The 56,179-nt window shown below is 70.4% G+C and carries 52 protein-coding genes, 5 tRNA genes and 1 pseudogene (2 of these 58 only partly in view); 34 read left to right on the top strand and 24 right to left on the bottom strand.

The window, feature by feature from the left end:
* Positions 1-153: the beginning of a cytosine permease gene (locus tag ABZ642_RS18605; protein ID WP_360484669.1), read on the bottom strand. It extends 1,290 nt beyond the left edge of the window; 153 of the gene's 1,443 nt are visible here — the first part of the coding sequence; it begins with the start codon at positions 151-153; the stop codon falls past the left edge of the window.
* A 156-nt stretch (positions 154-309) separates the two neighbouring features.
* Here ABZ642_RS18605 and ureA point away from each other — a divergent pair, with 156 nt between their 5' ends.
* The 6 genes from ureA (at position 310) to cimA (ending at position 7,712) form a co-directional block, all read left to right on the top strand.
* The gene (gene ureA / locus ABZ642_RS18610; protein WP_360484672.1) at positions 310-1,008 is read left to right on the top strand and encodes an urease subunit gamma; all 699 of its coding nucleotides are present in this window, start codon (positions 310-312) and stop codon (positions 1,006-1,008) included.
* A complete protein-coding gene (locus ABZ642_RS18615) occupies positions 1,005-2,717 on the top strand; it encodes an urease subunit alpha (RefSeq protein ID WP_360484675.1) in 1,713 nt (570 codons plus the stop codon). The genes ureA and ABZ642_RS18615 overlap by 4 nt, the downstream gene beginning before the upstream one ends.
* A gap of 39 nt (positions 2,718-2,756) precedes the next feature.
* Positions 2,757-3,806, top strand: coding sequence for an agmatine deiminase family protein (locus tag ABZ642_RS18620; RefSeq protein WP_360484678.1), 1,050 nt, complete (start codon positions 2,757-2,759; stop codon positions 3,804-3,806).
* Between the two features lie 18 nt (positions 3,807-3,824).
* Positions 3,825-4,424: a TetR/AcrR family transcriptional regulator gene (locus ABZ642_RS18625; RefSeq protein ID WP_360484681.1), complete on the top strand. Its 600-nt coding sequence runs from the start codon at positions 3,825-3,827 to the stop codon at positions 4,422-4,424.
* Positions 4,425-4,516: 92 nt separating this feature from the next.
* On the top strand, positions 4,517-5,818 hold the full coding sequence (locus ABZ642_RS18630; RefSeq protein WP_360484684.1) for an MFS transporter: 1,302 nt from the start codon (positions 4,517-4,519) through the stop codon (positions 5,816-5,818).
* A gap of 283 nt (positions 5,819-6,101) precedes the next feature.
* On the top strand, positions 6,102-7,712 hold the full coding sequence (gene cimA / locus ABZ642_RS18635; protein ID WP_360484687.1) for a citramalate synthase: 1,611 nt from the start codon (positions 6,102-6,104) through the stop codon (positions 7,710-7,712).
* 56 nt (positions 7,713-7,768) lie between these two features.
* On the opposite strand, the gene ABZ642_RS18640 is transcribed toward cimA, so the two are convergent.
* On the bottom strand, positions 7,769-9,634 hold the full coding sequence (locus ABZ642_RS18640; protein ID WP_360484690.1) for a ricin-type beta-trefoil lectin domain protein: 1,866 nt from the start codon (positions 9,632-9,634) through the stop codon (positions 7,769-7,771).
* 127 nt (positions 9,635-9,761) lie between these two features.
* Here ABZ642_RS18640 and ABZ642_RS18645 point away from each other — a divergent pair, with 127 nt between their 5' ends.
* Together ABZ642_RS18645 and ABZ642_RS18650 are read left to right on the top strand one after the other, a co-directional pair.
* The gene (locus ABZ642_RS18645; protein ID WP_360484693.1) at positions 9,762-12,776 is read left to right on the top strand and encodes a glycoside hydrolase family 3 N-terminal domain-containing protein; all 3,015 of its coding nucleotides are present in this window, start codon (positions 9,762-9,764) and stop codon (positions 12,774-12,776) included.
* Positions 12,777-12,817: 41 nt separating this feature from the next.
* Complete coding sequence (locus tag ABZ642_RS18650) at positions 12,818-14,176, top strand: hypothetical protein (RefSeq protein WP_360484696.1); 1,359 nt, start codon at positions 12,818-12,820, stop codon at positions 14,174-14,176.
* A gap of 10 nt (positions 14,177-14,186) precedes the next feature.
* On the opposite strand, the gene ABZ642_RS18655 is transcribed toward ABZ642_RS18650, so the two are convergent.
* Complete coding sequence (locus ABZ642_RS18655) at positions 14,187-14,609, bottom strand: MarR family transcriptional regulator (protein WP_360484699.1); 423 nt, start codon at positions 14,607-14,609, stop codon at positions 14,187-14,189.
* A gap of 72 nt (positions 14,610-14,681) precedes the next feature.
* Between ABZ642_RS18655 and ABZ642_RS18660 the strand changes: the two genes are divergently transcribed.
* Entirely contained in the window at positions 14,682-15,716 is a 1,035-nt protein-coding gene (locus ABZ642_RS18660; RefSeq protein ID WP_360484702.1) for an FUSC family protein, read from the top strand.
* A 110-nt stretch (positions 15,717-15,826) separates the two neighbouring features.
* Here the strand turns inward: ABZ642_RS18660 and ABZ642_RS18665 are convergent, their stop codons facing one another.
* Positions 15,827-16,501: a TetR/AcrR family transcriptional regulator gene (locus ABZ642_RS18665; RefSeq protein WP_360484705.1), complete on the bottom strand. Its 675-nt coding sequence runs from the start codon at positions 16,499-16,501 to the stop codon at positions 15,827-15,829.
* A gap of 293 nt (positions 16,502-16,794) precedes the next feature.
* Here ABZ642_RS18665 and ABZ642_RS18670 point away from each other — a divergent pair, with 293 nt between their 5' ends.
* From ABZ642_RS18670 to ABZ642_RS18680, 3 genes are all read left to right on the top strand, one after another.
* A complete protein-coding gene (locus tag ABZ642_RS18670) occupies positions 16,795-17,526 on the top strand; it encodes a glucose 1-dehydrogenase (protein ID WP_360484708.1) in 732 nt (243 codons plus the stop codon).
* Between the two features lie 47 nt (positions 17,527-17,573).
* Positions 17,574-18,593, top strand: coding sequence for an LLM class flavin-dependent oxidoreductase (locus ABZ642_RS18675; protein WP_360484711.1), 1,020 nt, complete (start codon positions 17,574-17,576; stop codon positions 18,591-18,593).
* A gap of 141 nt (positions 18,594-18,734) precedes the next feature.
* Positions 18,735-19,418, top strand: a complete 684-nt coding sequence (locus ABZ642_RS18680; protein ID WP_360484714.1) for a DUF899 family protein — start codon at positions 18,735-18,737, stop codon at positions 19,416-19,418.
* 104 nt (positions 19,419-19,522) lie between these two features.
* On the opposite strand, the gene ABZ642_RS18685 is transcribed toward ABZ642_RS18680, so the two are convergent.
* Positions 19,523-20,116 carry a YceI family protein gene (locus ABZ642_RS18685; RefSeq protein WP_360484717.1) on the bottom strand — a complete coding sequence of 198 codons (594 nt, stop codon included), beginning with the start codon at positions 20,114-20,116 and terminating at the stop codon, positions 19,523-19,525.
* Between the two features lie 482 nt (positions 20,117-20,598).
* Between ABZ642_RS18685 and ABZ642_RS18690 the strand changes: the two genes are divergently transcribed.
* Together ABZ642_RS18690 and ABZ642_RS18695 are read left to right on the top strand one after the other, a co-directional pair.
* Complete coding sequence (locus ABZ642_RS18690; RefSeq protein WP_360484720.1) at positions 20,599-22,194, top strand: acyl-CoA carboxylase subunit beta; 1,596 nt, start codon at positions 20,599-20,601, stop codon at positions 22,192-22,194.
* Positions 22,195-22,228: 34 nt separating this feature from the next.
* Positions 22,229-22,426, top strand: a complete 198-nt coding sequence (locus ABZ642_RS18695) for an acyl-CoA carboxylase subunit epsilon (protein ID WP_089098553.1) — start codon at positions 22,229-22,231, stop codon at positions 22,424-22,426.
* Between the two features lie 149 nt (positions 22,427-22,575).
* On the opposite strand, the pseudogene ABZ642_RS18700 reads toward ABZ642_RS18695, so the two are convergent.
* The 9 genes and pseudogenes from ABZ642_RS18700 to ABZ642_RS18740 form a co-directional block, all read right to left on the bottom strand.
* Positions 22,576-22,956 (bottom strand): annotated as a pseudogene (locus tag ABZ642_RS18700) (NACHT domain-containing protein); the annotation flags it as partial.
* 93 nt (positions 22,957-23,049) lie between these two features.
* On the bottom strand, positions 23,050-23,631 hold the full coding sequence (locus ABZ642_RS18705) for an ATP/GTP-binding protein (RefSeq protein ID WP_360484724.1): 582 nt from the start codon (positions 23,629-23,631) through the stop codon (positions 23,050-23,052).
* Positions 23,612-24,181, bottom strand: a complete 570-nt coding sequence (locus tag ABZ642_RS18710; protein ID WP_360484727.1) for a DUF742 domain-containing protein — start codon at positions 24,179-24,181, stop codon at positions 23,612-23,614. The genes ABZ642_RS18705 and ABZ642_RS18710 overlap by 20 nt, the downstream gene beginning before the upstream one ends.
* A gap of 96 nt (positions 24,182-24,277) precedes the next feature.
* Positions 24,278-24,691, bottom strand: coding sequence for a roadblock/LC7 domain-containing protein (locus tag ABZ642_RS18715; RefSeq protein WP_093825739.1), 414 nt, complete (start codon positions 24,689-24,691; stop codon positions 24,278-24,280).
* Between the two features lie 10 nt (positions 24,692-24,701).
* Positions 24,702-27,983, bottom strand: coding sequence for a nitrate- and nitrite sensing domain-containing protein (locus ABZ642_RS18720; protein WP_360484730.1), 3,282 nt, complete (start codon positions 27,981-27,983; stop codon positions 24,702-24,704).
* 381 nt (positions 27,984-28,364) lie between these two features.
* On the bottom strand, positions 28,365-28,940 hold the full coding sequence (locus ABZ642_RS18725; RefSeq protein WP_046729249.1) for an ATP/GTP-binding protein: 576 nt from the start codon (positions 28,938-28,940) through the stop codon (positions 28,365-28,367).
* On the bottom strand, positions 28,921-29,538 hold the full coding sequence (locus ABZ642_RS18730; protein WP_360484734.1) for a DUF742 domain-containing protein: 618 nt from the start codon (positions 29,536-29,538) through the stop codon (positions 28,921-28,923). The genes ABZ642_RS18725 and ABZ642_RS18730 overlap by 20 nt, the downstream gene beginning before the upstream one ends.
* Entirely contained in the window at positions 29,430-29,843 is a 414-nt protein-coding gene (locus ABZ642_RS18735; protein WP_005479910.1) for a roadblock/LC7 domain-containing protein, read from the bottom strand. The genes ABZ642_RS18730 and ABZ642_RS18735 overlap by 109 nt, the downstream gene beginning before the upstream one ends.
* Before the next feature lie 9 nt (positions 29,844-29,852).
* A complete protein-coding gene (locus ABZ642_RS18740) occupies positions 29,853-33,824 on the bottom strand; it encodes a nitrate- and nitrite sensing domain-containing protein (RefSeq protein WP_360484737.1) in 3,972 nt (1,323 codons plus the stop codon).
* 573 nt (positions 33,825-34,397) lie between these two features.
* Here ABZ642_RS18740 and ABZ642_RS18745 point away from each other — a divergent pair.
* The 3 genes from ABZ642_RS18745 (at position 34,398) to gltX (ending at position 36,981) form a co-directional block, all read left to right on the top strand.
* Positions 34,398-34,586, top strand: coding sequence for a hypothetical protein (locus tag ABZ642_RS18745; RefSeq protein ID WP_351705292.1), 189 nt, complete (start codon positions 34,398-34,400; stop codon positions 34,584-34,586).
* Positions 34,587-34,718: 132 nt separating this feature from the next.
* A complete protein-coding gene (locus ABZ642_RS18750) occupies positions 34,719-35,504 on the top strand; it encodes a fumarylacetoacetate hydrolase family protein (protein ID WP_360484740.1) in 786 nt (261 codons plus the stop codon).
* Positions 35,497-36,981: a glutamate--tRNA ligase gene (gene gltX / locus ABZ642_RS18755; RefSeq protein ID WP_360484742.1), complete on the top strand. Its 1,485-nt coding sequence runs from the start codon at positions 35,497-35,499 to the stop codon at positions 36,979-36,981. The genes ABZ642_RS18750 and gltX overlap by 8 nt, the downstream gene beginning before the upstream one ends.
* 64 nt (positions 36,982-37,045) lie before the next feature.
* Here the strand turns inward: gltX and ABZ642_RS18760 are convergent, their stop codons facing one another.
* Positions 37,046-37,330 carry a hypothetical protein gene (locus tag ABZ642_RS18760; RefSeq protein ID WP_360484745.1) on the bottom strand — a complete coding sequence of 95 codons (285 nt, stop codon included), beginning with the start codon at positions 37,328-37,330 and terminating at the stop codon, positions 37,046-37,048.
* Between the two features lie 18 nt (positions 37,331-37,348).
* Here ABZ642_RS18760 and ABZ642_RS18765 point away from each other — a divergent pair, with 18 nt between their 5' ends.
* The 6 genes from ABZ642_RS18765 (at position 37,349) to ABZ642_RS18790 (ending at position 38,632) form a co-directional block, all read left to right on the top strand.
* Positions 37,349-38,068 carry an HAD family hydrolase gene (locus ABZ642_RS18765; protein WP_360484748.1) on the top strand — a complete coding sequence of 240 codons (720 nt, stop codon included), beginning with the start codon at positions 37,349-37,351 and terminating at the stop codon, positions 38,066-38,068.
* A gap of 91 nt (positions 38,069-38,159) precedes the next feature.
* A tRNA-Gln gene (locus tag ABZ642_RS18770) sits at positions 38,160-38,231 on the top strand.
* A 39-nt stretch (positions 38,232-38,270) separates the two neighbouring features.
* Positions 38,271-38,343, top strand: a tRNA-Glu gene (locus ABZ642_RS18775).
* A gap of 22 nt (positions 38,344-38,365) precedes the next feature.
* Positions 38,366-38,438 (top strand) — tRNA-Glu (locus tag ABZ642_RS18780).
* Positions 38,439-38,459: 21 nt separating this feature from the next.
* Positions 38,460-38,531 (top strand) — tRNA-Gln (locus ABZ642_RS18785).
* Between the two features lie 28 nt (positions 38,532-38,559).
* Positions 38,560-38,632 (top strand) — tRNA-Glu (locus tag ABZ642_RS18790).
* 67 nt (positions 38,633-38,699) lie between these two features.
* On the opposite strand, the gene ABZ642_RS18795 is transcribed toward ABZ642_RS18790, so the two are convergent.
* Complete coding sequence (locus ABZ642_RS18795) at positions 38,700-39,344, bottom strand: MerR family transcriptional regulator (protein WP_360484751.1); 645 nt, start codon at positions 39,342-39,344, stop codon at positions 38,700-38,702.
* Between the two features lie 90 nt (positions 39,345-39,434).
* Between ABZ642_RS18795 and ABZ642_RS18800 the strand changes: the two genes are divergently transcribed.
* The gene (locus ABZ642_RS18800) at positions 39,435-39,932 is read left to right on the top strand and encodes a DUF4188 domain-containing protein (protein WP_360484754.1); all 498 of its coding nucleotides are present in this window, start codon (positions 39,435-39,437) and stop codon (positions 39,930-39,932) included.
* Between the two features lie 227 nt (positions 39,933-40,159).
* Here the strand turns inward: ABZ642_RS18800 and ndgR are convergent, their stop codons facing one another.
* Positions 40,160-40,876 (bottom strand): IclR family transcriptional regulator NdgR, encoded by a 717-nt coding sequence (gene ndgR, locus ABZ642_RS18805; RefSeq protein ID WP_003993203.1) that lies wholly within the window; start codon positions 40,874-40,876, stop codon positions 40,160-40,162.
* A gap of 205 nt (positions 40,877-41,081) precedes the next feature.
* On the opposite strand from ndgR, the gene leuC reads away from it, so the two are divergent.
* From leuC to ABZ642_RS18825, 4 genes are all read left to right on the top strand, one after another.
* Entirely contained in the window at positions 41,082-42,512 is a 1,431-nt protein-coding gene (leuC, locus tag ABZ642_RS18810; RefSeq protein ID WP_360484757.1) for a 3-isopropylmalate dehydratase large subunit, read from the top strand.
* Between the two features lie 6 nt (positions 42,513-42,518).
* Positions 42,519-43,112 carry a 3-isopropylmalate dehydratase small subunit gene (gene leuD / locus ABZ642_RS18815; protein ID WP_360484760.1) on the top strand — a complete coding sequence of 198 codons (594 nt, stop codon included), beginning with the start codon at positions 42,519-42,521 and terminating at the stop codon, positions 43,110-43,112.
* A gap of 288 nt (positions 43,113-43,400) precedes the next feature.
* Entirely contained in the window at positions 43,401-43,631 is a 231-nt protein-coding gene (locus ABZ642_RS18820; protein WP_360484763.1) for a hypothetical protein, read from the top strand.
* A 140-nt stretch (positions 43,632-43,771) separates the two neighbouring features.
* Positions 43,772-44,389 (top strand): HU family DNA-binding protein, encoded by a 618-nt coding sequence (locus ABZ642_RS18825; RefSeq protein WP_360484765.1) that lies wholly within the window; start codon positions 43,772-43,774, stop codon positions 44,387-44,389.
* Positions 44,390-44,485: 96 nt separating this feature from the next.
* Here the strand turns inward: ABZ642_RS18825 and ABZ642_RS18830 are convergent, their stop codons facing one another.
* Positions 44,486-44,689, bottom strand: coding sequence for a hypothetical protein (locus ABZ642_RS18830; protein ID WP_360484768.1), 204 nt, complete (start codon positions 44,687-44,689; stop codon positions 44,486-44,488).
* Positions 44,690-44,698: 9 nt separating this feature from the next.
* Positions 44,699-45,337, bottom strand: coding sequence for a 2-phospho-L-lactate guanylyltransferase (cofC, locus tag ABZ642_RS18835; RefSeq protein ID WP_360484771.1), 639 nt, complete (start codon positions 45,335-45,337; stop codon positions 44,699-44,701).
* 177 nt (positions 45,338-45,514) lie between these two features.
* On the opposite strand from cofC, the gene ABZ642_RS18840 reads away from it, so the two are divergent.
* The 3 genes from ABZ642_RS18840 to ABZ642_RS18850 are packed head-to-tail and all read left to right on the top strand — an operon-like array spanning position 45,515 to position 48,503.
* Positions 45,515-46,279 carry a 1-acyl-sn-glycerol-3-phosphate acyltransferase gene (locus ABZ642_RS18840; protein WP_360484774.1) on the top strand — a complete coding sequence of 255 codons (765 nt, stop codon included), beginning with the start codon at positions 45,515-45,517 and terminating at the stop codon, positions 46,277-46,279.
* Positions 46,276-47,286 (top strand): NAD(P)H-dependent glycerol-3-phosphate dehydrogenase, encoded by a 1,011-nt coding sequence (locus ABZ642_RS18845; RefSeq protein WP_360484777.1) that lies wholly within the window; start codon positions 46,276-46,278, stop codon positions 47,284-47,286. Before ABZ642_RS18840 ends, ABZ642_RS18845 begins: the two co-directional genes overlap by 4 nt.
* A gap of 59 nt (positions 47,287-47,345) precedes the next feature.
* Entirely contained in the window at positions 47,346-48,503 is a 1,158-nt protein-coding gene (locus ABZ642_RS18850) for a D-alanine--D-alanine ligase family protein (protein WP_360484780.1), read from the top strand.
* A 102-nt stretch (positions 48,504-48,605) separates the two neighbouring features.
* Here ABZ642_RS18850 and ABZ642_RS18855 read toward each other — a convergent pair whose 3' ends face one another.
* Positions 48,606-49,091: a DUF3515 domain-containing protein gene (locus ABZ642_RS18855; RefSeq protein ID WP_360484783.1), complete on the bottom strand. Its 486-nt coding sequence runs from the start codon at positions 49,089-49,091 to the stop codon at positions 48,606-48,608.
* A 20-nt stretch (positions 49,092-49,111) separates the two neighbouring features.
* Positions 49,112-49,345 carry an Lrp/AsnC ligand binding domain-containing protein gene (locus ABZ642_RS18860; RefSeq protein WP_352219363.1) on the bottom strand — a complete coding sequence of 78 codons (234 nt, stop codon included), beginning with the start codon at positions 49,343-49,345 and terminating at the stop codon, positions 49,112-49,114.
* Between the two features lie 206 nt (positions 49,346-49,551).
* On the opposite strand from ABZ642_RS18860, the gene ABZ642_RS18865 reads away from it, so the two are divergent.
* Complete coding sequence (locus tag ABZ642_RS18865; RefSeq protein ID WP_360484786.1) at positions 49,552-50,517, top strand: thiamine-phosphate kinase; 966 nt, start codon at positions 49,552-49,554, stop codon at positions 50,515-50,517.
* Positions 50,514-51,311, top strand: coding sequence for a bifunctional hydroxymethylpyrimidine kinase/phosphomethylpyrimidine kinase (gene thiD, locus ABZ642_RS18870; RefSeq protein WP_360484789.1), 798 nt, complete (start codon positions 50,514-50,516; stop codon positions 51,309-51,311). Before ABZ642_RS18865 ends, thiD begins: the two co-directional genes overlap by 4 nt.
* Here thiD and ABZ642_RS18875 read toward each other — a convergent pair.
* The 3 genes from ABZ642_RS18875 to rpmB form a co-directional block, all read right to left on the bottom strand.
* Positions 51,305-52,531, bottom strand: a complete 1,227-nt coding sequence (locus ABZ642_RS18875) for an FAD-dependent monooxygenase (protein WP_360484792.1) — start codon at positions 52,529-52,531, stop codon at positions 51,305-51,307. The genes thiD and ABZ642_RS18875 overlap by 7 nt on opposite strands.
* Positions 52,532-52,565: 34 nt before the next feature.
* A complete protein-coding gene (locus tag ABZ642_RS18880) occupies positions 52,566-55,595 on the bottom strand; it encodes a BTAD domain-containing putative transcriptional regulator (protein ID WP_360484795.1) in 3,030 nt (1,009 codons plus the stop codon).
* A 128-nt stretch (positions 55,596-55,723) separates the two neighbouring features.
* A complete protein-coding gene (gene rpmB / locus ABZ642_RS18885) occupies positions 55,724-55,909 on the bottom strand; it encodes a 50S ribosomal protein L28 (protein WP_003993230.1) in 186 nt (61 codons plus the stop codon).
* A gap of 259 nt (positions 55,910-56,168) precedes the next feature.
* On the opposite strand from rpmB, the gene ABZ642_RS18890 reads away from it, so the two are divergent.
* Positions 56,169-56,179, top strand: the 5' end (the start) of a protein-coding gene (locus ABZ642_RS18890; RefSeq protein WP_360484798.1) for a DAK2 domain-containing protein. 1,708 nt of this gene lie beyond the right edge of the window; 11 of the gene's 1,719 nt are visible here — the first part of the coding sequence; it begins with the start codon at positions 56,169-56,171; the stop codon falls past the right edge of the window.

Here is a 56,179-nt window from a genome sequence, read left to right on the forward strand (position 1 = left end):
CCACCAGCCCAGCCCGAAGGACGGCGGCAGCCAGCCGAAGATGATCACGCCGAGGCAGAGGTTGGAGCCGAGCAGGATCGAGACCAGGTCCTTGGGCCCGCTGGTGCGTTCCTCGTCCGGGATGGTGTCGACTCCGCGCTGTTCTATCGGCATGGCTGGTCCCCTTCGACGGCCACCTGAGACGTATGGCTGAGAGTTAGAGCGACGTTCAATGTGGGTGACCAGGCTGTTGATGTCAATGGTTCCCTTCTCGTAATGCGGCATTTAGAGTGGTGCTCTAAGTGTGCGAAGCGAAGGAGGTACCGGGACGTGCGACTGACCCCCACGGAACGTGACCGGCTGCTGCTCTTCGGAGCCGCCGAGCTGGCCCGCGCCCGCCGCGCCCGGGGCCTCAGGCTCAACGTGCCGGAGGCCACCGCGCTGATCGCGGACACCGTCTGCGAGGCGGCCCGGGACGGCAGGCGGCTCGCCGAGGCCGTCGAGGCGGCCCGCTCGGTCCTCGGCCCGGCCGACGTGCTGCCCGGCGTCGCCGACGTCGTCACCGAGGTGCACGTCGAGGCCGTCTTCGACGACGGCTCGCGGCTCGCGGTGGTCACCGACCCGATCGGGGGCGGCGGCCTGGGCGACGAGGGGCCGGGCGCGCTGCTGCCGGGGCCCGAGCACACCGACCCGGCGGCGGTCGTCCGGCTGACCGTGACCAACACGGCGACCGTCCCCGTCTCCGTCACCTCCCACTTCCACTTCTTCGAGGCCAACCCCCGCCTCGACTTCGACCGCGCCACCGCCTACGGCCTGCGGCTCGCCGTGCCCGCCGGGTCCTCCGTCCGCTTCGGGCCGGGGGAGTCGCTGGAGGTCGGCCTGGTGCCGATCGGCGGCGCCCGGGTCGCCATCGGCTTCGCCGGGCTGGTCGACGGGCCGCTGGACGCGCCCGGCGCCCGTGCGGAGGCGCTGCGCCGCGCGGCCGCCTGCGGCTACCTGGGCATTCACGACGAGGAGGCAGACCGATGAGCCGTCCCGGAGGCCACCCGGCCGAGGCCCGCCGCCTCACGCCGTACGAGTACGCGGCCACCCACGGCCCCCGGGCCGGCGACCGGGTCCGCCTCGGGGACTCGGGGCTGGTGATCCGCGTCGAGGACGACTCCCAGCGCTACGGCGACGAGTTCCTGGCCGGCTTCGGCAAGACCGCCCGGGACGGGCTGCACCTGAAGGCCGCCGCCGTCCGCGACACCTGTGACGTCGTCATCAGCAACGTCGTCGTGATCGACGCCGTGCAGGGCATCCGGAAGGTGTCCATCGGTATCCGCGAGGGGCGGATCTGCGCGATCGGACGGGCCGGGAACCCCGACACCCTGGACGGCGTCGACGTCGTGGTCGGCACCGGCACCTCGATCGTCTCCGGCGAGGGGCTGATCGCCACCGCCGGGGCCGTCGACACCCACGTCCATCTGCTGTCGCCGCGCATCATGGAGGCCTCACTGGCCTCCGGCGTCACCACGATCATCGGGCAGGAGTTCGGGCCGGTGTGGGGCGTCGGCGTGAACTCGCCCTGGGCGCTCAAGCACGCGTTCAACGCCTTCGACGCCTGGCCGGTCAACATCGGCTTCCTCGGACGGGGATCGTCCTCGCACCCGGCGCCCCTGATCGAGGCCCTCGCCCAGGGCGGCGCCTGCGGCTTCAAGGTGCACGAGGACATGGGCGCCCACACCCGGGCGCTGGACACCGCCCTGCGGGTCGCCGAGGAGCACGACGTCCAGGTCGCCCTGCACAGCGACGGACTGAACGAGTGCCTGTCGGTCGAGGACACCCTCCGGGTGCTGGAGGGCCGCACCATCCACGCCTTCCACATCGAGGGCTGCGGCGGCGGACACGTACCGAACGTCCTGAAGATGGCCGGCGTCCCCAACGTCATCGGCTCCTCCACCAACCCCACCCTGCCCTTCGGCCGGGACGCGGTCGCCGAGCACTACGGGATGATCGTCTCCGTCCACGACCTGAAGACCGACCTGCCCGGCGACGCGGCCATGGCCCGGGACCGCATCCGCGCCGGGACGATGGGTGCCGAGGACGTGCTGCACGACCTGGGCGCGATCGGCATCACCTCGTCCGACGCGCAGGGCATGGGCCGGGCCGGGGAGACCGTCCGCCGTACCTTCGCCATGGCCGGCAAGATGAAGGCCGAGCTCGGCGCCCCGCACGACGGCCACGACAACGAGCGTGTGCTGCGGTACATGGCCAAGCTGACCATCAACCCGGCGATCGCCCACGGGCTCGCGCACGAGGTCGGCTCCATCGAGGTCGGCAAGCTGGCCGACATCGTGCTGTGGTCGCCCGAGTACTTCGGGGCCAAGCCGCAGCTCGTCCTCAAGTCCGGCTTCCCGGCGTACGGCGTGACCGGCGACCCGAACGCGGCCACCGACACCTGCGAACCCCTGGTCCTCGGACCGCAGTTCGGGGCCCACGGGGCGACCCCCGCCGACATCTCGGTGGCCTTCGTCGCCCAGGCCGCGCTCGACCAGGGCAACGACACGATGCCGACCCGGCGCCGCCGGGTCGCGGTCCGCGGCACCCGCTCCATCGGCCCCGCCGACCTGCGGCTCAACTCCCGTACCGGAGCGGTCGACGTGGACCAGCGCACCGGCCTGGTCACCCTCGACGGCGAGCCGCTGCGCTCGGAGCCCGCCGACTCCGTCTCCCTCAACCGCCTCTACTTCCTCTGAACGCCACCGCCCGTGAAGGACCCCCGCATGGAGCCCCGTATGGACCCCCACCTGAGCACTCCCGCCTCCGACGGCTTCCGGATGCCCGCGGAGTGGACCCCGCACGAGCGCACCTGGATGGCGTGGCCGGGCCCCAACCCCACCTTCGAGGACCCGGACGACCTCCGCGCCTCCCGGACGGCCTGGGCCTCGGTGGCCCGCGCGATCCTGCGCTTCGAGCCGGTGACGATGGTCTGCGGCCCCGGTCAGTCGGCGGCCGCCCAGACGCTGCTCGGCCCGGGCGTCGACACCGTCGAGCGTGAACTGGACGACGCCTGGATGCGGGACATCGGACCCACCTTCCTCACCAACGGGCGTGAACTGGCCGCCGTGGACTGGACGTTCAACGGCTGGGGTGCCCAGCACTGGGCCCGCTGGGAGCACGACGCCAAGATCGCCGGGCATGTCTCGGACCTCGCGGGTGCGAAGACGTACGCCTCGAAGCTGGTCAACGAGGGCGGTGCGATCCACGTCGACGGCGAGGGGACCGTCCTGCTGACCGAGACCGTGCAGCTCGGGCCCGAGCGCAACCCCGGCTGGAGCCGTGCGGAGGTCGAGGCGGAGATCCACGGGATGCTCGGCACCCGCAAGGCCGTCTGGCTGCCCCGCGGCCTCACCGGCGACTACCCTCCCCACGGCTTCGGCACCCTCGGGCACGTCGACATCGTCGCCGCCTTCGCCCGCCCGGGCGTGGTCGTCGCCCACCACCAGCCGGACCCGGCCCACCCCGACCACGAGGTGACCAAGGAGGTCATCGGCCTGCTCAGGTCCCAGAAGGATGCGCGCGGCCGCACGCTGGAGGTCGTCGAGGTCCCGGCCCCGACCGCCCTGGAGGCCGACGGCCACTGGGCCGACTACTCCTACATCAACCACTACCTCTGCAACGGCGGGGTCGTGCTCTGCGGTTTCGACGACCCGCGTGACGAGACGGCCGCCGGGATCTTCCGCCGTCTCTTCCCCGAGCGGACGGTGACACTGGTGGACGCCCGTACGATCTTCTCCGGCGGTGGCGGCATCCACTGCGTCACCCAGCAGCAGCCGAAGATCTAGTACTACGAGGAGCAGCACATGGCCGGTGGGCGCAGACAGGCCCCGCCCCGCGAGGACGTGCTCGCCGCCGCCATGGACATGATCGCCGACCGCGGCCTGGAGAAACTCACCATGGCCGCGCTCGGCCACGAGGTCGGCATGAGCAGCGGCCATCTCCTCTACTACTTCCGCTCCAAGGACGAACTGCTCCTGCAGACCCTGGAGTGGAGCGAGGGCCGGCTGGGCGCCGAGCGCGGTCGGCTGCTCACCCGCCGCGGCACCGCCCGCGAGCGCCTCGACGCCTATGTCGACCTGTACGTCCCCGTCGGCCACCGCGACCCGCACTGGACGCTCTGGCTGGAGGTCTGGAACCGCTCGCAGAACGCCGACGAGGCCGCCCGCGACCGCCAGGCCGCCATCGAGGGCGCCTGGCACCGCGACCTGGTGGCGCTGCTCGCGGAGGGCGTCTCGAGGGGCGAGTTCCGGCCAGTCGACCCCGACCGCTTCGCCGCGCGCCTGCGGTCCCTGCTCGACGGCTTCTCCATCCACGTGGCGATCGGCCTGCGCGGCACGGACCGGGCCCAGGTTCTCGGCCATGTACGCGAGTTCCTGGAAGCGGACCTCCTCGCGGACGCGTGACCCGCACGGGCACACCGGTAACGAACAGGACGTTCTCGTCGGGCATTTGCAGTAAAGGAATCCCATGTTCCCCCGCCGGGCAGGAACGGCCCATGGGACGACAACACTGGAAGAAGATCTGGGTCGGTTCGGCGGGCAACATGGTCGAGTGGTTCGACTGGTTCGTGTACGCGAGCTTCGCCACCTACTTCGCCGGGGCGTTCTTCCCGAGCGGAGACCCCACCGCGCAGCTGATGAACACCGCCGGTATCTTCGCCGTCGGGTTCTTCATGCGCCCGGTGGGCGGCTGGCTGCTCGGCCGGGTCGGTGACCGAAAAGGCCGCAAGGCCGCCCTGACCCTCACCGTCACCCTGATGTCGGTGTCCGCGCTCCTCATCGCCGTCGCCCCCACCTACGACGTGGCCGGCTACGGCGGAGCCTTCGTACTGCTCCTCGCCCGCCTGCTGCAGGGCCTGTCGGTGGGCGGCGAGTACGCGGCCAGCGCCACCTACCTCACCGAGGCCTCCGACCCGCGCCGGCGCGGCTTCGCCTCCAGCTTCCAGTACGTGTCGATGACCGCCGGTCAGATCGCCGGCCTCGGCCTGCTGATCGTCCTCCAGCACACCCTCTCCGACACCGCGCTGCACGACTACGGCTGGCGCATCCCGTTCGTCGTCGGCGCCCTCGGTGCCGCCGTGGTCTTCTACCTGCGCCGGACCATGCTGGAGACCGAGGTCTACGCGGAGGACACCTCGGACACCGCCGAGCGCGGCACCCTGCGCGCCCTGTGGCAGCACCGCCGGGAGGCGTTCCTGGTCATCGCGCTGACCATGGGCGGCACGGTCGCCTACTACACGTACACGACGTACCTCACGAAGTACCTCTCCAACTCCGCCGGTCTGTCCAAGGAGACCGCGACCCTGGTCTCCTTCACCGCGCTCACCGTCTTCGCCTGCCTCCAGCCGCTCGCCGGCGCCCTCTCCGACCGCATCGGCCGCCGCCCGCTGCTGATCACCTTCGCGGTCGGCTCGACCGTCCTCACCGTGCCGGTCCTGACCCTCCTCAAACACGCGAACGGTTACTGGCCCGCCCTCGGTCTCTCCCTCCTCGCCCTCGTCGTGGTCACCGGCTACACCTCGATCAACGCCTGTGTGAAGGCCGAGCTCTTCCCGACCGCCGTCCGCGCCCTGGGTGTGGCCCTGCCCTACGCCCTCGCCAACGCGCTGTTCGGCGGGACGGCGGAGTACGTCGCCCTGTGGTTCAAGAACGCCGGGATCGAGTCCGGCTTCTACTGGTACGTGGCGGGCTGCGCCGCCGTATCGCTTGTGGTGTACGTCACCATGCGGGAGACGAAGGACCTGGATCTGGCACGGATGAGGTCTCAGGACCCATCCACCGTGACGACCGCATCCTGAGACGGTCGGTGAGCCGGGGGCGGGTTGTGCCAGACTTCCCCCGTGCTCTCGTTCGCCATGATTATTGGCAGCAGGCGCGCCGGTCCGCAGTGACCATCACGTACGACCAGGTACGGGTGGCCATCGTCGTCCTCGACCCGCGCGCAGACCTCTCGCACCCGCGAGGGGTTTTTTCGTTTTCCGGCCCACCTTCAGCCGGAAGGCCAGCGCGAGGGACCATGGAGGGACGGTGGAGCCGGTCATTCCGGTACGACCGAGATTCGACATCAGGAGCCTAGTGACCATGACCGAGACGGCAACCAACGAGCTGGACGACTCGTTCCACGTCTTCGACACCACGCTGCGCGACGGTGCGCAGCGCGAGGGCATCAACCTCACCGTCGCGGACAAGCTGGCCATCGCACGGCACCTGGACGACTTCGGCGTGGGCTTCATCGAGGGGGGCTGGCCGGGCGCCAACCCCCGGGACACCGAGTTCTTCGCCCGCGCCCGGCAGGAGATCGACTTCAAGCACGCCCAGCTGGTCGCCTTCGGCGCCACCCGCCGGGCCGGTGCCAAGGCGGCGGACGACCCGCAGGTCAAGGCGCTGCTGGAGTCAGGCGCCCCGGTGATCACGCTGGTCGCCAAGTCCCACGACCGCCATGTCGAACTGGCGCTGCGCACCACCCTCGACGAGAACCTGGAGATGGTCCGCGACACGGTGTCCTTCCTGAAGGACCAGGGCCGCCGGGTCTTCGTCGACTGCGAGCACTTCTTCGACGGCTACCGCGCCAACCCCGAGTACGCGAAGGCGGTCGTCCGGGCCGCCTCGGAGGCCGGCGCCGACGTGGTCATCCTCTGCGACACCAACGGCGGCATGCTCCCCGCCCAGGTCAACGCCGTGGTCTCCACCGTCCTCGCCGACACCGGCGCCCGGATCGGCATCCACGCCCAGGACGACACCGGCTGCGCGGTCGCCAACACCCTGGCCGCCGTCGACGCCGGCGCCACCCACGTCCAGTGCACGGCCAACGGCTACGGCGAGCGCGTCGGCAACGCCAACCTCTTCCCGGTGGTGGCCGCCCTGGAACTCAAGTACGGCAAGCAGGTACTGCCGGACGGCCGCCTCCGCGAGATGACGAGGATCTCCCACGCCATCGCCGAGGTCGTCAACCTCACCCCTTCCACCCACCAGCCCTACGTCGGTGTCTCGGCCTTCGCCCACAAGGCCGGCCTGCACGCCTCCGCGATCAAGGTCGACCCGGACCTCTACCAGCACATCGACCCCGAGCTGGTCGGCAACACCATGCGCATGCTCGTCTCCGACATGGCGGGCCGTGCCTCCGTCGAGCTCAAGGGCAAGGAACTCGGCATCGACCTCGGCGGCGACCGCGAACTGGTCGGCCGGGTGGTGGAGCGGGTGAAGGAGTACGAACTCAAGGGCTACACCTTCGAGGCCGCCGACGCCTCCTTCGAACTCCTCCTGCGCGCCGAGGTGGAGGGCAAGCGGCGCAGCTACTTCCGTGTCGAGTCCTGGCGGGCCATCGTCGAGGACCGCCCCGACGGCACCCACGCCAACGAGGCCACGGTCAAGCTCTGGGCCAAGAGCGAGCGGATCGTCGCCACGGCGGAGGGCAACGGCCCGGTCAACGCCCTCGACCGCGCCCTGCGCGTCGCCCTCGAAAAGATCTACCCCCAGCTGGCCAAGCTCGACCTGGTCGACTACAAGGTCCGCATCCTGGAGGGCAAGCACGGCACCGAGTCCATCACCCGCGTGCTGATCTCCACGTCCGACGGCAGCGGCGAATGGTCCACGGTCGGCGTCGGGGAGAACGTGATCGCCGCTTCCTGGCAGGCCCTGGAGGACGCGTACACCTACGGCCTGCTGCGGGCGGGCGTGGAGCCGGCGGAGTAGCGGCGGCGAAGCCGGGGGCTGGGCTCACAGCCCCCGGCTCGTTGTGCGGTACCGCCTTACTGCAGGTGCCACTTCTGGTTCGCGGCGCCCGTGCACGTCCAGATCTGGGCCCGTGTCCCGTTCGCCGACGAGTTGCCCGTGACGTCCAGGCACTTGTTGGCCGCCGCGTTCACCACGTCACCTGTCGAGGCGTTGTACGACCACTGCTGTGCCCCGGTGCCGTTGCAGTCGTACAACTGGACCTTCGCCCCGTCCGCCGTGGCGGCCGAGGTCACGTCGAGGCACTTGCCGAGGGCGCGGACCGAGCCGTCGGACTGCACGGTCCACTGCTGGGCGGTGCTGCCGTTGCAGTCGTAGAGCTGCACGGCCGTACCGTTCGTGGTCGAACCGCCCGCCACGTCCAGGCACTTGCTCGCGAGCCCGACGAGGGCGCCGGTCTGGCTGCCGCCGCCCGACTGGGTGCCGGACCAGGTGAAGGTCGCCGAGGTCTTGCCGGGCAGTGAGTAAGTGGCGTGCTGGGAGCCCCAGTTGATGGTGAGGGTCTTGGCGGCGGACGAGTCGTTGTAGGCGATCAGTGCCTTGGAGCCGTCCGGGTTGCGCCAGGCCACGTTCGGCACGGCGGTGGACGCGGTGGAGGCGATCCGCTGCGCGCCGGGCCGGACGAACTTGGTCAGGTGCCCCATCGTGTAGTACTCGACGGTGTAGTCGACGGTCCCGCTCGCCCCGTCCCCGTTGTGCACGGTGACCAGCCCGGTGCAGGTGCCGCAACCGCCGTTGTGCGGGCCCATGTTCTGGTCCACGGCCAGCGACCACTTGGTCACCGACTTCGCCCAGTTGCGGGTGTAATCGATGATGTTGTTCATGTCCTCGCGCTGCTGGTTGGCGATCCAGGTACCGCCGGAGTGCTCGGTGCCGAAGGCGTCCAGCGTGGGGTACTGGTTGTGCACGGTGGTCTGCTTGTTGATGTCGCCGCCGTAGCCGTGCCAGGCGATCCCGCCGAAGTTGGGGTGGTTGCGGATCGCCGCGTCGTCGACGCTCGCGGCCGCGTAGGAGTCGTATACGTCCCAGTTCCAGTCGTGCGCGAGGACCTTGGTGGACAGGCCGGCCGACTGGAGCTGCGGCAGCAGGTCGTTCTTGAGGAAGTACTGCAGTCCGGACGCGTTCCAGCTCATCGACGGGTAGCCGGAACAGCAGGTGGGCTCGTTCTGCGGGGTGACGTAGGAGACCTTCACGCCCTGTGCCTGGTAGGCCTGGAGGTACTTCACGAAGTACGCGGCGTAGGCGGCGTAGTCCTCCGACTTGAGCCAGCCCCCGTTGAGCGAGCCGCTGTCCTTCATCCAGGCCGGTGCCGTCCATGGCGAGGCCATGACAGTCAGAGAGGGGTTCAGCTGGAGCGCCTGCTTGGTGAGCGGCACGACGTCCGCGAGGTCGTGGGAGATGGAGAAGCTGTTGAGGTTCGGGTCGGTCTGCCCGGCGGGGACGTCGTCGTACGTGTACCCGTAACGTGCCAGGTCGGAGGCGCCCATCGGATTGCGCAGGAACGACAGTCCGATCCCGTCGGTGGGGGAGAACAGCTTCTTCATGGTGGCGTCCCGGGTGGCCTGGGACAGTGCGCCGCTGCTGTTCATCAGCCAGGCCGCGGTGTCGGTGAAGGACGCGCCGCCGCCGGTGAAGGTCTGGTAGCGGGTGTTCTCGTCGACCGTGATGTTCTCGCCGCTGCCGCCGCTCCCGGACTGGAAGGCGAACGGCGTCTGCGCCTGGAGCCCGCGGGTGACATGGCGCCCGCCGGAGTCGTCGGTGGTGGTGAGGTATGCGGTGACCTGCTCACCGGCCGCGTGCGCGGACGGCACGACCGCGCTGAGGCCGGCCACGGTGAGCAGTCCGGCCAAGAACAGCCGGACCGTGTGGGGGGTGGATCTCATGGACACATCGCCCTTCCTGACGGGACGTCTTGACGGGTGTGCGAGCCGTTAGTTAACTCACGTCGTGATCTAAGCCATGAGTGAACTGTGAGAGCCCTGAGTGAACCAGAGAGTCGAGGGAAGGTCCATGCCAAGAACCGCCCTGCTCGTCTCCACCGCCCTACTCGCAGCCCTGATGCCCCTGTCCGCGGCCCGCGCCGCCGACGACCCCGCACCGACCCCCGTCGACCGCTTCGAGGGCGAGGTCCCCTTCGCCGCCCAGCCCGCCGAGGGCATCTTCACCTGGGGCGGGGACAGCGACGACCCGCCCGCCCTCCAGTTCGCCGACCGGGCGGACGCCCCCGAGGGCGCCAAGGTGCTCTCCGGGACGTACGACATCAGCGGTTACGGCGGCTTCACCCACGACTTCGCCGCCACCGAGCCCGCCCACGACTGGTCCGCCCACAAGGGCATCCGCTTCTGGTGGGACGGCCAGGACAACGGCAAGAAGATCGCTTTCGAGATCAAGGACGGCGGCGCCAACGGCGAGGTCTCCGAGCTGTGGACGACGTCCTTCACCGACGACTTCTCCGGCTGGAAGCAGATCGAGATCCCCTTCGGTGACTTCGTCTACCGCACGGACTACCAGCCCGTCGGCGGTATCGACCACATCCTCGGCCTGACCCAGATGTGGGGCTACGCGCTCACCCTCCCCGTCGGGCTCAAGGGCCAGTTCGCCATGGACGACGTCGAGTTGTACGGCAAGGCCGACCAGTCCCTGCGCGCCTCCGTCACCACGGACGCGGCCGTCTACCCCGTCCAGGAGGGCCGCACCGCCTCCGTGCGGGTCTCCGTGGGCGCCACCGGCTCCGCCCCGCTCGACGAGCCCGTGACCGTCGCCTACGAGACGGCCACGACCGGCACCGCGGCCGCCGGCAAGGACTACACCCCGGTCTCCGGCACCCTCACCTTCCCGGCCGGCACGGTCTCCGGGGCCACCCAGACCATCAAGGTGCGCACGCTGAAGGACCGGTCCGGCGAGTCGGCCGAGACCATCCCGCTGAAGCTCGCCGTCACCGGTGCCAAGGCCCCCGCCGAGACCCCGCAGGTCGTCATCGACGCGCACGGACTGCCGTACCTGGACAGCAGGTTGCCCGTGAAGAAGCGGGTCGCCGACCTGCTCTCCCGGATGTCCCTGGCGGAGAAGGCCGGCCAGATGACCCAGGCCGAGCGCGGTGCCGTGGGCAACGGCGGTGACGTCGCCGCCTACGACCTCGGCTCGCTGCTCTCCGGCGGCGGCTCCACTCCCACGCCCAACACCGCCGAGGCCTGGGCGAAGATGATCGACGGCTTCCAGCTCCGGGCGCAGGCGACGCGGTTCCAGATCCCGCTGATCTACGGTGTGGACGCGGTGCACGGCCACAACAACCTGGCCGGCGCCACGATCATGCCGCACAACATCGGCATCGGCGCGACCCGCGACCCCGGGCTCGCCGAGGACGCCGGCGCGGTGACGGCCGCCGAGGTCCGCGCGACCGGCATCCCCTGGGACTTCGCCCCCTGCCTCTGCGTCAGCCGCGACGAGCGCTGGGGCCGCTCCTACGAGTCCTTCGGCGAGGACCCCGCCCTGGTGAAGTCCATGGAGACCGTGATCCAGGGCCTCCAGGGCCGGGCCGACGGACGTGACCTCAAGGACGACGACAAGGTCCTGGCCACCGCCAAGCACTTCGTCGGCGACGGCGGCACCGAGTACGGCTCCTCCACGACCGGGTCGTACACCATCGACCAGGGCGTCACCAAGGTCACCCGGCAGCAGTTGGAGGCGATCCACCTGGCGCCGTACCAGACCGCGGTCGACCGGGGCATCGGTACGGTCATGCCCTCGTACTCCTCGCTCGACATCCTCGGCGACGGCCAGGGGCCGGTGAAGATGCACGCCCGCGCCGACATGATCAACGGCGTGCTGAAGGGCCGGATGGGCTTCGACGGCTTCGTGATCAGCGACTGGAACGCCATCGACCAGCTCCCCGGCGACTACGCGGCCCACGTCAGCACGGCGGTCAACGCCGGCGTCGACATGATGATGGTCCCCTACAGCTACCAGGACTTCACCAAGACCCTGACCGACGAGGTGAACGCCGGCCGGGTCAGCGAGCAGCGGATCGACGACGCGGTCTCCCGCATCCTCACCCAGAAGTTCAGGCTGGGCCTCTTCGAGCACCCGTACGCCGACACCTCCGGCGCCTCGAAGATCGGCTCCGCCAAGCACCGGGCGGTGGCCCGCCAGGCGGCCGCCGAGTCGCAGGTGCTGCTGAAGAACGACAGCGGGGTCCTGCCCCTGAAGAAGTCGCAGAAGGTGTACGTCGCCGGGTCCAACGCCGACGACCTCGGCAACCAGACCGGCGGCTGGACCATCACCTGGCAGGGCGCCTCCGGCACCCACACCACGGGCACCACCATCCTCCAGGGCATGAAGAACGCCGGGGGAGACGTCACCTACTCCAAGGATGCCTCGGCGCCGACCAGCGGCTACGACGTGGGTGTGGTCGTCGTCGGCGAGACCCCGTACGCCGAGGGCGTCGGAGACGTCGGTAACGGCAACGACCTGGCGCTGACCCCGGCCGACCAGGCCGCCGTGGACAAGGTGTGCGCGGCCATGAAGTGCGCGGTGCTGATCGTCTCCGGGCGCCCGCAGCTGATCGGTGACCGGCTCGGCGAGATCGACGCCCTGGTGGCGTCCTGGCTGCCGGGCACCGAGGGCGACGGCGTGGCCGACGTGCTCTACGGGAAGAAGGCCTTCACCGGCCAGCTCCCGGTCACCTGGCCGAAGTCCGAGGCCCAGCTGCCGATCAACGTGGGCGACGCCTCGTACGACCCGCAGTACCCGTACGGCTGGGGTCTGACGACCCTGGCCAAGCCGTCGAAGGGCGGCGAGGCCACCCTGCGGGCGCTCGGCGCCGCCGCGAAGGCCGCGGAACGGACGGGCGCCGCCTCGGCCGGCCGGAAACTGGTCACCAAGGCGCGACTGCTGGTGCAGGCTGAGATCGGACAGTCGATCACGGCAGCCGTCTCGAAGCCCTTCGCCGACGCCGACCACCTGCTGCTGACCGGCAGGTACGCGGCGGCGGTGGAGAAGCTGACGGAGGCATACAAAGCAGCATAAGAAATGACAGGTTATGGGGGGTTTCGGGTAAATTGCGGAACATGAAGGCCGTGCTGCGGACCCGGACCCGAAGCCTCCCAGGCCTGCTGCTGGCCCTGCTGGTGATCGCCCTCACGGCGTTCGCTCCGCAGGCCACGGCGGCCACCGGTGTCTCGACGATCGCCGACGCCCTGCGCAAGAGCCCGGTGTACGTCGACCCGGCGGCCGCCGCCCAGCTCTCCACGGCCGAGGCCGACACGCTGGCCCGGCAGATCAAGGACGCGAACAAACCCCTGTTCATCGCGGTCCTGCCGGCCGGCTACCCCACCCAGGACCTCTTCACGGACCTGCGCACCGCCACCGGCATCACCGGCCTGTACGCCGTCCGGCTCGGCGACCGCTTCGACGCCCGCGCCGACTCCTCGGTGCTGCCCCGGACGGCCGTGCAGAACCTGGTCACCAGCGTCCAGGGGGAGACCGCGAACACCCAGCTGACCGACTTCACGAACCGCGCCCTGACCAACCTCGGCGGCAAGGCGCCTTCCACCTGGGGCGGCGGCAGCGCGGACGGCTCCGGCGTCTCCAGTACGGCGCTGATCGCGATCGGCGCGGTGATCGTGGCCGGCGGGGCGGGCGCCTACGCCCTGGTCCGCCGCAACCGCCGACGCCACCAGGAGGAGCAGCGGGCCGCCCTGGACCGGCTCCGGGTGGTCGTGGACGAGGACATCACCGCCTTCGGCGAGGAACTGGACCGGCTCGACTTCCACCCGGCCGAGCCCCGCGCCGACGACGCCATGCGCGCGGACTACGAGCGCGCGCTGAACGCCTACGACCAGGCGAAGCAGTACATGGCCGACGCCCGCAGACCGGAGGACGTGCGGGCGGTCACCCAGGCCCTGGAGGACGGCCGTTTCTCGCTGGCGCAGCTCGCCGCCCGCCGCGAGGGCCGCCCGCTCCCGGAGCGCCGGCCGCCGTGCTTCTTCGACCCCCGGCACGGCCCCTCGGTCACGGACGCCACCTGGACCCCGGCCGGCGGCTCGCCCCGCGAGGTCCCGGTCTGCGCGGCGGACGCCACCCGGCTGGCCGACGGCCGCGACCCGGCGATCCGCGAGGTCGACACCGACCACGGCCGCCGCCCCTACTGGGACGCGGGCCCGGCCTACGGCCCCTGGGCGGGCGGCTACTTCGGCGGCGGCCTCCTGCCCGGCCTGCTCATCGGCACGGCCCTGGGCGGCTGGATGTCCGCCCCGGCCTACGCGGCCGACTACGGCACCGGCTACGGCGACTTCGACACCGGCGGCTACCAGGGCGGCGACCTGTCGGGCGCCGACTTCGACCCCGGGGACTTCGGCGACTTCGGCGGCGGCGGGGACTTCGGCGGCGGGGGCGGCGACAGCGGCGACTTCGGCGGCGGTTTCTGACCCACGAGGGCTACCCCAGGTCGCCCAGCCGCTCCATCACGGCGGCGGCGAGCAGCAGCACCCCGCGCTCGGTCTCGCCGACCGACCCGAGGGCCCCGGCCAGCCAGGCGTCCCGCTGGTCCATGTCGGCCGCCAGCGCCCGACGCCCCGCCTCGGTCAGGCTCAGCACGGACTGCCGACGGTCGGACGGGTCCGGCGCCCGCCCGATCAGCCGCTCAGCCTCCAGCTCCGCGAAGACCCGGGTCAGTGACTGCGGCCGCTGCCGCTCGGCGGCCGCCACCTCGCCGGGCGTGGACGGCCCGTGCCGGTACAGATGCCCGAGCACCGTCAGCTGATTGGCGCTGAGGCTCCCGTCCCCGCGCTCCTGCCGCAGCCGACGGTTGAACCGGAGGACAGCACGACGGATACGGGCGGCTTCGGAGAGGTGGTCCATGGCTTAGATCGTACGCGATTACTTACCACCTGCTATGGATGCAGGCCCTTAGAGGCCCGTATTCTCGGCCCTGTGACCGCCAAACTCATACGCAACGCGTACGAAGCCGGGCTGACGATGACGGCCGTGCTGCTCTGCTGGGGAGCCGCGCTGGCGCTGGAGGGGGCCGCCGGGCTGCACACCGACGTGCTGGTCCTCGCGGTCGCCCTCACCCTGACCCTCGCCGCGACCCAGCGCACGGCCGACACCCGCCGGCGGCTGACGTCACTGGTAGTGCTGCCCGTGACCGTGGCCGCCTCGATCTTCGTCGGCCGACTGCTCGCCTCGCACTACGCGGCGGGCGCGGCCGTCTACACGGCCGGGATGGCGCTGGCCATCTGGATCCGCCGGTACGGTCCGGTCGGCACCAGGGCGGGCACGCTGATCGCCCTCCCCCTGGTGGCCCTGCTGGTGGTCCCCGGTCCCGCGCTGCCGGCACAGGCGCAAAGCGGCCTGGTGACCTGGGGCTGGTCGGCGCTGATCGGGGTGCTGGCGTGCTGCTCGGTCTGGCTGGTGCAGGCGCTCGGTGACCGCTTCGGTCCCTGGCACGCGGCCCCGACCCCCGACCCGCCCGCACGCCGCTCCCGCCTGCACCCGCGCCCCAGCACCCGCATGGCCCTCCAGATGGCGGCGGCCATCGCGACCGCCTTCGTGCTGGGCCATGTCCTCTTCGACGACCACTGGCCGTGGGCCGTCCTGACCGCGTACGTCGCGGCGAGCGGCAACCGGGGCCGAACCGACGTCCTGCGCAAGGGGGTCGAACGCCTGGCCGGAGCATGCGTGGGGACGCTCCTGGCGACGGCGGTGGCGGCGGCGGACGTCACGGGCCACGCCTCCGTGGCCCTGATGTTCGCCGTCCTGACCGTCGCCCTGTGGTTGCGCCCCCTCAACTACGCGTACTGGGCAGCCGGCATGACGACGGCCCTCTCCCTGCTCCTCGGCTACTTCGGCCAGGACGCGGAATCCCTGCTGCCGACCCGCCTGGCGGCCATCGCGGTGGGCGCGATCCTCTCGGTGGCCTCGGCGTGGTGGCTGCTGCCGGTACCCCGCAGGAGGGCGGTCACTTGAGTCGCGAAACGTGGACGGCGGTGGAAACGCCGACGGATTCCTGACGTCCGCATCGCGCATCCATCGCACATTCGCGGATGAAACACCGCGAGAAAACCCCTGTGGTCGTCTTACGGAGTACTGGTGCGGCCGCGCAGGTCGGTGCGCGCGCTGTCGAGGATTTCGTCTGCGAGGGCGGGGTCGGCATCAGCGACGGCGCGTGACAGAAGCAGGGCCCCGGCCATCTCGCTGAACAGTGCGATGGCGCGCGCTCGCCGCTCGCCTTCGTCGAGTCCGGGCGCTTGGACGATCTGTGTGAAACGGTCGAGATTGGCCGCCAGGCCCTTCGCGTACTGCGCGCGGGCGGCCGGCTCCAGTCGGCGGGCGTCGCCGGCGAAGCCCGTGTTGGGGCAGCCGTGCTCGACGTCGGCACGGTGTTCAGGCGACAGGTACCAGTCGATCCGTTCCCCGAGCGGGTCGCCGCCGCGGGCCTGGGATGCCGTGACGGCTTCGTCGAGGTTGCCGAACCCGTCCGCCATCGCCTTGGTGACGACCGCGTCGACGAGCGCGTCCTTCGAGGCGAAGTGGTTGTAGAAGCCGCCGCGCGTCATTCCGGCCGCGCCCATCAGCTCGACGAGGCCGACGGCATCGACGCCGCGCTCACGGAACAGACCGTCCGCGGCGGCGATGATCGCCTCTCGGTTCGCTGCCGCCTGCTGCTTCGAGACGCCCACTGTCTCCTCCCAATCCCTGCTCTTCGGAGGACTGTAGCGAGCCGGACCGAAGATCTCAATGTCGATCGTCATTGACATCGCCGCGCGGTGGGCGTAAAAACGATGTCGATCGACATTGTGATGCGGGCCGTGGAGCCCATCGGGTGCCTCGTGGAGGCCGGCATGACGAAACCCGAAAAGAGCAAGTCGTGCTCCACGGCCGGTTTCCGCCCGGCAGCTGACCGGGCCGCCGCACACAGGCGGCCTGACGTCCGGCACTTCGGCGGTTTATCCGGGCACCCTTGGCGAACGGAGATGTCCACGAAATCCGGAGCGCACCCCTACCGTTGGGGTAGTCATATTTTCCAGTATCGGGAGCAGTGACCATGGGTAAGTTGCAGGGAAAAGTAGCGGTCGTCACCGGCGGCACGACGGGGATCGGGCTGGCCACCGCAAGGCTCTTCGTCGAAGAAGGTGCCTATGTCTTCATCACGGGACGCCGTCAGAAAGAACTCGATGAAGCCGTGAAGGCCATCGGGGGCAACGTGTCCGGTGTGCAGGGAGACGTCACAGAGCCGGCCGACCTCGACCGCCTCTACGCGAGCGTCGAGGCGAAGGGGCGAATCGATATCGTTTTCGCCAATGCCGGCCTGGGCGAGCTCGTTTCACTGGAAGACGTCACGGAAGAAATTTACGACAAAATTTTCAACGTCAACGTGAAGGGGGCGCTCTTTACGGTACAAAAGGCCCTGCCGCTATTGAATGACGGTGCCTCCATCATTCTCACGGGCTCCGTCGCGAGCGTAAAGGGAACGCCCGCGTTCTGGGTCTACGGAGCGAGCAAGGCCGCCATCCGGAATTTCGTCCGAGGATGGACGGTAGAGCTGCAACATCGCGGCATCCGGTCCAACGTGCTCAGCCCCGGCCCGATCGAAACACCGCTGCTTGCGGCGACACGAGCTCACGACGCCATCGCGCAGATCACGTCCACCATTCCCATGGGCCGGCTGGGCGAGCCCGACGAAGTCGCCAAGGCGGCACTTTTCCTGGCCTCGGACGACTCCAGCTTCGTCACGGGAATCGAACTGTTCGTTGACGGCGGCAGAGCGCAGATCTGATGCCGCGACGGCGTATCCGTCCTCCTTCTGCCCCAGGAGCCCGACCAATGGACATCTCCTGCCAGTTCGCCACATCCCTGCACTCGCCCGAACACATCGCCGTCGCCGAGCAGCTGGGCTACCACCGCGCCTGGCTCCACGACACTCCCGCCCAAAGCCCCGACGTCTGGGCGATGCTGGCGCTGGCCGCCGAACGCACCCACCGCATCGGTCTCGCGCCCGGCGTCCTCGTCCCGACACTGCGCCATCCGATGGTCAACGCCTCCGGTGCCGCCACACTCGCCGCCGTCGCACCCGGCCGGGTGGCCCTCGCCTTCGGCACCGGGTTCAACGGCACGCGCGCCCTCGGAGCACCCCCGGCCACCTGGTCCTACCTCAGCAGGTACGTCCGAACAGTGCGGGGCCTGCTGCGCGGTGACACCGTGCAATGGGACGGCGCCCCCATCCGCATGATGCATCCCGGTACGAACGCACCGCGGCGCCCTGTCGACATCCCGGTGCTGGTGTCCGCTCTCGGCCCCAAAGGTCTCGCCGTCACCCACGAGATCGCCGACGGCCTCTTCACCGTCAATGGCGAAACCGCCCACGCCCACGAATTCACCTGGTCCGCCCTGGGCATCCACGGCACCGTCCTGAGCGAGGACGAACCACTCGACTCCTCCCGCGTCCGTGCCGCCGCCGGCCCCGGCAACGCGCTCGCCTACCACGCCGCCTACGAATTCGGCGGCGACCCCACTTCCCTGCCCGGCGGACAAGCCTGGCTCGACGTCATCACCGCACACCCCATCGGCGAGCGCCACCTCGCCGTACACGATCAGCACCTCACCGACCTCAACGCGGCCGACAACGCCGCCTGGAACGCCGGAAGCTGGCAGGCAGTCACCTCCACCACCGTCACCGGAACCCCCGACCGCATCCGTGACCAGCTCAGCACCTACGCCCAGGACGGCATCACCGAAATCGTCTACCAGCCCACCGGCCCCGACATCCCCGGCGAACTCGAACGCTTCATCGCCGTCGCCGGCGACGCACACCCCGAGGTGCGCCAGGCCCGGCGCACGAGCTGAGTCGGCGGGCGACCCGGCTCCATCACATTCCCGTGGATCGTGGCCCACCGAAAGTCGTTGCGGCCCCACAAGGGGAGCGATCGAGGACGCCGTCCTAGACTCGAAGAACGGCCACGGGGGACCCCACCCCAGGAGGACGCGATGGTGCGGCAGACCAGGCTGGCCGGGGAGTCAGGGGCGTATCTCGGTGCCCGCGAGGAGCTGCGGCTGGCCGAGGTCGAGCTGATGCGGCGCCGGGAGGAGGTCGCGGCGCTGCGGCGGGCGCTGCCGCAGGGACCGGCCGTCGACGACTACGTCTTCCTCGAAGGGCCCGGCGATCTCGGCGCCGGTGACACCCCGGTGCGCGAGGTCGCGTTGAGCGAGCTGTTCTCCGGGCCCGAACGACCGGTGATCGTCTACCACTTCATGTACGGCAAGCTGCAGAGCAGCCCCTGCCCGATGTGCACGATGTGGATCGACGGCTACGACGGCATCGCCCACCACGTGGCCCGGAACGCGGACTTCGTCGTCGCCGCGGCCGCCGATCCGCCCGCCCTCCGCCGGTACGCCCGCGACCGCGGCTGGCACCGGCTGCGGCTGCTCAGCTGTGGTGACAGCACGTTCAAGTACGACCTGGGCAGCGAGGACGAGGAGGGCGCGCAGGACTCCACGGTCTCCGTCTTCACCCGCGACGGCGACGGCACGGTCCGGCACACCTACTCCGCGCATCCGCGCATGGCCGCCGACATCCAGGAGCGCGGCATCGACCTGCTGACACCCGTCTGGCACCTGCTCGACCTGACCCCGCGAGGGCGAGGCGGCTGGTACCCGACCATCGGCTACTAGGGCACACGCGGGACATGCGGGCACGGCCGAGCGCCCGCCCTCAGGGGAGTGGAGGGCGGGCGCTCGGCGGGCGTGATCGGGGTCGGCGGTCCGTCGCCGCGGGCTCACGCGTTCTTGATCGCGGAGATGTCGAAGTTCAGCTTGATCTTGTCGGAGACCAGGACGCCGCCGGTCTCCAGCGCCGCGTTCCAGGTCACGCCCCAGTCGGAGCGCTTGATCTCGGCCTTGCCCTCGAAGCCGACGCGCTCGTTGCCGAACGGGTCCTTGGCGGCGCCGTTGAACTCCAGGTCGATGGTGACCGGCCGGGTGACACCGAGGATCGTCAGGTCGCCGGTGATGCGGTAGTCGTCGCCGCCGAGGGCCTCCGCCTTGGTGGAGCGGAAGGTCATCGTCGGGAACTCGTCCGTCTTGAAGAAGTCCGCGGACTTCAGGTGACCGTCACGGTCCGGGCTGCCCGTGGTGATGCTGTCCATCGTGATGTCGAGGGAGGCGGTGGACTTCGCCGGGTCCGAGCCGTCCAGGTGCAGCGAGCCCTCGAACTGCCGGAAGTTGCCCTTGACGTTGGTGACCATCGCGTGGCGGGCCACGAAGCCGAGCGTGGTGTGCGCCGGGTCGATCGTGTAGTCGCCGGTCAGTGCGGCCGTCTCGGCGGTGGCGGCGGTGGCGGTGTCGTCGTTCTTGCGGCCGAAGATACCCATGACGTGCTCCTTGAGGGGGACGGGTCGCGGCCTGGGAGCGGTGAATGCCGAAGGCGCGGACCGTTGATGTTTAACGTTCAACGAACTCAACGGCGCCTACCGTAGCCCTATTCCGTACAACCTTCAACATCATCCGTTCGCGTGTCGCGCTCATCACGCACCGTAATGCCGTCCGCGCCGACTCGCGACACGGCGGGAGGGTGTGGCGAGGATGCGGTTAGGCTCGGAAGAGAGTGGAGCCGGAGGGGGTGGGGGACCGCCGTCCGGGGGCCCTGTCACTCCAGGGGTGGTATGGGCCGGCCATGAATGTGAGGCGCGTCTCAGGCCCCGCCTTTGTGGCACCCCTACAACGCCACAGCCCTCTGAGCAGTCGGAACGCCTGCATGTCGTTCTGGTTCTGTTCAGTGGTTCCAGGAAAACGGGTCGGAGACTGTACGGAGTCGACGTCTCGTAATCCTTGGTGTCCTTCGTAAGGTCGCTACATGACCGTTTTGGAAGAGACGACGGGTGAGCCCACCGGCGAGCCGACGGACGCACGCGGGCGGGTCGCCGAGCTGCACGAGATCCGTGCGGCGGCCGTGGCGGGGCCCAGCGAGAAGGCGACCGAGGCGCAGCGTGCCAAGGGCAAGCTCACGGCCCGGGAGCGCATCGAGCTGCTCCTGGACCCGGACTCCTTCCAGGAGGTCGAGCAGCTGCGCCGGCACCGCGCGGTCGGTTTCGGCCTGGAGGCCAAGAAGCCCTACACCGACGGCGTCATCACCGGCTGGGGCACGGTCGAGGGCCGTACCGTCTTCGTCTACGCCCATGACTTCCGGATCTTCGGCGGCGCGCTGGGCGAGGCCCACGCCACCAAGATCCACAAGATCATGGACATGGCCATCGCGGCCGGCGCCCCGCTGGTCTCCCTGAACGACGGCGCCGGCGCCCGTATCCAGGAGGGCGTCTCCGCGCTCGCCGGCTACGGCGGGATCTTCCAGCGCAACACCAAGGCGTCCGGTGTCATCCCGCAGATCTCCGTGATGCTCGGCCCCTGCGCCGGCGGCGCCGCCTACAGCCCCGCCCTCACCGACTTCGTCTTCATGGTCCGCGAGACCTCGCAGATGTTCATCACCGGCCCGGACGTCGTCAAGGCGGTCACCGGCGAGGAGATCACCCAGAACGGCCTCGGCGGCGCCGACGTGCACGCCGAGACCTCCGGCGTCTGCCACTTCGCGTACGACGACGAGGAGACCTGCATCGCGGAGGTCCGCTACCTCCTCTCCCTCCTCCCGCAGAACAACCGCGAGAACCCGCCCCGGGTCGACTCCACGGACCCGGTGGACCGGCGCGGCGACGTCCTCCTGGACCTGGTCCCGGCCGACGGCAACCGGCCGTACGACATGGCCAAGGTGATCGAGGAGATCGTCGACGACGGCGACTACCTGGAGGTCCACGAGCGCTGGGCGCGGAACATCATCTGCGCGCTGGCCCGGATCGACGGCCAGGTCGTGGGCATCATCGCCAACCAGCCGCAGGTGCTGGCAGGCGTCCTGGACATCGAGGCGAGCGAAAAAGCTGCGCGCTTTGTCCAGATGTGTGACGCTTTCAATGTTCCGATCGTCACCTTCCTGGACGTACCGGGCTTCCTCCCCGGTGTCGACCAGGAACACGGCGGGATCATCCGCCACGGCGCGAAGCTCCTCTACGCCTACTGCAACGCGACCGTGCCCCGGATCTCACTGATCCTGCGCAAGGCGTACGGAGGTGCCTACATCGTCATGGACTCCCAGTCGATCGGTGCCGACCTGACGTACGCCTGGCCGACGAACGAGATCGCGGTCATGGGCGCCGAGGGTGCGGCCAACGTGATCTTCCGTCGGCAGATCGCCTCCGCCGAGGACCCCGAGGCCATGCGGCAGAAGATGGTCAAGGAGTACAAGGCCGAGCTCATGCACCCCTACTACGCGGCCGAGCGCGGCCTGGTCGACGACGTCATCGACCCGGCCGAGACCCGCGAGGTGCTCGCCAAGTCGCTGGCGATGCTGCACACCAAGCACGCCGACCTGCCGTCACGTAAGCACGGCAACCCCCCGCAGTAATCCTGCGGAAACCTCTCTCACGGAGACTGAATCCATGAACGTCCCTGACATTCGCGTGGAGAAGGGCAACGCCGACCCGGAGGAAGTCGCCGCCATAACGGCGGTCCTCCTGGCCCGCGCGGCCGCCAGGCCGACCGCCGACACCGAGCAGACCCACCGAGGCCGCGCGAAGGCCGGCTGGCGCCGCCTGGAACGCGAGAACGGCTTCCGCGCCCCGCACAGCTGGCACTGAGCCCCGGCACAGCGTCGACCACGGCCCCGCTCCTCCTTCGGGAGGGCGGGGCCGTGATGCACGTCGGGGTCAGCGGATGACGACCTTGACTCCGGGGAAGTCCAGGGCCTGCGGATCTTCGGGAAGCACGCGGTTCTGTACGCCGCCGGCAGCTTCCGCAGCCACTCCCGAGCGCCCCGCCGCTCCGCGTCCAGCAGTTCGTCCACGCCGTCGACGAGCAGCAGCGCCTTCCCCTCCGCCGGCTGCCGTTCCACCCGGGCCTTCGGCATGACCCCGGTGATCTGTCCGGCCACCGAGTCCAGCATCGCCTCCGGCACCCGCAGCGCCCGGCCGCCGTACTCCCGCAGCTTCACGAGCACCGGGGGCAGACCGTTCCAGGCGGCCGGCTCGCCGGCGAACGCCCCGCGGGCCGCCGTGACCGCCGGCCGGCGCAGCAGCGTCGTCTTGCCGGAGCCCGCCTCGCCGCGCAGCAGCACCCGCCTGGAGCCGCCCAGGGCCGCCTCGACGCGCGTGCCGGCCGCCTCCGCCCCCGGCCTCCTCCCAGAGGCTCACGGCCGGTGTGCCGGCGGGGTATGACAAAGGGGCCCGTTCCGGGTGGAAGGGGCCCCTCGGAGAGACAACCGCTAGCGCAGGCGGGCCATCAGGGCGTGTTCGACCAGGGTGATCAGGGCCGACTTGGCGTCCGCGCGGTGGCGGGCGTCCGTCGTGATGATCGGGGTGTCGGGGCCGATCTGGAGCGCCTCGCGGACCTCTTCCGGGTTGTACGGCTGGCTGCCGTCGAAGCCGTTGAGGGCGATGACGAAGGGGAGACCCGAGTTCTCGAAGTAGTCGACCGCGGGGAAGCAGTCGGCGAGGCGGCGGGTGTCCACGAGGACGATGGCGCCGATGGCGCCGCGTACCAGGTCGTCCCACATGAACCAGAAGCGGTCCTGGCCCGGCGTGCCGAACAGGTACAGGATCAGGTCCTGGTCCAGGGTGATGCGGCCGAAGTCCATGGCGACCGTGGTGGTCGTCTTGTCCCCGGTGTGGGTGAGGTCGTCGATGCCGGCCGACGCGGACGTCATCACGGCCTCTGTGCGCAGCGGGTTGATCTCCGAGACGGCACCGACGAACGTGGTCTTGCCCACGCCGAAGCCGCCCGCCACCACGATCTTCGCGGAAGTGGTGGAGCGGGAAGGACCGCCGCTAGAGCTTGCGAAGTCCACTGAGCACCCTTTCGAGCAGTGTCACGTCTGGCTGGCCGCCGGCGCTCTCGTCGCCGCCGGGCTGATGGATGGCGACCAGGCCCGCCTCCGCCAAGTCGGCGACGAGGATCCTGGCCACGCCGAGAGGGATCGACAGGAGGGCCGAGACTTCGGCCACCGACTTGATCTCCCGGCAGAGGTTGCAGATCCGCTGATGCTCGGGCAGTTGGCCCTGCATCTGGTGCGGCTGCGCGGTGGTGTGCACCAGTGCCTCGATGGCGAGCTGGTACCGCGGGCGGGTCCGGCCGCCGGTCATGGCGTACGGACGCACCAAGGGGTTGTTCGACGCCCCGGCGGGCGCCGGCTCGGGACGACGCTGCGGCTGTACCGGCTGGATGCGCGGCGCCGGCGGCTGGTCGTACGGCGACGGGCCGGGGCCCTGCGGTGCGTACGGCTGCCGGTGGCTCGGGGCGGAGGGGAAGTTGTACCGGTTCGCGGAACCGTCGCCCTGGCCCTGCGCAGGACCGTACGACCAGTTGCCGTTATTCGAACCGCCTGGGGGTGTTGCCACTTTCTCTCCTCCTCCGACCGTGCCGGGCACCGTTCCCTATGGAGCCGCGTCCCGAAACCTTACGGCCCCGGGACGCCAAAACGCACCGTCTGACTGTTAGTTGAGAAGGCTTCCTTGGAGTTCCTGGCGCAGATCCGGGGTAAGAACCGTGCCCGCACGGTCCACCAAAAGGGCCATCTCGTACCCAATCAGGCCGATGTCGGCCTCCGGGTGGGCCAGAACGGCCAAGGAGGACCCATCGGAAACGGACATGATGAACAGGAATCCCCGCTCCATCTCCACAACCGTCTGATTCACGCTGCCCCCCTCGAAGATCCGGGAGGCGCCTGCCGTCAGAGACGTCAGACCGGAGGCGACGGCCGCGAGCTGGTCGGCACGGTCGCGGGGGAAGCCTTCGGACATCGCCAGAAGGAGTCCGTCGGCGGAGACCACCACCGTGTGGGACACCCCCGGGGTGTTGTCCACGAAGTTGGTGATCAACCAGTTCAGGTTCTGTGCCGCCTGGCTCATCGGGCTCACACTAACGCTCCTGGTTGTAGGTGCTGTCAGGACCGAAGCCCTGGCCGTTCGTTTCACTGCCTGCGTTGCGTCCGCGCTGGACGCCCCTGCGCAGGTTGCTCAGCCTGCCCCGGACGTCCTCCGGGGCGCGGGAGACCTGTGGGCCCCCCTGAGGGGTGTTCTCGGCGGCTCCCTCGACCAGGTTGGCCTTGGGGACCCGCCTCGGCAGGCCGGAGGACGTGACCCCGCCCGCCTTGGGCTTGCGCAGCTGCGAGGCCTGCTGCCAGCGCTCGTCGTTCGCCGAACGCCAGCTGCTGTCACCGCCTGCCTCCGGAGCCGAGGCTCGCGGAGCCGCCGGAGCTGAAGTCGCGGCCGGAGCCTGCTGCACGGGAGCCGCGCCGTTCGGGCCGCCCGGACCGCCGGATCCCCGGCGGGGCAGCCCGGCGTCGGTCAGCCGGTGACCCCCGGAAGGGGCCGCTCCCGGACGGTCGAAGCCTACGCGGTTCCGCTCGTCCACGTCACCGGCCTGCGCCGATTCCGCTTCCGGAGCGTACTGGGCCGGATAACCGTTCTGGTAGCTGTCCTGCTGCTGGCCCTGCTGCGGCCAGTCGTCCTGGTAGGGCTGCTGCTCCCCGAACGCCGGGAACGACTCGGAGGCGGCGGCCTGGGCGGCCGCGGGCTCCTCCTGGGCCGGTTCCGGATACGCGGGCTCCGGGTAGCCGCCGCCGGTGGCGAAGGGGTCGGACGAGAACGTGTCGTTCCGCGGCAGGCCGCCGTTCGGCGCGTAGTACTGCTCGTCGTACGCGCCCTGCGACTGCTCCTGGTACTGCTGCCCGGACTCGAAGCCCGTGGGCTGCTCCTGGAGGCCCGTACCGCTGCTGTCGTAGCCCTGCCGGCCCCGGTCGAACTCGTCGACGTACGCCGGGATCTCCGCGGTCTCCTGAGGGTTCTGCGGGAACTGTCCGGGCTGTGCCTGGGCCTCCAGGGCCGCACGGCGCTCCTCGCGCAACAGGGAGCGGCCGACGGGGTCCAGGTCGCGGATGTCGTCGGGGACCTCCACGTAGCGGCTGTCGTCGAAGCCCAGCTCGGCCGCCGTACGCATCGGCTGGAGCTGCGGCTGCTGGCTGAAGTTCTCAGCCTGGAACTGCTGCTCCGGGATGATCTGCGAGACCGTGAACTCCTCGCGGTCCAGAGGCTGTTCGCCGCCACCACCGTGGGTGATGGCGTCCGGCAGCATGACCAGCGAGGTGGTGCCCGCCTGCTCGCCGGAGGGGCGCAGCTGGACCCGGATGCCGTGCCGGTCGGAGAGCCGGCCGACCACGAAGAGGCCCATGCGCTGGGAGATCGCGGCGTCCACGGTCGGCGGGTTGGCCAGCTTGTGGTTGATGTCCGCGAAGTCCTCGGCGGTGAGGCCGATGCCCTTGTCGTGGATCTCGATCATGATGCGGCCGTCGGGGAGACGGGTCGCGGTGACGCGGACCTTGGTCTGCGGGGAGGAGAACGTCGTCGCGTTCTCCAGCAGCTCGGCCAGCAGGTGCACGAGGTCGGTGACCGCGCGGCCGTGGATCTCGGCCTCCGGGACGCCGGAGAGCTCGATGCGCTCGTACTGCTCCACCTCGGAGGAGGCGGCGCGGAGCACGTCGACCAGCGGGACCGGCTGGTCCCAGCGGCGGCCGGGCTCCTCGCCGGCGAGGACCAGGAGGTTCTCGCCGTTGCGGCGCATACGGGTCGCGAGGTGGTCCAGACGGAAGAGGTTCTCCAGCTGGTCCGGGTCGGCCTCGTTGTTCTCCAGGTCGGTGATCAGGGTCAGCTGGCCCTCGATCAGCGACTGGTTGCGGCGCGACAGGTTGGTGAAGATCGCGTTGATGTTGCCCCGCAGCAGGGCCTGCTCGGCGGCGAGCCGGACGGCCTCGCGGTGGACCTGGTCGAAGGCGCGGGCGACTTCGCCGATCTCGTCGGTCGAGGTGATCGGGATCGGCGCCACCCGGGTGTCGACCCGGCCGGGGTCGGTGCGGGAGAGCTGGTCGACCAGCATCGGCAGGCGCTGCTCGGCGATGCCGAAGGCGGCGTTGCGCAGCTGGCGCATCGAGCGGGACATCTGGCGGGCCACCATGCCGGCCAGGATGAACGCCGCGAGCAGGGCGACCACGACCGCGGCACCGGTGATGAACGCGTCCGTCTTCGCGTTGTCGGCGATGTCGGAGGCCTCGCTCACCGCCTTGTCGGCCATGTCCGACTCGATCGTGCGGTAGGCCTGGTACTTGAGGGTGTTGACCGTCCACCAGTTCTCGGCGGTGACGCCCTGGGCGGCCAGTGCCTGGCGGGTGCTGGTGTCGGTGTCCTGCAGCGTCGCCAGCGCCGAGACCATCGCGTTGTCCTTGGACGGCGGGGCCACGTAGTTCGGGTCCTTGGCCTTGGCCTGCTGGACCAGTGCCGCGCCGTCGGACTTGATCTTCTTCTGGAGGTCGTTCAGCTTCTGCGCGTCCGCCTCGGTGCCACCACCGATGTACTCCTCGACGGCGATGCCCTCGAGATAGGCGTACGACGAGAGGGCGACCCGCTGGCTGGCCAGGTTGCCGGCGTCCGGGCCGGGCTTGATCAGCAGGTGCATGCCGATCGAGCGCTCCAGCGACAGGGCCGCCTTGGTGAGCGAGATGGCGTAGACGGTACGGCCGTAGGAGGTGATGTTTCCGGTACCCAGACCGAGCTCGTTGGCGAACTCCATCAGCGGGTGGGCGACCTGGGTGTACCCCTCTTCGGTCTGCACACCGGTGAGATTGGTGGTGTACGCCGCGGCACGCAGGGTCGTGAGTTTGGGCTCGGCCTCGCGGAACAGCTTCAGGCGGCGCTCCAGGCCGGACTTCTGCGGCATGTTCTGCGCGGCCGCGTCGAAGGCGTCGGCGGCCTTGTCGGTCGCCGCACGCGCCGCGGTGACGGTGGCCTTGTCCTTGTGCAGGAGCAGCGGCGCCGCGGTGGTGTCACGCTCGTTGTAGAGGGCGTCGGCGTAGCTGAGGGAGGCGCGGACCAGGCGCGCGGTGTTCTCCGCGTCCCGGGCCTCGTTCCAGGTGTCGATGGAGTTCTTCACCTGGAAGCCGCCCATGACCAGACCGACGACCACGGGTATGAGCAGAATCGCGTTCAGCCTGGTCGGCACTCGCCAGTTGCGCGGGGAGAAACGGCCGCCGCTCTTCGCGGGCGCGGCCGGTGGTTCCGCGGCTGGCACAGGGGTGGGCGCCGCAGCGCGCGGCGGCGGGGTGAAGTTGCCCCGTGCCGACGGCTCGGGACCGTTCTTGCTTCGCCTCACTCGACCAACAACCTCTCGGCGGCGGGCACCTATCGTCGTGCCGCAGTCTCTCAGAGCCCGGTGTGTCTCAGACCACTACTCAGTACGTCTTTGACTATTGGGCAGTTCAGGCATTCCAGCATGGGGGCCTACGCACTTCCAAACAGCGGAAAGCGATGGAGTGCGGTCTTGTAAGGCCCAGATAAAACGGTCATAAAGAGCGAGCCCCGCCAAAAGGCGGGGCTGTTGTGAGCGCAGCGGTACCGCGCGACCGCGACGCGTGGCGATACCGGTGGATTCCTCTGCCGAAACGTTATGAACACCGGAGCCGACCGTGTCAAAGGCCACAGTCGGCTCCGGTTTCCGTACGACAACTGCCGTACATGATGAACGACTTGGGTGCTATCGCAGCCGTGCCATGAGGGCGTGCTCCACCAGCGTGATCAGCGCGCTCTTGGCATCCGCGCGGTGCCGGGCGTCCGTGGTGATGATCGGCGCGTCCGGGCCGATCTGCAGCGCCTCGCGGACCTCTTCGGGCGTGTAGGGCTGGTGTCCGTCGAAGCCGTTGAGCGCTATGACGAACGGCAGACCGCTGTTCTCGAAGTAGTCCACCGCCGGGAAGCAGTCGGCGAGCCGGCGGGTGTCCACCAGGACGACGGCGCCGATGGCGCCGCGTACCAGGTCGTCCCACATGAACCAGAAGCGGTCCTGGCCCGGCGTGCCGAACAGGTACAGGATCAGGTCCTGGTCGAGCGTGATACGTCCGAAGTCCATGGCCACCGTGGTGGTGGTCTTGTCCCCGGTGTGGGTCAGGTCGTCGATGCCCGCCGAGGCGGACGTCATCACGGCCTCCGTGCGCAGCGGGTTGATCTCGGAGACCGCTCCCACGAACGTGGTCTTGCCGACGCCGAAGCCGCCCGCCACCACGATCTTCGCGGAGGTGGTGGCCCGACCTCCGTCAGAGCTTGCGAAGTCCACTGAGCACCCTTTCGAGCAGCGTCACGTCAGGTGCGCCACCGTTGTTCTCGTCGCCGCCCGGCTGGTGGATGGCGACCAGGCCGGCCTCGGCGAGGTCGGCCACCAGGATCCGGGCCACACCGAGCGGCATGGCGAGCAGCGCCGAGACCTCGGCGACCGACTTCACCTCACGGCACAGGTGGCAGATGCGCTGGTGCTCCGGGAGCAGCCCCATGAGCGCTGCCGGGTCGGCCGTCGTGCTGATCAGCGCCTCGATGGCGAGCTGATAGCGCGGCCGGGTCCGGCCGCCGGTCATCGCGTAAGGACGTACCAGCGGCTGGTCGCCCTCGTCCCCGTACGGCTCCGCGTACGGATCATGAGAGGCGGTGGGCGGGGTCATCGTTCCTCCGGGCGGGACAGCAAGTCGGTCAGTCGTGCCGTCGGACGTGGCCGGTGGGGGGATTGTGGCGGCCGGACGGTGATTTGGTGAGGCGGGTTGGATCCGGGCTGTCAGTGGAGCAGACTGCCTTGCAGTTCGGCGCGCAGGTCGGGCGTGAGCACCGCGCCCGCGCGGTCGACCAGGAGCGCCATCTCGTAGCCGACGAGGCCGATGTCGCACTCGGGGTGGGCCAGGACCGCGAGGGACGACCCGTCCGAGACGGACATCAGGAAAAGAAAGCCGCGCTCCATCTCGACGACCGTCTGTGCGACGTCGCCGCCCTCGAAGATCCGGGACGCCCCGGCCGTCAGCGAGGTGAGTCCGGACGCGACGGCCGCCAGCTGGTCGGCACGGTCACGGGGGAAGCCTTCGGACATCGCCAGAAGGAGACCGTCGGCGGACACGACGACGGTGTGGGACACCCCGGGGGTGTTGTCCACGAAGTTGGTGATCAACCAGTTCAGGTTCTGTGCCGCCTGGCTCATCGGACTCAACTAACGCTCCTGCTGGTGAGTGGGGCTCGGGAAGCTGCCGGTCTGCGGGCCGGTGCCGGCCTGCCGTCCCTGCGCGATACCCCGACGGAGATTGGTCAGCCGGCCGCGGACGTCATCAGGCGCACGCGAGACCTGCGGACCGGTGTGGTGCTGTTGCTGCTGAGCCGTGCCCGGGACGAGGTTCGCCCTGGGCACCCGGCGCGGCAGACCGGAGGTGGTGACACCGCCCGCCGCCGGCTGCCGTACACGCTCCGCCTGCCGGACGAGATCGTCGTTCGGGGAGGTGCGCCAGGCTGCCTGCGCGGGACGCTGGGGGGCCGCGGCGGCCGGGGCCGGCGGCTGGGCAGGAACGGGCGGGAGCGGCGCCGAGCCGTTTCCGTGGCCGTTGCTCTGCGGGTGCTGCTGTTCCTGCTGACCGCCGTGGAACCAGTTGGTCTCCAGCGTGTCGTACAGCGGGGTACGACCGTCACCGGGACCGCTGGCCGGCGGCAGCGCCTCGGGATCCTGACGGGCCGGCGGGACCGGCGGACGCTGTGCCGCGCCGAAGTCCATGCCGCGGCCGTTGGTCCCCGGACGCTCGAACTGGCCCGTGTTGTGCTGGCCGTTGCCGTGCTGGCCGTTGCCCGCGTAGCCGTTCTGGTGGCCGGGCAGGGAGTGCTGGCCGGTCGAGCCGTTGTCGTAGGACGGGGCGGCGAACTGGCCGGTGGAGCCGTTGTCGTAGCCCTGCGGGGCGGCGAACTGACCGGTGTTCTGGGAGCCGCCCTGCGGCCCGGCCTGCCTGCCGAAGACGTCGGAGCGGACGTACTGCCCCGAGTCCTGCTGGCCGTTCACGTTCGGACGCGGGAAGGACCCCGTGTCCTGCGGTCCGTTCGCGCCGGGGCGGGGGAACGAGCCGGTGTCCTGCTGGCCGTTCACGTTGGGGCGCGGGAAGGATCCCGTGTCCTGCGGTCCGTTCGCGCCGGGGCGCGGGAAGGAGCCGGTGTCCTGCTGGCCGTTCACGTTCGGACGGGGGAAGGATCCGGTGTCCTGCGGACCGTTCATGCCCGGGCGGGGGTACGAGCCGGTGGACGACGGCCCCTGCGGGATCGCCGGCATCTGCGAGGTGGCGCCCAGGTCCTGCCGGTCGTCGATGCGGGGCATCGGCGCGGTGTGGGCCGGGTCCTGCTCGTCGTGGCCGCGCGGGGTGTCCAGCGAGGCACGGGAGAGCGGCGGCTGGGCGTTGTCGTCGCTCCAGCTGGGCCTGCCCTGCTGCGGGTTGCCGCCGGGCAGCTCGGCCCGCGCGCCACCGCGCGGCGGCAGCTGGGGCTGACGGCCCTGGTCGGAGGGGGAGGCGGAGCGCTGCGGCGGGACCGGGCCCCGGTTGCCGAAGGCGTCCTGACCGCCGAAGGGGTCCTGCCGGCTGCCGAACGCGTCCTGGTCGCCGAAGGCACCGCCGCCGCCGTTGGGCCGGCCCTGCGGGGGAGCGGCCGGACCCTGCTGGCCGCGGGCACCGCCCGGCGCGCCGGGACGGCCGCCGTTCGGGCCCGCGCCGGGCAGCGCGGCCCGGGGACCCTGCCCCGCGCCGACCTGGCCGCGCGGAGCCGCACCGGCGCCGAGCAGTCCGCCGCCGGAGGGGCCACCGGAACCGAGGGCGCCACCGCGGGCACCGGCGGCACCGCCGCCGAGGGCCGGGGCGGGGGCACCCGCACCGAGCGAACCGCCCTGGCCGCCGCCACGCCGGGCCGCGGCCGCACCGGCCGCCGCCTGCGCGGCGGCCGGACCGCCGGACGACGCCGGGGCGCCGGGCTTGCCGGGAGCGGGCTTCTTGCCGCCCTGGGCGACGTCGACGGGAAGCATGACCAGCGCGGTCGTACCACCGGAGTCGGAGGGACGCAGCTGGATGCGGATGCCGTGGCGCTGGGACAGACGGCCGACCACGAACAGACCCATGCGGCGGGAGACCGAGACGTCCACGGTGGGCGGCGAGGCGAGCCGTTCGTTGATCGCCGCGAGGTCCTCGGGGGAGAGGCCGATGCCGGTGTCGTGGATCTCGATCAGGACGCGGCCGTCGGGCAGCGCGTGACCGGTGACCTTGACCTTGGTCTGCGGCGAGGAGAACGAGGTGGCGTTCTCCAGCAGCTCGGCGAGCAGGTGGACGAGGTCGTTGACCACACGGCCGGCCACTTCGGTGGTCGGTACGGCGGCCAGCTCGATGCGCTCGTACTGCTCCACCTCGGACGCGGCGGCGCGGAGCACGTCGACCAGCGGGACCGGGCGGGTCCAGCGGCGGCCGGGCTCTTCACCGGCGAGGACGAGGAGGTTCTCACCGTTACGGCGCATACGCGTCGCGAGGTGGTCGAGCTTGAAGAGGGAGGACAGCTGGTCCGGGTCGGCCTCGCGGGACTCCAGTTCGGAGATGAGCGAGAGCTGGCGCTGGATGAGGCCCTGGGAGCGGCGCGAGAGGTTGGTGAACATCGCGTTGACGTTGCCCCGCAGCAGGGCCTGCTCGGCGGCGAGTCGGACCGCCTCGCGGTGCACGTCGTCGAAGGCCGCGGCCACCTGGCCGATCTCGTCCCGGGAGTGCACACCGACCGACTCCACGGACGTGTCGACGTCCTGCGGGTCGGACTCGGACAGCTGCTTGACCAGCTCGGGCAGCCGGTCCTGGGCGACCTTGGTGGCGGTCTCCTGGAGGCGGCGCAGCGAGCGGATCATGGAGCGGGCCACGATGAAGGCGCCGACCAGCGACACGCCGAGGACGAGCAGGATCAGCGCACCGGAGATGATCGCTTCCTGCTCGGAGGAGGACCGCAGTTCGCGGGCCTTCTGCTCCATGTCCTCGAGCAGCGTGTGCTCGATCTTCTTCATCTGGTCGATCTTGGTCGAGCTGTCGTCCACCCAGTCGAGGTACGACCGCTTGGACAGCTCGTTCAGACCGTTCTGGGCGCCCAGCGCACGCTTGGCGTAGGTGTTGGCGGACTCGATCGTCGGGTTGTTCTCGTCGACCGGCTTGAGGAGCTCGGCCGCGTTGCCCGCGTAGATCTTCCGGAAGATCGTCAGTTCGGAGGTCTCGCTCTCCTGGGCCGACTCGCCGTACAGGCGGTCGTTCTCGGAGAGGTCGCCGAAGGTCGTGTTGTTGGCGGGCAGGGCCGCGGCGATGACCGCTCGCTGCACCGACGCGTACTCCTTGGCGGTGGAGAACGCCGCCAGGGCGCGGGTGCGCTGGATCATCTCCGGGTTGCTGGAGGCCTGCGCCATGTCCTGCGAGAGGTCGATCAGCTGGGTGATCAGCCGGTGGTAGGCCTCGACCGTCTGGGTCGAGTTCTCCTTCTGCTGATAGGCGTCCTTGCGGATCTTCGCCAGGTCGTCCAGCTGGCCGGCCAGACCGACGAGGCTGTCCCGGACGCCCTGGAGCTGACCGTTCTTGCTCGCGGTGTCGATTTCCTCGGAGGCGTTGAGGAAGTTGTCGCGGGCGCGGTCGGTCTTGTCCTCGTAGCCCTTGACCCCCGGGCTGGTGGGCGACTGGCCGTGCGCCAGCGGACCGGCCGACTGGTCGCGCTCCTCCTGGAGCGCGGCGGCCAGCTCGGTGGCCTGCTTGGTCATGTCGGTCAGCAGCTTGATGTTGTCGAGCTGCTGGATGCTGTCGAGCGACTGGTTGATGCGCACCGCGCCCAGCGAGGTCGCCGCCACCACGGGGAGCGCGAGCAGCGACACCAGGCGCGTGGAGATGCGCCAGTTGCGCAGGGCTATGCGCGATCCGGGGTTGGACGAGCCCTTGACGGGCTTGACCGCGGGCGTCGGTGGGGCGGTCGGCTGGGGGCCCGAAGATCCCGAGGACGCCGACACGGCGGGGCGCCCGGGGCGCTCACCACCGTCACCACCGCCGGCCGGGGCCGGGTTCTGGGCGTGCTGGGGCGAGGAACCGCGGTCGGTCCCGCCGTGCGCCTCCGGCTCTGCCGGAGCGCTGCCATCCCTCTTGAAACGTCCCTGCACTAGCGTCGCAACCTCTGGACCAGGCGCCCCTCCGCTGAACGGAGAGACACGGTGTCGGCGTTGATAAGGGGGAGCGCCCTGAATGCGCGCCCCCTGTTGGTCGTGAGTGTGACCGGCGCTGGTTCCCCCTGTCTCGCCGCCACCCGGCGCAGTGTTGCGCCCCCTGCGCGCCGGCTGGATCCCGCGGCGGTCCGTGGAATTCCAGCACAGTGCCGGATCTCCAACAAGGGCCGTGGACCGAGCTGTGACCTCCGTGACAGCGTGTGAGTGACACGTTACGAGATGTCGAAGTCGATCGCGTACATAACGGACGTATCCCTGCCAGTCGCAGGCGCGTCACACGTGTCCCAGTCGCCATGATCAGGAGCGGAATGACAGCTTCAGTTCGTCAATGTCCGTTTCGTTGCGGTGACTTGTGGGCCCGGAATGACCGTTTTGGCCTCGACTTCGTGAGCAAACTCACACGCCGATCGCCGCTACTTGGCGGCTTCCGCCGGGAATTCGATGTTTAGCCTGGCGCTTTACAAGAGGGAAGTTTCTGCCAACCGACACATGACGGGGTCCACGACAACCGTGAAGACGACGATGATGTTCCGCAACATAGCCAACCCCCGGCGTACCACCCTGGCCCACCTCAAGGACGCCGAGGAACTCCAGACCCCCGAACTCCCCGAGCACTCCCTCGACCTCCCGGCCCAGACCGCCAACCCGCGGCGCACCATCCTCATGGAGATCCCGGCCACGACCTCGGTGGCCGAGTAGCAGCTGGTACGGGGCACGGCCGCCGTTCACTCACTCACCCGGTCACCGGGCTGTTTTCACGGCGGCCACCCCTTGCCGCGTTAGCCTGGAGTGTCAGACTCCAGCCGGCTCAGTGAGGGGCGCAAGGATCCCGTGCGCATCGCCAGGTTCTCCATCGACGGGAACGTCGCCTTCGGCGCCGTCGAGGGCGACAAGCAGGACGAACTCGTCCTCGACATCATCAAGGGCATTCCGTTCACGGACTTCGAGCTCTCCGGCACGAAGGTCCCGCTGAACAAGGTACGGCTGCTCCCGCCGGTGCTCCCCAACAAGGTCGTCGCCTTCGGCCGCAACTACGCGGAGCACGCGAAGGAGCTGGGCAACGAGGTCCCGGACGCCCCCTTCGCCTTCTTCAAGCCGTCCACCTCGGTGATCGGCCCCGGCGACGAGATCCAGTACCCGCCGTTCTCCCAGGACCTCCACCACGAGGCCGAACTGGCCGTGGTCATCGGCCGCATGTGTCGCGAGGTCCCGCGCGAGCGCGTCCAGGACGTCATCTTCGGCTACACCTGCGCCAACGACGTCACCGCTCGTGACGTCCAGCGGCGCGAGAAGCAGTGGGCCCGGGCGAAGGGCTTCGACACCGCCTGCCCGCTCGGTCCCTGGGTGGAGACGGACCTGGACCTCGCCACCGCGTCCGACCTGACGATCCAGCTCACCGTCGACGGCGAACAGCGCCAGCTCGGCCGTACGAGCGAGATGATCCACTCCATCGCGGACCTGATCGTCAACATCACCGAGGCGATGACGCTGCTCCCCGGCGACGTGATCCTCACCGGCACCCCGGCAGGGGTCGGCCCCCTCAACGTCGGCGACGAGGTCGCCGTCACCATCGAAGGCATCGGCACTCTCACCAACAAGGTTGTCAAGCGTGGCTAGCGCACCCGACTCCGCCGTCCGAGTACGGTTCTGTCCCTCGCCCACCGGTAACCCCCATGTGGGCCTGGTCCGCACCGCCCTGTTCAACTGGGCGTTCGCCCGGCACCACCAGGGCACGCTCGTCTTCCGCATCGAGGACACCGACGCGGCCCGCGACTCCGAGGAGTCGTACGAGCAGCTGCTCGACGCGATGCGCTGGCTGGGCTTCGACTGGGACGAGGGCCCCGAGGTCGGCGGCCCGCACGCGCCGTACCGCCAGTCGCAGCGCATGGACATCTACACCGATGTCGCCCAGAAGCTGCTCGACGCCGGCCACGCCTACCGCTGCTACTGCTCCCAGGAGGAGCTGGACACCCGCCGCGAGGCCGCCCGCGCCGCCGGCAAGCCGTCCGGCTACGACGGCCACTGCCGCGACCTCACCGCCGAGCAGGTCGAGGAGTACAAGGCCCAGGGCCGCACCCCGATCGTCCGCTTCCGGATGCCCGACGAGACGATCACCTTCACGGACCTGGTCCGCGGCGAGCTGACCTTCACCCCGGAGAACGTCCCGGACTACGGCATCGTCCGCGCGAACGGCGCCCCGCTCTACACGCTGGTCAACCCGGTCGACGACGCCCTGATGGAGATCACCCACGTCCTGCGCGGCGAGGACCTGCTCTCCTCCACCCCGCGCCAGATCGCCCTCTACAAGGCGCTCATCGAGCTCGGCATCGCCCAGCAGATCCCGGCCTTCGGGCACCTCCCCTACGTCATGGGCGAGGGCAACAAGAAGCTCTCCAAGCGCGACCCGGAGTCCTCGCTCAACCTCTACCGCGAGCGCGGCTTCCTCCCCGAGGGCCTGCTGAACTACCTCTCGCTGCTCGGCTGGTCGTTCTCCGCGGACCAGGACATCTTCTCGATCGAGGAGATGGTGGCCGCCTTCGAGATCTCCGACGTGAACCCCAACCCGGCCCGCTTCGACCTGAAGAAGTGCGAGGCGATCAACGCCGACCACATCCGTCTGCTGGACGTGAAGGACTTCACGGAGCGCTGCGCCCCCTGGCTGAAGGCCCCCGTCGCCCCCTGGGCCCCGGCGGACTTCGACGAGTCCAAGTGGCACGCGATCGCCCCGCACGCCCAGACCCGTCTGAAGGTCCTGTCGGAGATCACCGACAACGTCGACTTCCTGTTCCTGCCCGAGCCGGTCTCCGACGAGGCCAGCTGGACGAAGGCGATGAAGGAGGGCAGCGACGCCCTTCTGGTCACGGCCCGCGAGAAGCTGGAGTCGGCCGACTGGACCTCTCCGGAGTCCCTGAAGGAGGCCGTCCTGGCCGCCGGCGAGGCCCACGGCCTCAAGCTCGGCAAGGCCCAGGCACCGGTCCGGGTGGCGGTCACCGGCCGCACGGTCGGCCTGCCGCTCTTCGAGTCCCTGGAGATCCTGGGCAAGGAGAAGACGCTGGCCAGGATCGACGCGGCGCTGGCGAGGCTCGCGGCGTAACACCCACGCATGCGTGAGGGGCGGCACCCGGTGTGTTCCGGGTGCCGCCCCTCACGCACGCGTGTCAGACGGCGTCGGCCTCGTCGATCAGGTACGTGAACTCGTCGAAGATCTCCAGGACGACGACGACCATGACGGCGCCCGCGACCATGTACTCCAGCATCACACCCGGAGCCACGTAAGCCCTGCGCAGGTGTTCGTCGGGTCCGAGCTGCGCGGTCGCCGCCTTGCGGAAGGGGTCCCGTGCCAGTATCCGCACGGCCTTGTCCAACTGGGCTCGACGCTCGCCGGGCAGACCGTCGTACGCCGCACGGGCCTCGACGGCGAACTGGACTCGGCGCTCGCTCATGTGTGTCAGTCTGTGAGGGTGATCAGAGCTGTGGTGTGGGACGTTGACGACACCCTCTTCGACTACACGAGTGCCGACCGCGAGGGCATGCGGGCGCACCTGGCGGCGGAGGGGCTGCTCGCGGGGTGGGAGAGCGCGGAGGCGGCGCTGGTGCGGTGGCGGGAGGTCACCGACGAGCAGTGGGCGCGGTTCTCGGCGGGCGAGGTCAGCTTCGAGGGACAGCGGCTGGACCGGGTACGGGTGTTCCTGGGCCGGGAGCTGACCGACGACGAGGCCGACGCCTGGTTCCGCCGGTACCGGACCTACTACGAGGCCGCCTGGACCCTTTTCCCGGACGTCCTGCCCGCCCTGGACGCGCTCGCGGACAGCCACCGACACGCCGTGCTCTCCAACTCCAGCCTCCACGTCCAGGACCACAAACTGCGCACGCTCGGTGTCCACGACCGTTTCGAGGCGATCCTCTGCGCCGCCGAACTGGGCGTCTCCAAGCCCGACGCCGGTGCCTTCCTCGCCGCCTGCGAGGCGCTGGAACTCGCCCCGCACCAGGTCGCGTACGTCGGCGACCACCCGGAGATCGACGGACGCGGTGCCGCGGACGCCGGACTGCTGTCCGTCTGGCTCGACCGGCACGGGGCCGGGAGCGCGCCGGCCGGCGGCCACCGGATCGGCTCCCTCGCCGAACTGCCCGCGATCCTCCGCGCCGATACCCGTTTTGGAGCCCCGTCCACCTTCAGGTAATGTTCTTCCTGCGCCGCCGGGGAGCGGGCCGAAAGGCCGGAACCGGAGGCGCGAAGCTAGAACAAGACCCCTTCAGGGGATTGCGTTCCAGTGGCCTATGGTGTAATTGGCAGCACGACTGATTCTGGTTCAGTTAGTCTTGGTTCGAGTCCAGGTAGGCCAGCTCGCAGAGCTCATCTGCACGCGCGGATCAGATCCGCAAGCCCCCGTTGTGTAGCGGCCTAGCACGCTGCCCTCTCAAGGCAGTAGCGCCGGTTCGAATCCGGTCGGGGGTACGGTGATCGAAGGATCGCTAGGGCCCCCGTTGTGTAGCGGCCTAGCACGCCGCCCTCTCAAGGCGGTAGCGCCGGTTCGAATCCGGTCGGGGGTACGAACTGGTCTAAACCATCATTGGTCTATGGTGTAATTGGCAGCACGACTGATTCTGGTTCAGTTAGTCTTGGTTCGAGTCCAGGTAGACCAGCTCGGATCTGCGGAAACGTAAGATCCACGCCCCCGTTGTGTAGCGGCCTAGCACGCCGCCCTCTCAAGGCGGTAGCGCCGGTTCGAATCCGGTCGGGGGTACAGAGAGAAGAACGAGGCCCCTCACTTCGGTGAGGGGCCTTCGCCGTACCGCCGTATGTCCTACGGCTCATTCGAAGCCGTAGCGGCGGGCCGTCTCCTCCTCCTGGGCCAGCCGGTGCAGCGCCTGGAGCATCGGCTCCACCAGGACCGCGCTGGCCACCGCGGCCTCCACCTTCTCCTCCTCCGACGGACGCGTCTCCAGGAAGTCCAGGTCGGTGATGGCCGCCTGGTGCATCAACTTCGCGTGTGACACGAGGAGTTCGGCATCCCAGTCGTAACCGAGCCGGCGGAACGCGGCCACCGCGACCACCAGCTGGCGGTACGCGGGGGAGATGGTCGTGAGCTGCTTGGCGTTCTCCCAGCCGAGGACGTCCAGCAGGGTCCCGACCTCCCGGTGCGCGCTCTGCACGAACTCGTCCTCCGCGTCCGGCTCGGGCACCTGCGGCAGCGCCCACAGCGCGGCGCCCACCCTGATCGTCCGCCCCAGCGAGCCGTCGTCGACATGCCCGAGCACCTCGCGGACCGTGGCGACGGGGATCCGCCCCACCTGGATCATCGCCCGCACCAGTCGCAGCCGTCGCAGATGCCCCTCGTCGTACTCGGCGGTGGTGGCATTGACCTGGCGGCCCGGCGGCAACAGCCCTTCGCGCAGGTAGTACTTGATCGTCGCGGCGGACACGCCGCTGCGCTCGCTCAGCTGGGCAAGCCGCATGTCTTGCGCCTCTCCTTGGTAAGTGCCACTATCCAAGCACTGACAAGAAGGATAGTGCTGCTATCCGACGAGGATCCGGGGGGTGTCGTCATGTTCGCGAAACCGATTCCGGGCCGGACGACCGCGGCGCGTGAGGGCGACGCGGTGGTCCTGCTGATCGGCATGCGCATCAACCACTTCTGGGCGGTCCACCAGTGGCTCCCGGTCGCGCTGTCGATGTTCCGCATGCTGCGGGAGCTCGAACGGGATCCCGGCCGGGGGCTGCTGGGGCGCATCCTGCTGACGGCTTCGCCACGGACGTACTACGTCGTCCAGTACTGGGAGTCGAAGGAGAAGCTGTACGCGTACGCGAGCTCGCCCGACCTGTTCCACCACAAGGTGTGGGGCGTCGTGAACCGCAAGGAGCGCGCGGGGAAGCTGCACGGGCACGTGGGGCTGTGGCACGAGGCGTACGTGGCGCCGGAGGGCTCGTACGAGTCGATCTACTTCGACATGCCGGAGTTCGGCCTGGGCGCGGCGAGCGGGGTGGTGCCGGTGGAGCGGCGGGGACGCTACGGGAAGGACCGGTTCGCGTATCGCTCCGGGTGAGTGCAGCGCCCCCGTCAGGGGCGCGGGGAACTGCGCGACCGGCCGCGACGGCGTCGCTGACTGCTGGCGGCCGGTGGTGGCACATGCTCCGCCGTGGGGGCTGCGGTCACTGGGCGGGTGCGGGCAGTGTGTGGCTGGCCGCGCAGTTCCCCGCGCCCCTAGGGGTTGCACTTCCGTCGGAAGAGGCCTGCCGCGGCGTTGAGGCGGGCCCCTTCTGGTAGGGAGCGTCAGCCGGTGCGGCGCAGTGCCTCGGAGAGGCGGCCCGCCGCGTCGATCACGGCCTGGGCGTGCATGCGACCAGGGTGGCGGGTCAGGCGCTCGATCGGGCCGGAGACGGAGACGGCCGCTACCACCCGGTTGGAAGGGCCGCGCACCGGCGCCGACACCGAGGCGACCCCCGGCTCGCGCTCGCCGATGGACTGGGCCCAGCCGCGGCGGCGGACACCCGACAGGGCCGTCGCCGTGAAGCGGGCGCCCTGGAGGCCGCGGTGCAGCCGCTCCGGCTCCTCCCAGGCCATCAGGATCTGCGCCGAGGACCCGGCCTTCATCGTGAGCGTCGAGCCGACCGGGACCGTGTCCCGCAGGCCGGACAGACGTTCCGCCGCGGCCACGCAGATCCGCATGTCCCCCTGGCGTCGATAGAGCTGCGCGCTCTCGCCGGTGATGTCCCTGAGGTGCGTGAGCACCGGGCCCGCCGTCGCGAGCAGGCGGTCCTCGCCGGCCGCCGCGGCCAGTTCCGCGAGTCGTGGGCCGAGAATGAAACGGCCCTGCATGTCGCGTGCCACCATGCGGTGGTGTTCCAGAGCCACGGCCAGCCGGTGGGCCGTGGGCCGTGCCAGTCCGGTGGCCCCGACCAGACCCGCGAGGGTGGCCGGACCGGACTCCAGAGCGCTCAGGACAAGGGCCGCCTTGTCCAGAACGCCGACGCCGCTACTGTTGTCCATGCAACGATACTCACGTCTCACTCTGTGAAACGCAAGTTCAATTTCCCGTGGAACGCGCCACCCTGGAATCACACAGTGGCCCGCAGACCAACGGGCCCGGCGGCGGACGCCCGGAACCACGACTTCAGGGGCCCGGAGAACGGGCAGCCGCTACCTCAAGATCTCTAGTTGGGCCGGTGCACGTCTGCCGGCCGGAGGGAAAGCGATGGGTAGGACACTCGCGGAGAAGGTCTGGGACGACCACGTCGTCCGGCGCGCCGAGGGCGAGCCCGACCTCCTCTTCATCGATCTGCACCTGCTGCACGAGGTGACCAGCCCGCAGGCCTTCGACGGCCTGCGTCAGAACGGCCGCCAGGTGCGCCGCCTCGACCTCACCATCGCGACCGAGGACCACAACACCCCCACCCTCGACATCGACAAGCCCATCGCGGACCCGGTCTCCCGGGCCCAGCTGGAGACGCTGCGCAAGAACTGCGCCGATTTCGGCGTCCGGCTGCACCCGCTGGGCGACGTCGAGCAGGGGGTCGTGCACGTGGTCGGCCCGCAGCTGGGTCTGACCCAGCCCGGCACGACCGTCGTCTGTGGTGACTCCCACACCTCCACGCACGGCGCCTTCGGCGCGCTCGCGTTCGGCATCGGCACCTCCCAGGTGGAGCACGTGCTGGCCACCCAGACGCTGCCGCTGGCCCGCCCGAAGACCATGGCCATCACGGTCGACGGCGAGCTGCCCGAGGGCGTCACCGCCAAGGACCTGATCCTGGCGATCATCGCCAAGATCGGTACCGGCGGCGGCCAGGGCTACATCCTGGAGTACCGCGGCTCCGCCATCGAGAAGCTCTCGATGGAGGCCCGCATGACCATCTGCAACATGTCGATCGAGGCCGGCGCCCGCGCGGGCATGATCGCCCCGGACGAGACCACCTTCGCGTACATCAAGGGCCGCGCCCACGCCCCCGAGGGCGCCGACTGGGACGCGGCGGTCGAGTACTGGAAGACCCTGAAGACGGACGACGACGCGGAATTCGACGCCGAGGTGCACATCGACGCCGCCGCCCTCTCGCCGTTCGTCACCTGGGGCACCAACCCCGGTCAGGGTGCGCCGCTTTCGGCACAGGTCCCCGACCCGGCTTCGTACGAAGACGCTTCGGAGCGCTTCGCCGCCGAAAAGGCCTTGGAGTACATGGGGTTGGAGGCCGGCCAGCTGCTGCGCTCCATCAAGGTGGACACCGTCTTCGTAGGCTCGTGCACCAACGGGCGCATCGAGGACCTGCGCGCCGCGGCCGCCATCGTCGAGGGCCGCAAAGTCGCCGACGGCGTACGGATGCTGGTCGTCCCCGGCTCCGCGCGGGTCGGTCTGCAGGCCGTCTCCGAGGGCCTGGACGTCGTCTTCAAGGACGCCGGTGCCGAATGGCGGCACGCGGGCTGCTCGATGTGCCTGGGCATGAACCCCGACCAGCTGGCACCGGGGGAGCGCTCCGCGTCCACCTCCAACCGCAACTTCGAGGGCCGGCAGGGCAAGGGCGGGCGTACCCACCTGGTGTCGCCGCAGGTCGCGGCCGCCACGGCCGTCCTGGGCCACCTGGCCTCGCCCGCCGACCTGTCCGACGCCGACGTTCGTACGCCCGCTGGAGTCTGATCAGCCATGGAAGCATTCACCACGCACACCGGCCGGGCCGTCCCGCTGCGCCGTTCCAACGTCGACACCGACCAGATCATCCCTGCTCACTGGCTCAAGAAGGTCACCAGGGACGGTTTCGAGGACGGGCTGTTCGAGGCCTGGCGGAAAGATCCCGAGTTCGTGCTCAACCGGCCCGAGCGGCAGGGGGCGACCGTCCTGGTCGCCGGCCCCGACTTCGGCACCGGTTCCTCCCGTGAGCACGCCGTCTGGGCGCTGCAGAACTACGGCTTCAAGACCGTCATCTCGTCCCGCTTCGCGGACATCTTCCGGGGCAACTCGCTGAAGAACGGCCTGCTCACGGTGGTTCTGGAGCAGAAGATCGTGGACGCGCTCCAGGAGCTCACCGAGAACGACCCGCAGGCCGAGATCACCGTCGACCTCGAGGCCCGTGAGGTGCGCGCCGAGGGCATCACCGCCTCCTTCGAGCTGGACGAGAACTCCCGCTGGCGGCTGCTGAACGGGCTGGACGACATCTCCATCACCCTCCGGAACGAGGCCGACATCGCCGAGTACGAGGCCAAGCGGCCCTCGTACAAGCCGCGGACGCTCCAGGCCTGATCCGGAGCCCGCTTCCGGCCTGATCGACCACATCTGAATACGGCTGGTTTCAGCCACCGCCACACCCCGCCTGTACCCCCGATCGCCACGATTGGGGGTACAGCCATGTCTGCACCCGAACGGACGCTCGCGTTGTCGCAGGTCTTGCCAACTTCCCACGTTAGGACGGATGTTGTGAGGGTACGTGAGTGCTGTGTCCGCGGCTTCCGCAAGTGCCCGGAAGGCCATTTGAGGCGGCAGTTGCCCCCTGCGCAGGCGACAACTCGCCCCAGATGGCACAATCTGTGCATGGAACACGACGGCCAACTCCAGCTCTATGCGGCGGTCGCGGACCAACTGAAGGAAGCGCACACAAGAGTGCGCGCACTGCAAGTCCCGGAGGGCGTACGGATGGCGCTGACCCGGAAGCTGCTGGTCATTACGGCCGCGGCCAAGCACGACCTGGCCGACGCGGCAAGACGGCTGGAACGGTTCAATACGGACCTCGACGGGGGCCGATTCCCCGAAGAGGAACGCTGACTGGACCGTCCTGGACGACCGAGTCCGTTGCGGCACAAGGGTGATAAGCCCGTTTCGTGTTTGATTTGCGGTATATATCTGCCTAACGTGCGAAAAAGCTTGAACACTTTCGTTCTGGCGATGTCTCCGAAGGGGAAGACGTGAACAAGGCGCAGCTCGTAGAAGCGATTGCCGACAAGATGGGCGGCCGCCAGCAGGCGGCCGAGGCTGTCGATGCGGTCCTGGACGCCATCGTCCGTGCGACCGTCGCGGGTGACCGGGTCTCGGTCACGGGCTTCGGGTCCTTCGAGAAGGTGGACCGCCCGGCGCGGTACGCGCGCAACCCCCAGACGGGCGAGCGGGTTCGGGTCAAGAAGACCTCCGTGCCGCGCTTCCGTGCCGGTCAGGGCTTCAAGGACCTGGTGAGCGGCTCGAAGAAGCTCCCGCGCGGCGGCGAGGTCGCGGTCAAGAAGGCGCCCAAGGGCAGCCTGACCGGCGGCGCTTCGGCGACGGTCAAGAAGGCGGCGGCGAAGAAGGTCACCGCCAAGAAGGCGACCGCGGCGGCCAAGAAGACCACCGCGAAGAAGACGACGGCGAAGAAGACCACGGCCGCCGCCGCGAAGAAGACCACGGCCAAGACCACCGCCAAGAAGACCACGGCCACGGCGAAGAAGACGGCCGCGAAGAAGGCTCCGGCCAAGAAGGTCACCGCCAAGAAGGCTCCGGCCAAGAAGTCGACGGCGCGGAAGGCCACCGCCAAGAAGACGGCTGCGCGCTAGGCAGCGGGGCCTCGGGGTACTCACGCGACGGGCCGGACTCCTGGGGGAGTCCGGCCCGCGGTGTGTTCGGCGTGTGCGCGCCCCTGGCTTCCTGCCTCAGAGTGTCTGCAAGGTCACCAGGGTGATCCGGAGGTCGGCTCCGGAGCCCTCGGTCTCGATCCGTACCCGCTGACCCGGCCTGAGCAGCCGCAAGCCGCCTGCCTGGAACGCGGCCCCGTCGAAGGGCACCGGGGTCCCGTCGTCCAGGAGCACCTGGCCGCTGCGGGTCTCGGGGTCGTACGTGTACGCGGTGGCCTGCATGACCGCAGCCTACTGGTCGGGGATCAACAGGCGCGCCGCCGCTGCCGCCGTGCGCGGGCCCACCCCCAGGGCCAGCGCCGTGCGCAGGTCCGCGCCGGTGTCCACGTCCTGCCGTACCGACTCCACGCCGGCCAGTCGCAGTTCCGCGGCGCCCGAGGCGGTGTGCCGGGCGCGGGAATCCGGGCCGAATGCGGGCGCCAATTCATTTCCGGGAGTCGCGGCCAGCAGGGTGGTGCCGATTGCCGCCGCGTCCGGGAGGAAAGCGCGCGGGAATTCCGCAGCCGCGTCGAGCACCCGGGACAATTCCAGCGGGCGGAGCGCCGGCAGATCGGCGTTCAGCGCGGCCACCGCGCTTTCCGGGCGCGATGCGCGCACGACCGCCGCGCCGTGCCGCAGAGCGGCGTTCAGGCCGCTTCCCGGCGTGTCCGGGACGATGCGCGCGCCCAGCGCCGAGAGTTCGCGCCCGGCCAGTGTGTCGTCCGTGACGACCGCCACATCCTTCACCGCCTGGCAGGCCAGCGCCGCGGCCACCGTGTCCTGGGCGAAAGCGAGGGCCAGTCCCGGACGCAAACCGTCCGTCGCGGTGTCCGCGAGCCTGCTCTTGGCTCGCGCCAGGGGCTTCAGGGGTATCACCAAGGTCCACTGCACCGACGTACCGTCCCTCCCTCGTTGCCTCATTGTCACCCGGGCCCCGGGGCAGGCGCGGCAGCGAGGCGTACGGTGTTCCTCGACAGACCGGCGGACCGGGGCGACACTTCTCCCGGCCCCCGGTCCGGGAGAAGAAGTCCCGGAGACCGGGAAGAAGTCCTAGAGGAAGGTGTGCGCGTGCCCCGCCGGAGAATCGGCTTCTGGTACCGCTTCGCTGCGGTGCTCTGCAAACCGCCGCTGGTGGTCCTGATCAAGCGGGACTGGCGCGGAATGGAGAACATTCCGGCCGAGGGCGGATTTATCACCGCGGTGAACCACAATTCCCACATCGACCCCTTCGCCTACGCGCACTATCAGTACAACACCGGGCGCGTTCCACGATTCCTGGCGAAGAGCGGTCTTTTCAAGAAGGGATTCGTCGGCGCCGCCATGCGGGGCACCGGCCAGATCCCCGTCTACCGCGAGTCCACCGACGCCCTCAGTGCCTTCCGGGCCGCGATCGACGCCGTGGAACGCGGCGAGTGCGTGGCTTTCTACCCTGAGGGAACGATCACCCGCGACCCGGACCAGTGGCCCATGACGGCCAAGACCGGCGCCGCCCGGGTGGCCCTGCAGACCAAGTGCCCGGTGATCCCGGTCGCCCAGTGGGGCGCCAACGAACTGCTGCCGCCGTACGCGAAGAAGCCCAGCCTGCTGCCCCGCAAGACCCACCACGTCCTGGCCGGTCCGCCCGTCGACCTCTCGCGCTTCTACGACAAGGACATGACCCAGGACGTCCTCAAGGAGGCGACCGAGGTCATCATGGCCGCCATCACCCGCCAGCTGGAGGAGATCCGGGGCGAGAAGGCCCCCGAGACCCCCTACGATCCACGCCAGGTGCGGATCGAGCAGCGGCGCCGGACGCGTGCGCAGAGCGGTCTGGAAGAGGAGAGCGGCAAGTGAGCAAGCCTGCCAAGGCGGCGGTCTTCAGCGCGGGTTCGTGGGGTACGGCCTTCGGGATGGTGCTCGCCGACGCCGGGTGCGACGTCACCCTGTGGGCGCGGCGGGCGGAGGTGGCCGAGGCCGTCAACTCCGGCCGTACCAACCCCGACTACCTGCCCGGCGTGGAACTCCCCGAGAACCTGCGGGCCACGACCGACCCCGCCGAGGCCGCGGACGGCGCCGACTTCACCGTCCTGTCGGTGCCGTCCCAGACCATGCGCGCCAACCTCGCCGACTGGGCGCCGCTGCTCGCGCCCGGCACCGTCCTGGTGTCCCTCATGAAGGGCATCGAACTCGGCACCACCATGCGGATGAGCCAGGTCATCGAGGACGTCGCCAAGGTCGGCCAGGACCGTATCGCGGTCGTCACCGGCCCCAACCTGGCCCGGGAGATCGCGGCCCGGATGCCGGCCGCCGCCGTGGTCGCCTGCACCGACGACACCGTCGCCCAGCGCCTCCAGGCCGCCTGCCACACGCCGTACTTCCGGCCGTACACCAACACCGACGTCATCGGCTGCGAACTCGGCGGCGCGGTCAAGAACGTCATCGGGCTCGCGGTCGGCATCGCCGACGGCATGGGGCTCGGCGACAACGCCAAGGGCTCGCTGATCACCCGCGGCCTCGCCGAGACCACCCGCCTCGGTGTCGCGCTCGGCGCCGACCCGCTGACCTTCGCCGGCCTCGCCGGTCTCGGCGACCTGGTGGCGACCTGTTCCTCGCCGCTGTCCCGCAACCACACCTTCGGCACCAACCTCGGCAAGGGCATGACGCTGGAGGAGACCATCGCGGTCACCCGGCAGACCGCCGAGGGCGTCAAGTCCTGCGAGTCCGTGGCGGATCTGGCCCGCCGGCACGGCGTGGAGATGCCGATCACCGAGACGGTGGTCGACATCGTGCACGAGGGCAAGCCGCCGGTGGTCGCCCTCAAGGAGCTCATGTCGCGCAGCGCGAAGCCCGAGCGACGCTGAGCGAACGCACCCGGGGGACGCTGTATCGGGGCTCTACCACCGGGTACTCTCATCGCGATATGAGCATCGAGAACCTCCCCCAAAGCCCTGAGCAGCCCGCTCGCAAGCCGCGTGTGGCCGTCGTGTTCGGCGGTCGCAGCTCCGAGCACGGGATCTCCATGGTCACCGCCGGAGCCGTCCTGAGCGCCATCGACCGGACGAAGTACGACGTCCTGCCGATCGGCATCACGAGGGAAGGCCGCTGGGTGCTCACGGCCGACGAGCCCGAACGCATGGCGATCAGCGACCGCCGTACGCCCGAGGTCGGCGACCTCGCCGAGTCGACCGAGGGCGGCGTGCTGCTCCCCGTCGACCCGGCCAACCGCGAGGTCGTCTACAGCGAGCCCGGTTCCGTGCCCAAGGCGCTCGGCGAGGTCGACGTCGTCTTCCCGATGCTGCACGGCCCCTACGGCGAGGACGGCACCCTGCAGGGCCTCCTGGAGCTCTCCGGCGTCCCCTACGTCGGCTCCGGCGTGCTCGCCTCGGCCGTCGGCCAGGACAAGGAGTACATGAAGCGGGTGTTCACCTCGTTCGGGCTCAAGGTCGGCCCGTACCTGGTGATCCGGCCCCGCGAGTGGAAGCAGGACGAGTCCGCGGCCCGCAAGCGGATCGTCGACTTCGCCGGCGAGCACGGCTGGCCGCTGTTCGTGAAGCCCGCGCGGGCCGGCTCGTCGATCGGCATCACCAAGGTCGACGACCTCTCCGGTCTGGACGAGGCGATCGCCACCGCCCAGGCCCACGACCCGAAGATCCTGGTCGAGGCGGCGCTGCGCGGCCGTGAGATCGAGGTCGGCGTCCTGGAGTTCGAGGACGGCCCGCGCGCCTCGGTCCCGGCCGAGATCCCGCCGGCCGACACGCACGCGTACTACGACTTCGAGGCCAAGTACATCGACTCCACCCCCGGCATCGTCCCGGCCCCGCTGACGCCCGAGGAGACCGCCGAGATCCAGGCGCTCGCGGTGGACGCCTTCGAGGCCGCGTCCTGCGAGGGTTTGGTCCGCGCGGACTTCTTCCTCACCGAGGACGGCGATTTCGTGATCAACGAGATCAACACGATGCCCGGCTTCACCCCGATCTCGATGTACCCGCAGATGTGGCAGGCGACGGGCGTCAGCTACCCGGATCTCATCGACCGCCTGGTGCAGGCGGCACTTCACAGGTCGACGGGACTGCGGTAGGCCTCAGGGGCGGGGGCCGGTCCGACTCGCGGCTGCCGCCTCATGGGCGCGCCAGGTCACGACGCACCGTCTCCCGACACGCAACCGCTCCATCCATGGCGTCTAGTCGGCGATCCCCTCCGGCACCGCCTTCTTGATGGCAGGCGCCAGACTCACCAGCGGCGCCATGCCATCGCCGGTCCGCTGCTTCGGAATCGTCACCTCGACATACGCCTTGCGGAGTGTCGTGGTGAACCGGAACACCCCGCCGGCCCGCTGCTCCAGCAGCCATCCGACCCCGTTGACCTCGACCCCGTCGGCCTCCGGATCGGCCATCTTCGCAGGCCGCTCCACACCGCAGCGCAGTATGATCGCGGGGTCCCCCCAGCCAGCCGTCAGCGTGGAGGCGGGCTCGGGGTCACGCCGGGCGAGCCTGTCCACCTTCTTCGGCAACTCCTCGTCGAGGTTCCGGCACAGCTTCGCGACCGCCGCGCCCGGACTGGGAACCGTCGCCGACGGGGCATCGTCTGCTGATGAGCAGCCCGCCGCCGCGATCATCACGAGAGCGAGCGCGGGCAGACCGAATGGCCGGTGACGGAAAAAGTTCACCGGCCAAGCCTAGACGGGGGCTACAGATGGACGACCGGGCAGGTCAGAGTACGCGTGATGCCCTCCACTTGCTGGACTCTCGCGACCACGAGCCGACCGAGTTCGTCGACCGTCTCCGCTTGTGCGCGCACGATGACGTCGTACGGTCCTGTCACATCCTCGGCCTGGATGACTCCAGGGATCTTGCTGATGATCTCGGCGACGGTCGACGCTTTGCCGACCTCCGTCTGGATCAGGATGTACGCCTGTACCACGGAACCTCCAGGGCGGCCACGAGGATCATGTGGGGAAAAGGAACGCCACGGTATCGCGTCGCCGCTCACCGCGGGGAGACCTGCGCGGACAGGGGCTTGCGCGCCAGGGTGCAGCCACGACAGAAGTTGACGGTCACCTCGACCGTATCCAGGACGACGGTGACGCGCGAGCGGGCACGGCAAGGCAGAGAAGGGGCGTAAGGGCAATGAAGGGCACTGTTGGTGAGCTGGGGGAGTTCGGGCTCATCAGGGAGCTCACCTCCCGTCTCACCACCACTCCGGCGGTCCGGATCGGTCCCGGCGACGACGCCGCGGTGGTCGCCGCGCCCGACCGCAGGGTCGTGGCGAGCACCGACATCCTGCTGGAGGGCCGGCACTTCCGCCGCGACTGGTCCACGGCCTACGACGTGGGCCGCAAGGCGGCCGCGCAGAACCTCGCGGACATCGCCGCCATGGGCGCCGTGCCGACCGCGCTGCTGCTCGGCCTGGTCGTCCCCGCCGAACTCCCGGTGACCTGGCCCAGCGAGCTGATGGACGGCATCCGGGACGAGTGCCAGGTGGCCGGCGCCTCGGTGGTCGGCGGCGACGTGGTCCGCGGCGACACGATCATGGTCTCCATCACCGCGCTCGGCGATCTGCGCAACCAGGAGCCGGTCACCCGGGGCGGCGCCCAGCCCGGCGACCTGGTGGCCGTCACCGGCTGGCTGGGCTGGTCCGCGGCCGGCTACGCGGTGCTCTCCCGCGGCTTCCGCTCGCCGCGTGCCTTCGTGGAGGCGCACCGCCGCCCCGAGCCGCCGTACCACGCGGGTCCGGCCGCCGCGGGCCTCGGCGCTACCGCGATGTGCGACGTCAGCGACGGGCTGATCGCCGACCTCGGACACATCGCGGAGGCCAGCAAGGTGCGGATCGACATCCGCTCCGGCGCGATCGACGTCCCCTCCCAGATGAACGACATCGGACAGGCCGTCGGCGTCGACCCGATCCAGTGGGTGCTGACCGGCGGCGAGGACCACGCGATCGTGGCGACCTTCCCGCCGGACGTGAAGCTGCCCGCCCGCTGGAAGGTGATCGGCGAGGTCCTCAACCCGTCCGCGCTGCCCCAGGTGACCGTCGACGGGGCGCCCTGGACCGGCACGGGCGGCTGGGACCACTTCGGGGACATCGAGTCATGAGCCTGCCGCGGGTGCTGACGGTCGCGGGCTCCGACTCCGGTGGCGGGGCCGGGATCCAGGCCGACCTGAAGACGATGCTGGCGCTGGGCGTACACGGCATGAGCGTGATCACGGCGGTCACCGCGCAGAACTCCGTCGGTGTACAGGGTGCCTGGGAGCTGCCGGTGGCGGCGGTGCGGGCCCAGTACCGCAGCGTGGTCGACGACATCGGCGTGGACGCGGTGAAGACCGGGATGCTCGCTTCGGCCGAACTCGTCGAGACGGTCGCGGAGTTGATCGCCGGCACCGACGCGCCCGTGGTCGTCGACCCGGTGGGCGTCTCCAAGCACGGCGACTCCCTGCTCGCCGCCTCCGCCCTGGACTCGGTCCGCACCAGGCTCCTCCCGCTGGCCACCGTGGCCACCCCCAACCTGGACGAGGTGGCCCAACTCACCGGTCTGAAGGTCGAGTCGGAGACGGAGCTGCGCCGGGCCGCGGCGGCCGTGCTGTCGTACGGGCCGAAGTGGGTGCTGATCAAGGGCGGGCATCTGCCGGGTGAGGCCGTGGACCTGCTCACGGACGGCACCGACGAGTTCCGGCTGCGCGCCCCCCGCCACGACAACCGGCACACGCACGGCACGGGCTGCACCCTCGCGTCCGCGATCGCGTCGCAGCTCGCGAAGGGGCGGTCCGTGCCGGAGGCGGTGGCGGCGGCCAAGGAGTACGTCACGGGGGCGATCGCGGCCGGGTTCGCGCTCGGCGCCGGGATCGGGCCGGTGGACCACGGCTGGGCCCTGAGCCGGGGCCCTCAGTAGGGGTACTCCCGGAGTTTGATGCCGGTGGCCGCCTTCTCCGTCAGCTTCTTGAAGAAGCGGGCCAGCGGGCGGGAGCCGAGCACCCGGTACATGCGGTCCCGGCTGCGGATGCGCCGTTCGGTGGGCGGGGCGAAGAACGGGCCCGCGTTCCCGGAGATCTTCTGGCAGCCCTTGGCGAAGTCCCGGATCCGGGTCTCGTACTCGGCGAGGGCGGTGCGGTGGTCGCCGCCCGCGAGGGCGAGCTCACCGGCGAGGACATAGGCACCGACGACCGCCACACCGGTCCCCATCCCGCCCATGGTCGCCCCGTACCCGGCGTCCCCGAGCAGCGCCACCCGCCCCTCGACCAGGCGGTCGACGTGGATCTGGGCGATCGCGTCGAAGTACAGGTCGTCGGCCTCTTCGAGGGCCTTGAGCAGGGTCGGACCCTCCCAGCCCAGGCCGGCGAAACGCTCCGCGACGATCCGCTTCTGCGCCGCGACGTCCCGGCGGTCGTACGACAGCTCCTCGGACCGGAAGACCAGCAGCGCGCCCGCGCGGTCCGGGTCGCCGTCGTAGTTGCCGACGACGGCCGCGCGGCCGGGTTCGCTGTAGACCCGGCCGGTGCGGTCCAGGCCGAGGTGGTTGGGGACGTCGAAGCCGGCCACGTAGTGGTCGAAGAAGCGCAGGTAGCGTGACTCGTCGCCGAAGACCAGCCGGCGGGTGTTGGAGTGCAGGCCGTCCGCGCCGACGACCAGGTCGAAGCGGCGGGGCGCGCCGTGCTCGAAGGTGACGTCGACGCCGTCGGCGTCCTGGGCGAGGGAGGCGATCGAGTCGCCGAAGACGTACTCGACGTCGTCCCTGGTGCGCTCGTACATGAGCTGCGCGAGGTCGCCGCGGCGGATCTCCACGTCACCGCTCATCAGCTCGGCGGGCAGGTCCACGCGCGGGCTGCCGTCGGCGTCCACGACGGTCTGGCGGCCCATGTGGGTCTGGCGGGCGTGCACCTCGTCCCAGATGCCCATGGAGGTCAGGACCCTGCGGTGCACATGACCGCGGAAGTCGACCGCGAAGCCGCCGCCGCGCAGTTCCGGGGCCTTCTCGACGACGGTGACCCGGGCGCCGAGCCGGACGAGGTTCAGGGCGAGGGCGGGACCGGCGATGCTGGCGCCGGAGACCAGGACGCTGAGGTGGCTGAGGTTCTTCGGGGTGGGGTTCTTCGGTGTGGGGTTCTTCGTCATGCGATGAGCTTCGGCGGGGGCGCTGACCGTCCTCCTACCGTTCGCTGACCGCCGCTGACCGTTGCCGTAGGCCCTGGTCGAAGGCCTGGTCGTAGGCCTCGGGCGACAGCTTCGCGCGCACGTCCCGTTCGACGCGTACGACGTCCGGATCGGCCTCGGCGCGGGCGCCCCGCAGGGCCGTCCCCGCCCCCAGCAGCACGGCGGCCCGCTCGGCCGACTCGGCGACGGACGCCAACGCCCCGGCCGCGTCGGCGAGTTCCAGGGTGCCCGGACCCTCGACGGCGAGTCCGGCGGCCTGCCGGAACCAGTCGCGGGCCTCCTCGGCGTCCCCCTCGGCGGCGGCCGTGCGGCCGAACCCGATGAGGATACGGACCGTCTCGCCGACGCTGAACCAGTTGGCCGCGCACTCCCTGAGGGCGTTCTCGTAGTGCACGCGCGCGTGTGCCGTGTCCCCGGAGAGCCGGGCCGCGTCGCCGAGACCGCGCCGGGCGCCCGCCACCTTGTCGGGGAGCCCGGCACCGCGGGCGAGGGTCAGCGCCTGCTCGAAGTGGGCCTCGGCGCCCGCCGTGTCGCCCTGGTGCAGCAGCACGGTGCCCCGGGTGCGCAGCAGGTCGGCGGTCTCCTCGGGGGCCGCCAGCTCGCGCATGTACGCCAGCCCCTCGTCCAGCAGCTCCAGGGCGCGCCGCGAGTCCCCGCGCGCGTGGGCGGCCATGCCGAGCGGGTCGAGGCAGTTGGCCATCCCCCAGCGGTCGCCCGTGGCCCGGAACCCGTCCAGCCCCCGGGCGAAGCACTTCTCGGCCTCCCGGGGCCGGCCCGCGAGCAGGTCCCGGAAACCCAGGCCCACGTCGAGCAGCGCCCGCGCCCAGGGGTCGTCGCCGGCCAGGGCGAGGGCCTCTTCGTCGGTCGTCGGGCGGGGGCCGGCCGCGACCGACCACAGCATCAGGATGTACGGCAGCCGCAAGGGGCCCGCGCACCCGGCCATCAGCGCGTCCACGCGTGCGACGAGCTCGTCGTGGCCGTCCCGGCCGGCCGCGTGGTCGCCGTCGCCCAGGAGCACGTTGAGGGCACACAGCACGTACTCCTCCGTCAGCCCCGGCGGCGGCGCGTCCCCCACGGCGGCCAGCAGTGCGCGTGCCGACGTCACCTGTTCGCCGTGCAGCCCGCGCAGCCGCCAGAAACAGGACAGGACGGCCATCAGACGCAGGGCGTCCTCGGGGCCGTGGCGCACCAGATGGCGCAGGGCCGCGTCCAGGTTGCCGTGCTCGGCGGAGAGCCGTGCCAACCAGGGCAGCTGGCCGCCGCCGCGGAGCTTCGGCTCGGCCTCCTCGGCCAGCCGCAGGAAGTACCCGGCGTGCGCGTCCCGCAGACCGCCCGGGTCGGGCAGGTCCCCGGCGGCGAACGCGCGGATCGTCTCCAGCATCCGGTAGCGGCCCTCGGAGACCTCCAGGAACGACTTCTCCACCAGGGAGGCCAGCAGGTCCTCCGGGTACGGCAGCCCGCACACCGCCTCGACCGCCGCCAGCGTCGCGCCCCCGGAGAACACCGTCAGCCGCCGCGCCAGCTCCCGCTCCTCCGCGTCCAGCAGCTCCCAGCTCCACTCGACCACCGCGCGCAGGGTGCGGTGTCGGGGCGCCTTGGAGCGGTCGCCGCGCGAGAGGACCCGGAACCGGTCGTCCAGGCGGTCGGCGAGTTCGTCGGGGGTGAGGGTGCGCAGCCGGGCCGCCGCCAGTTCGATGGCCAGCGGCAGCCCGTCCAGGGCGGCGCAGATGTGCGGCACGCGCGCGTGGCCGTCGAAACCGGGGCGCACGGCGCGGGCCCGGTCCAGGAAGAGCCGCTCCGCCGGTTCCGGCGGCAGCGGGGGCACCGGGACCAGGATCTCGCCGGTGATGTTCAGGGACTCCCGGCTGGTGGCGAGGATCCGCATGCCCGGGCAGGAGGCGAGGAGCAGGGCGGCGACCGAGGCGGCCGCGTCGACCAGGTGCTCGCAGTTGTCGAGGACGAGCAGCAGCTCGCGCTCCTCCAGGGCGGCCAGCAGACGGTCCGTGATGTCGGCGACGGGGCTGCGCAGGCCCTCGCGGACACCGAGGGCGGTGAGGACGGCGTACGGGATCTGCGAGCCGTCACCCAGCGGCGCCAGCTCGACGAAACACACACCGCCGCCTCTACGCGCGGCTTCGCTCTTGTTCGCCGCCTCGAGTGCCAGCCGGGTCTTGCCCGCACCGCCGGGGCCGGTGAGTGTGACCAGGCGGGCGCCGGTCAGGAGGCCGGCGATCCGGGCGAGCTCGGGCTCGCGGCCGACGAACCGGGTGAGCTGGACCGGGAGCCTGGGCCGCTCGGGCTCCGCGCCCCTGAGCAGCTCCAGGTGGAGCGCGGACAGCTCCGGCGAGGGATCGGCGCCCAGCTGGTCGGCGAGGGCGCGACGGGCCTCCTCGAACACCGTGAGCGCCTCGGCGGGCCGCCCGCTCGCGTGCAGGGCCCGCATCAGCTGCCCGTACAGCCGCTCGCTCAGCGGATGGGCGGCCAGCAGCGCCCGCAGCTCCGGCACCAGCCCGGACCCGCCGCCGAGCGCCAGCTCCGCCTCGACGCGGTCCTGTACGGCGGCCAGCCGCAGCTCTTCGAGGCGGGCGGCCTCGGCGTACGCGTCCGGGAGGTCGGGCAGCGCGGATCCGCGCCACAGGGCGAGCGCCTCCCGGAGCCGGGCCGCCGCGTTCTGGTGGTCGCCGGCCCTCAGGGCGGCGCGTCCGGCCGCGGACCAGATTTCGAACCGATGCACGTCCACGGTGTCGGGGGCGACGGCGACCCGGTATCCGGTGGCGGTGGCCTCGATCTCGGTGTGCGGTGCCAGGCGCCTGCGCAGCCGGGAGATCTGGGACTGGAGGGCGTTGGCGGCCCCGGCGGGCGGCTCCTTGCCGTACAGGCCGTCGGTGAGGCGCTGGGCCGAGACCGCGCGGCCGGCGTCCAGGAGCAGCAGGGTGAGCAGCGCGCGGGGGCGGGGGCCGCCGGGGTCGACTGGGGTGCCGTCGTCGGTGCGTATGTCCAGGGGGCCGAGGATGCCGAAGCGCATGCGCTCAGCTTGGCAGGGCCAGGTCTGCCGGGGTTCCCGTTTTCGGGCAAGGCAAAAAGCCGGCCCACCCTCAGGTGGACCGGCTCAGTGCGGCGAACCGGCTGTTGCCGCGCGCTGGCAGCAGTGCGTCAGCGCGAGACCTTGCCGGCCTTGATGCACGAGGTGCAGGCGTTCACGCGCTTCGGCGTCCCGCCGACCACGGTACGCACACGCTGGATGTTCGGGTTCCAGCGACGGGACGTACGGCGGTGCGAGTGCGAGATGTTGTTGCCGAAGCCCGGCCCCTTGCCGCAGACGTCGCAGTTGGCAGCCACGGGTCACTCCAAAGACTTCAGATGCACTTACGGTTGAATCCCGGCTTGCCGGGATCGAGATCCAGGTATCTGAGATCTTGAGTGGCGTTGCCAGGGGTAATGGCCCGATCGGATCGGGCAACCGGAGCAGCATACAACGGCCGCGACGGTTAGACGAAACTAGCATGGCAGCTCAGGGGCCGGCTCCCGGCCCACTTCCGGTGGGCACCCTTGCGGGGTCTACGCTGCGACCACGTCGGGCCAGCTCAAGGAGGCGCAGGTGGCGCAGGT

The organism is Streptomyces sp. NPDC007157, assembly GCF_040634235.1.
Taxonomy (GTDB): Bacteria; Actinomycetota; Actinomycetes; order Streptomycetales; family Streptomycetaceae; genus Streptomyces.

Excerpts from the sequence above, each read along its gene's own strand:
- ABZ642_RS18690 (WP_360484720.1), top strand. The coding sequence starts at position 20,599 with ATGACCGTTTTGGAAGAGACGACGGGTGAGCCCACCGGCGAGCCGACG.
- ABZ642_RS18735 (WP_005479910.1), bottom strand. The coding sequence starts at position 29,843 with ATGAGCCAGGCGGCACAGAACCTGAACTGGTTGATCACCAACTTCGTG.
- ABZ642_RS18830 (WP_360484768.1), bottom strand. The coding sequence starts at position 44,689 with ATGCAGGCCACCGCGTACACGTACGACCCCGAGACCCGCAGCGGCCAG.
- ABZ642_RS18715 (WP_093825739.1), bottom strand. The coding sequence starts at position 24,691 with ATGAGCCAGGCGGCACAGAACCTGAACTGGTTGATCACCAACTTCGTG.
- ABZ642_RS18645 (WP_360484693.1), top strand. The coding sequence starts at position 9,762 with ATGCCAAGAACCGCCCTGCTCGTCTCCACCGCCCTACTCGCAGCCCTG.
- ABZ642_RS18650 (WP_360484696.1), top strand. The coding sequence starts at position 12,818 with ATGAAGGCCGTGCTGCGGACCCGGACCCGAAGCCTCCCAGGCCTGCTG.
- ABZ642_RS18625 (WP_360484681.1), top strand. The coding sequence starts at position 3,825 with ATGGCCGGTGGGCGCAGACAGGCCCCGCCCCGCGAGGACGTGCTCGCC.
- cimA (WP_360484687.1), top strand. The coding sequence starts at position 6,102 with ATGACCGAGACGGCAACCAACGAGCTGGACGACTCGTTCCACGTCTTC.
- ABZ642_RS18640 (WP_360484690.1), bottom strand. The coding sequence starts at position 9,634 with ATGAGATCCACCCCCCACACGGTCCGGCTGTTCTTGGCCGGACTGCTC.
- ABZ642_RS18620 (WP_360484678.1), top strand. The coding sequence starts at position 2,757 with ATGGACCCCCACCTGAGCACTCCCGCCTCCGACGGCTTCCGGATGCCC.
- ABZ642_RS18615 (WP_360484675.1), top strand. The coding sequence starts at position 1,005 with ATGAGCCGTCCCGGAGGCCACCCGGCCGAGGCCCGCCGCCTCACGCCG.
- ABZ642_RS18630 (WP_360484684.1), top strand. The coding sequence starts at position 4,517 with ATGGGACGACAACACTGGAAGAAGATCTGGGTCGGTTCGGCGGGCAAC.
- ABZ642_RS18875 (WP_360484792.1), bottom strand. The coding sequence starts at position 52,531 with ATGACGAAGAACCCCACACCGAAGAACCCCACCCCGAAGAACCTCAGC.
- ABZ642_RS18820 (WP_360484763.1), top strand. The coding sequence starts at position 43,401 with ATGGAACACGACGGCCAACTCCAGCTCTATGCGGCGGTCGCGGACCAA.
- ABZ642_RS18695 (WP_089098553.1), top strand. The coding sequence starts at position 22,229 with ATGAACGTCCCTGACATTCGCGTGGAGAAGGGCAACGCCGACCCGGAG.
- ABZ642_RS18680 (WP_360484714.1), top strand. The coding sequence starts at position 18,735 with ATGGTGCGGCAGACCAGGCTGGCCGGGGAGTCAGGGGCGTATCTCGGT.
- ABZ642_RS18685 (WP_360484717.1), bottom strand. The coding sequence starts at position 20,116 with ATGGGTATCTTCGGCCGCAAGAACGACGACACCGCCACCGCCGCCACC.
- ndgR (WP_003993203.1), bottom strand. The coding sequence starts at position 40,876 with ATGGACAACAGTAGCGGCGTCGGCGTTCTGGACAAGGCGGCCCTTGTC.
- leuD (WP_360484760.1), top strand. The coding sequence starts at position 42,519 with ATGGAAGCATTCACCACGCACACCGGCCGGGCCGTCCCGCTGCGCCGT.
- ABZ642_RS18865 (WP_360484786.1), top strand. The coding sequence starts at position 49,552 with ATGAAGGGCACTGTTGGTGAGCTGGGGGAGTTCGGGCTCATCAGGGAG.
- ABZ642_RS18670 (WP_360484708.1), top strand. The coding sequence starts at position 16,795 with ATGGGTAAGTTGCAGGGAAAAGTAGCGGTCGTCACCGGCGGCACGACG.
- ABZ642_RS18655 (WP_360484699.1), bottom strand. The coding sequence starts at position 14,609 with ATGGACCACCTCTCCGAAGCCGCCCGTATCCGTCGTGCTGTCCTCCGG.
- ABZ642_RS18760 (WP_360484745.1), bottom strand. The coding sequence starts at position 37,330 with ATGAGCGAGCGCCGAGTCCAGTTCGCCGTCGAGGCCCGTGCGGCGTAC.
- ABZ642_RS18795 (WP_360484751.1), bottom strand. The coding sequence starts at position 39,344 with ATGCGGCTTGCCCAGCTGAGCGAGCGCAGCGGCGTGTCCGCCGCGACG.
- leuC (WP_360484757.1), top strand. The coding sequence starts at position 41,082 with ATGGGTAGGACACTCGCGGAGAAGGTCTGGGACGACCACGTCGTCCGG.
- ABZ642_RS18675 (WP_360484711.1), top strand. The coding sequence starts at position 17,574 with ATGGACATCTCCTGCCAGTTCGCCACATCCCTGCACTCGCCCGAACAC.
- ABZ642_RS18800 (WP_360484754.1), top strand. The coding sequence starts at position 39,435 with ATGTTCGCGAAACCGATTCCGGGCCGGACGACCGCGGCGCGTGAGGGC.
- ABZ642_RS18880 (WP_360484795.1), bottom strand. The coding sequence starts at position 55,595 with ATGCGCTTCGGCATCCTCGGCCCCCTGGACATACGCACCGACGACGGC.
- ABZ642_RS18665 (WP_360484705.1), bottom strand. The coding sequence starts at position 16,501 with ATGACGATCGACATTGAGATCTTCGGTCCGGCTCGCTACAGTCCTCCG.
- thiD (WP_360484789.1), top strand. The coding sequence starts at position 50,514 with ATGAGCCTGCCGCGGGTGCTGACGGTCGCGGGCTCCGACTCCGGTGGC.
- ABZ642_RS18850 (WP_360484780.1), top strand. The coding sequence starts at position 47,346 with ATGAGCATCGAGAACCTCCCCCAAAGCCCTGAGCAGCCCGCTCGCAAG.